We start from the raw sequence: 56817 nt of genomic DNA on the forward strand, positions 1-56817 counted from the left end.
AGATGAACAGCTTGTCGTCTTTCCAGTAGCTTGTCGTATCGCCGCACCAGATATAGGCCGTGCGATCGTTCATGTCATTGATGTTGTAAAGCACGCGTATCGTTGCCCGGATCGGACCGAAATGTTTTGAAGTCGAATTCTTTTTGTTGAAGACAGATACACCGATCGTCTTCACAAAATTGTACTTCTCGTAGAAGGACGGCACGTTGGCGAAACTCGGCTGGTCTTTGCCGTACCATTTGAAAAAGAACATGCTGCGCGCCTGCTGTTCGGCGCGTGCCTGCAACTGCCCAACGATGTTTTCCTTCTGCGTCGCTGTAATCAGGCGCTTCACCTCGGCTTGATAACTGGCCGGAAGGTCCTGCAACTTGTAAACGCCCTTGTTGACGTAGGGCAGTGACAGGATGTCGAGAAGAAGGTTGAGCGGAGAAAGGACCCAGGTGAACATGCCATTGCCGAAGAAATATTGCTCGACAACCTGCAGGTTTAAATTCTTGTTGCGCGATAAATCGTAAAGGCCGCAGATCAGATAAAAGATCACCAGATAAGGGACAAGATAAGCGAGGATCGCCAGAAGAACCAATCCGACAGACCAACGCCGCAGGGACTTTTTCGTTGCTTTTTCCATGGTATTCCAGGTTCGGCGCCAGGGCAAAATAGAGGATGGCGCGGCTTGTTGAGACAAATCGATCTTGCGCGATATACAACCGCCGGCGAACTTTTAAAAGTGGTCAGCGACGGTCAGGAATAGGCCTCACGTCGATTCGCCTGTCAAGGGCGCGAGAAAGGGACAGCCATGGCCGCCCCGTTCTCGCATATTTAGCCACAATCCGCGTTGTCTCAGCCATTCACCAGTGCGAAGCCCGCATCCGTGTAGCGCTTGCCGGCGACGTGGGTCGGCGAGAGTGCATCACCTATCTTCACAAGGTCCGCAGCAGAGAGCTTGATGTCAGCCGAAGCTGCGTTCTCTTCAAGATGCCTGATCTTGCGGGCGCCGGGGATCGGTACGATGAAGTCGCCCTGGTGCAGCACCCAGGCCAACGCCAGTTGTGCCGGTGTGACGCCCTTGTCCGCAGCCAGACCCTTTAGCGTGGCGATCAGGACTGCATTGGCATCCATGTTTTCGGCCTGGAAGCGCGGCAAGGTCTTGCGCCAGTCATCGGCGCCGAGCTCATCCGGCTTGTTGATCGTGCCGGTGAGAAGGCCGCGTCCAAGCGGGCTATAGGGCACGAAGCCGATACCAAGCTCGCGGCAGACGGCAAGAACGCTGTCCTCAGGATCACGGCTCCACAGCGAATATTCGCTCTGGACGGCAGCAATAGGATGCACCTTGTGGGCGCGGCGGATCGTGGCGGCACTGGCTTCGGAGAGGCCAAGGGCTTTCACCTTGCCTTGCCTGACGAGGTCGGCCATGGCTCCGACCGTATCTTCGATCGGAACGTTCGGATCGACGCGGTGCTGGTAGAAAAGATCGATCTGTTCAATGCCGAGGCGTCCAAGCGATGATTCTGCGACGGCCTTCAGATGTTCCGGTCGGCTGTCGACGCCGATCATGCGCGACATGCCCTCGCCTTCGTCGGCGATCTTGAAGCCGAATTTGGTGGCTATCACCACCTTGTCCCAGCGGCCCTTCAACGCCTTACCGATAAGGATTTCATTGTCGAAGGGCCCATAGACTTCCGCCGTATCGAAGAAGGTGACGCCAATATCCACTGCGCGATGCAGTGTGCGGATTGCGTCGGCTTCATCTTGCCCGCCGTAGGCGAAGGTCATGCCCATGCAGCCGAGGCCCACTGCCGAGACGCTGAGTTCTGTTCCGAGTTTGCGTTTTTCCATCACTGATCTCCTTCACGTGTGATGGGTGGAAGATAAAACGTGGAGCAGTGTTCGATAATTGGCTTAAACTTTTACAGCTTGTTCTATACGATAGATCAATGGATCGTTCCCGGCTTCCCCAATTGGCAATTTTTGCGACTGTCGCGGCGAGTGGCGGTTTTCGTGGCGCGGCCAAGGAACTCGGCATCGCGCCGTCGGCTGTCAGTCACGCGATTTCCAGCCTGGAGCAGAGTTTGGGCGTAAGGCTTCTCGCCCGGACGACACGCAGCGTCGCCGTGACGGAAGAGGGCGCGCTGCTGCTCAAACGGCTTCGTCCGGCCCTTGGCGAGATCGATCTTGCGCTCGATGCGGTCAAGGAGGCGAACAACCGCGTTGCCGGCAATCTGCGCCTGAGTGTTCCGCCTTTCGCCGCCCATTGGCTTCTGGGGCCGCGCCTGGCGGCTTTCAGCGAGGCCTATCCCGGCGTGACCCTGGAGCTGCGCGTCGAGGAACCGTTCAACGATATTGTCGCGACGGGCGTCGATGCCGGCATGCGGCTTGGCGAAAGCCTGGAGCCGGACATGATTGCAGTGCGCATGAGCGACGCGATCAGTGCCAGCATCGTTGCCACGCCGGCCTATTTCGAAAACCATGCTGTGCCGAGGCACCCGCGCGATCTTCTCGATCATCTCTGCATCCGGCGCCGTTTCTCCAGTGGGCGGGTCTATCGCTGGGAATTCGAAAAGGATGGCGAGGAGATCGTCCTTGACGTAAACGGCCCGCTTATTCTTGGTGATGACCGGCTCGTGGTCGAAGCAGTTCTTGGCGGTGCTGGCGTCGCATTCCTGCTGCAACACATGGCGCCGGAAGCCATAGCCCAGGGCAGACTTCGCCGCGTGCTTGAGGATTGGTGCGCGCCGTTTCCCGGCGTCTATTTGTATTACCCGAGCCGCCGTCAGATGCGCCCGGCACTGCGCGCCTTCATTGATTTCTTCAAGTTTACGATCTAGGGGTTGTGGAGATTCATGTCAGGGCGAGACGAAAACGGTGGTTTTCGAGCACCGGAGCGCAGCGTACATTCTGGTATGTGAGCACGGGAGTGCAGAAAAATGCCGTTTGCAGGCTGCCATGGCGCGAATATCGACGAAAAGGAGATGTCATCATGTTTCGCTGGGGTATTCTGTCGACGGCAAAAATCGGGGTAACGGCGGTCATTCCCGCCATATGCAATGCGGAGAATTCGGTCCTGTCGGCCGTTGCCAGCCGCGATCTTGCGAAAGCCCGCGCCGTCGCTGACCGCTTTGGCGCGCCGCACGCCTTTGGTTCCTACGATGACATGCTGGCATCGAGCGATATTGACGGCGTCTATATTCCGCTCCCGACATCGCAGCATGTGGAATGGTGCCTGAAGGCCGCCGAGGCCGGCAAGCACGTCCTGTGCGAAAAGCCGATTTCGTTGCACGCCAGCGAGATCGCGGCGCTGCAGCGCGCCCGTGACACCAATGGCGTGCTGATCTCGGAAGCCTTCATGGTGACGTATCATCCGCAATGGTTGAAGGTTCGCGAACTGATAGCGACAGGCGCCATCGGTCGCTTGCGCCAGGTGCAGGCTGCGTTCACTTATTTCAACAAGGACGCGAGCAATATGCGCAACCAGCTGTCGCTGGGCGGCGGCGCCTTGCCCGATATCGGTGTCTATCCGACAGTGGCGACACGATTCGTGACCGGCAAGGAGCCTGTTCGCGCCATGGCGACGATCGAGCGCGATCCGGATTTCGGTACCGATCGCTATGCGAGCGTCCGTGCTGACTTCGAGGATTTCGAATTGACCTTCTATGTCGCAACACAGCTCGCCGCGCGCCAGTCGATCGCCTTCCATGGCGACAAGGGCTATATCGAGGTCCTCGCGCCGTTCAACACCGGCAAGTACGACCACGCCAAGATCACGCTGCATGACGCCAGCCATGGATCTTCGACCGAATATAATTTCGGCAATGTGGATCACTATTGCCTTGAGGTGGAAGCCTTTGCCCGTGCCGCACAGGGCGAGGATGTCGAAGTGTTCACCCTTGAAAACTCCGTCCTCAATCAAAAGCTGATCGACGCCGTTTATCGTGCCGGCGAGAGCGGTAACTGGGAAACCGTTTGACCCGACGATCATAGAGACGATTTGGAAAGTCGCTGCGGTGAGGCATATGACGGGGTTTTCGAGAACCGGAGCGCAGCGGACGTGTTGGTCCGTGAGCACCGGAAGCACAGAAAATCGCGTCAGATGACCATCGCAGTAGAGTTTACAATCAGTCTCTCACCAGTAGACCCCGCCGCGCGCCACATGCACGCGCGGCTTGCCATCCGGCGTGTAAAGGCTCTGGGCGCATGCTTCGCATTCCGCTTCGCTGCCCTGCACAATCGGGTGCGTTGCCTGCGTGTTGATCAGCGACAGGATTTCCAGATTGTTTGAGTTCCAGCGTCCATATTGCTGGCCGATCTGCGGGACAGATCTGGGGCGCGTGCGAATATGGTCCTCCGGCTTCAGCTCCAGCTCCGTCAATATATCGCCGCGCGCTGCCATATCGCAGGCTTGTTTTAGCGCGTGAAGCCGCGCCACGCGGGCTTCAGTCAGCGGGTGCGTGCGGAGAATTGACGGATCGGGAATGCGTCCACCGGGAAGGATGAGGTTTTCCCAGATCCTGCCTTGAGCCTTCTCCAGTTTCGTCAGCGCATTGGCGAGACCATCGGGATCGCCGGTCAGCATTGCTGCACCGAGATCGGCATCGAATTCGCGGGTGCGCGACAGCGCCATCTGCAGCAATCCGCCAATGGTCGGCGCAAACAGCAGCACGATCACGCCGAGCCACGGCACTTGCGCCGCCGATCCGCTGGCCATCCAGGTGATGTTGAACAGGAGGGAAACGATACCGACAGTGGACATCAACGAGGTAAAGCGCGAGACCGTATCGGCCAGAGCCATTACCTTGAGGTCCTCGTTATGAATATGGCTGATTTCGTGCGCCAGAACGCCAGTGAGTTCACGCGCTGTCAGTGCCCGAATGAGCTGATCTGTAACCGCGACGACGGAATTGTCTCTTCGCCCTACAGCAAAGGCATTCATCATGCGCGAGGGAATGACATGCAGTTTCGGCGGCTTTGGCAGGCTGGCGCGGCGCGCAAGCTCCTCGACGATCGCCAGTCCTTGCGGGAATTCGGCGCGCGTCACAGGCCTTGCCTTATACATCGTCAGCACCATTTGAGGACTTATACGCCTGATGGCATAAAGGCTGATGCCCCCAAACACGAAGGCGTATATGATGCCAGCTGGCCCCGCCAGGGTCCACGCGCAAACGACGAGCAACAGCAGGCTTCCCGCCAGCAGCAGCCAGGTGTGCAGCCTGTTGATAAGCCGGCTCCGGCGATGTCCAGGCAAGGGGAGATGGAGTGCATTGTCGGTCATAGGCGATATATGGGGCGAAAAAAGCATTTTGCCGAGTCTTTTAGGGTGATTAAGCATGCAAATGCAGCCTCTTCTGACTTGCATGGTAATTTTCCGCTTCTTATATAGCCCTCAACACGCTAGAACCGCCCATCCCGGCGACTCTGGACTGTGAAACCCCTAGAGGCTGCCGTATGGAATGCTCGGCAGAGGTCCCGGCAGCCTGCTGAATGGAGAAGAGTAATGGCTAAAGTTATCGGTATTGATCTAGGTACCACCAATTCCTGCGTCGCTGTCATGGATGGCAAAAACGCGAAGGTTATTGAAAATGCAGAAGGTGCACGCACAACACCTTCGATCATCGCTTTTACGGATAGCGATGAGCGCCTCGCTGGCCAGCCGGCCAAGCGCCAGGCTGTCACCAATCCGGAAGGCACGGTTTTTGCGGTAAAGCGCCTTATCGGTCGCCGCTATGAAGACCCGACCGTCGAGAAGGACAAGAAGCTTGTTCCTTACAACATTGTCAAAGGCGACAATGGCGATGCATGGGTAGAGGTCCACAAGAAGAAATATTCGCCTTCGCAGATCTCTGCGATGATCCTGCAGAAGATGAAGGAAACGGCGGAAGCCTATCTTGGCGAAAAGGTCGAGAAGGCTGTCATTACGGTTCCTGCATACTTCAACGACGCCCAGCGTCAGGCAACCAAGGATGCCGGCAAGATCGCTGGCCTTGAAGTACTGCGCATCATCAATGAGCCGACTGCGGCTGCCCTTGCCTATGGCCTCGACAAGAAGGAAGGCAAGACCATTGCCGTCTACGATCTTGGCGGCGGTACTTTCGACGTTTCGATCCTCGAGATCGGCGACGGCGTTTTTGAAGTCAAATCCACCAATGGCGATACGTTCCTTGGCGGTGAAGATTTCGACATGCGTCTGGTCGAATATTTCGCAGCCGAGTTCAAGAAGGAACAGGGCATCGACCTGAAGAACGACAAGCTCGCTCTGCAGCGCCTCAAGGAAGCTGCCGAAAAGGCCAAGATCGAGCTCTCGTCCGCGCAGCAGACGGAAATCAACCTGCCCTTCATCACCGCCGATGCTACCGGTCCGAAGCACCTGACGATGAAATTGTCGCGTGCCAAGTTCGAGAGCCTGGTCGATGATCTGGTTCAGCGCACTGTCGAGCCTTGCAAGTCGGCTCTCAAGGATGCTGGCCTCAAGGCTGGCGAGATCGATGAAGTGGTTCTTGTCGGCGGCATGACCCGCATGCCGAAGATCCAGGAAATCGTGAAAGCCTTCTTCGGCAAGGAACCCCACAAGGGCGTAAATCCTGACGAAGTTGTTGCCATGGGTGCTGCCATTCAGGCCGGCGTTCTGCAGGGCGACGTCAAGGACGTTCTCCTGCTCGACGTTACCCCGCTTTCACTCGGCATCGAAACACTTGGCGGTGTCTTTACCCGCCTGATCGAGCGCAACACGACGATCCCGACCAAGAAATCGCAGACCTTCTCCACGGCCGAGGACAGCCAGTCCGCCGTGACGATCCGCGTCTTCCAGGGCGAGCGTGAAATGGCTGCCGACAACAAGTCTCTCGGCCAGTTCGACCTCGTTGGCATTCCGCCCGCACCGCGCGGCGTTCCGCAGATCGAGGTGACGTTCGACATCGACGCCAATGGTATCGTCAACGTCTCGGCCAAGGACAAAGGCACAGGCAAGGAACACCAGATCCGTATCCAGGCATCCGGTGGACTTTCCGATGCGGACATCGAGAAGATGGTCAAGGACGCCGAGGCCAACGCCGAAAGCGACAAGAAGCGCCGCGAGGCTGTCGAGTCGAAGAACCAGGCTGAAGCTTTGGTCCATTCGACCGAGAAGTCGCTCAAGGATTATGGCGACAAGGTCTCGGCCGAGGACAAGGCATCGATCGAGACGGCTCTTGCCGAATTGAAGACGGCGGTTGAAGGCGACGATGCCGAGGTGATCAAGGCAAAGACCCAGACGCTTGCCGAAGTTTCGATGAAGCTTGGTCAGGCCATGTATGAAGCCTCGCAGGCTGCCGAGGCCGCTTCCGCCGAAGGCGGCGAAGCCGATGCAACCGCCAAGGCGGATGACGATGTCGTCGATGCCGATTTCGAAGAAATCGACGAAGACGGCAAGAAGAAGTCAGCTTAACCAGCGACTAAGTTCCAAACGAAAGCCCGGCCTTGTGCCGGGCTTTTTTTATTTGTGGGCGGGTCCGCTATAGGACTTTTGGATAATTGATATTTTCTTGTGACGGAACATAATAAGAACATGCGCAATTCACAGCGCAGTCGAATTTCATGACGTGATCTTTTTGTGAACGATCCAAATAGCTTTAAACATTTGAAAGGACCAAATATGAGCATGGAGTACTGGGTACATCTGAATGAGATATCGGACGATATAATTCCTGATATGATCAGTGAACTTAACAAATTTGAAATGACCTGCGAGATCTACCCAGGCTTCAGTTTCTCCAAACACTCGGGATTTCTCCCGTTCAAGTTCCGCTTGTCCAATCCAAAGCTTGACATCCTGAAAGACAAGGATCTGGTGAGCGGATTTGAACTCTACGTCGAGGATTTTGATCCCGAAGACGCCGATTGGTTTAGCCCGGAAGATCTGGCCCGGCTATCGGAATTCAAAAAGACGGTGTCGATCAGATTTGGCGCTTCCGACAGCTTTCAACTGCGATTTGCCGACCTGACAAGCGCAGTGATAGCAAAGCTTACCGGAGGGCCCCGATCTTTTGATGAGGATGTCGACTATAACACTTCGACAATCGCCGACAAAAGCTGGGAGGACCTCAAGCACTGGGAAAATTCGATCGCCGATGACGACTGGCGCTATTATGAGTTCCAGGGTTGGCACTGAACAAGCTAAACATATGTCTCAGATTCGTGGAGCGCTTGCCACACAAACGCAATAATCAGCAAATATGCGCCATTTCGGGCGAATCAATATAAGTTGGCTATGGCATTCACGGGCGTGAACACCTAAATACCGCCTTTAAATGTGCTTCTGAAGAAGCGTTTGCGATTTTCTGGGAATGAGTGTCTGGATGAAGGCTGACTATTACGAAACCCTCGGCGTAGCGAAAAGCGCTGATGAGAAAGAGCTGAAGAGCGCTTTCCGTAAACTGGCAATGCAATTTCACCCAGACAAGAATCCGGGCGACGCCGATGCCGAGCATCGCTTCAAGGAAATCGGCGAGGCCTATGAAACCCTGAAGGACCCGCAGAAACGTGCTGCCTATGACCGGTTCGGTCATGCCGCCTTCGAAAACGGCGGGATGAATGGCGGCGGCGGGTTTGGTGGCGCCGGTGGCTTTGCCGATATTTTCGAAGACATTTTCGGCGAGATGATGGGCGGTGGACGCCAGCGCCGGTCAGGCGGGCGCGAGCGCGGTGCGGACCTGCGTTACAATATGGAAATAACGCTCGAAGAAGCCTATGCGGGCAAGACGGCGCAGATCAGGGTCCCGACCTCGATCACCTGTGACGAATGCTCGGGCAGCGGCGCCAAGCCAGGTACGCAGCCGGTCACCTGCAGCACCTGTAGCGGATCCGGGCGTGTTCGGGCGGCGCAGGGTTTCTTCTCCATCGAACGCACCTGCCCGACCTGCCACGGCCGCGGCCAGATCATCAAGGATCCGTGCCCGAAATGCAGTGGCCAGGGGCGTATAACCGAGGAGCGTGCTCTTTCGGTCAATATTCCGGCCGGCATCGAAGACGGCACGCGTATCCGGCTTACGGGCGAGGGCGAAGCGGGCTTGCGTGGCGGACCCGCTGGCGATCTCTATATTTTCCTCTCATTGAAGCCGCATGAATTCTTCCAGCGCGATGGGGCCGATCTCTATTGCAAGGTGCCCATCTCCATGACGACCGCGGCGCTTGGCGGCCAGTTCGAGGTAGCGACGCTCGACGGTACGCAGACGCGTGTCAAGATTCCGGACGGTACGCAGAACGCCAAGCAGTTCCGCCTGAAAGGCAAAGGCATGCCAGTGCTGCGCCAGCCGGCCATGGGTGACCTCTATATTCAGATCGCAATCGAGACGCCGCAAAACCTAAACAAGCGTCAGCGCGAATTGCTGGAGGAGTTCGACCGCATCTCGTCGCAGGACAACAGCCCGCAATCGTCCGGCTTCTTTGCACGGATGAAAGAGTTCTTCGAGGGCCTAAGCGAATAATTTTATTGGAACTTTTCCGCGTGTCGGACTTGCTTCCGCCGTGGGTTGCGTCATAAACTTGTCTAACTGCGACGGAGGATAAGCGGGATGTCACGACCCTTGGGAAAAAAACTGGCCGAAAAGTTCGGCGAGGAAATCCGGTTCTTCAAGGGATGGATGCATGGCCCCAAGGCTGTGGGCTCGATCCTGCCGACAAGTTCCATTACCGCGCGCCGCATGGCCAGTGTCGTCAACCCGCACTCAGGCCTTCCCGTGCTGGAACTGGGGCCGGGCACCGGTGTTATCACCCGCGCAATCCTTGATCGCGGCGTTGCTCCAACCAAGCTCTACAGCGTCGAATATTCATCGGATTTTGCCCAGCATTTGCGCGAGGATTTTCCGGGCGTGAACATCATCGAGGGCGATGCCTTCAATCTGGACGTGACCCTCGGCGACAAGCGCGAGCAGAAGTTCGATTCGGTCGTTTCTGCCGTACCGCTTTTGAATTTCCCCGTCGGCGACCGCGTCAAGATCATCGAGGATTTGCTGCGCCGCATTCCGCATGGTCGGCCGATTGTGCAGATCACCTATGGGCCGATGTCGCCGGTACCGGCCGGGCGTGGCAATTACAAGATCGAACATCTCGATTTCATTATCCGTAATGTGCCGCCTGCGCGTTTGTGGGTCTACCGCCGGGTCGATTGACCTCCTATAGTCCTCCCGTGGTCTGGTAAATTCCTCAGAGGGAACTCAATGCTGCCGAAAATTCTTGTTTTCGCGGGCTCGAACCGTACGGGCGCTTTTAGTGGCCAGGTTGCAAATGTTGCGGTCAGAACGTTGGTGGAACTCGGCGCCGATGTCACACGGATTGCGTTGATCGACTATCCGCTGCCACTCATGGATGAAGATCTGGAAGAGGAAAAGGGCATTCCCGAAAATGCCATGAAACTTGGCCGGCTATTCGCGGCGCATGACGCCATTTTGATCGCATCGCCCGAATATAACTCGTCGATCCCGCCGCTGGTGAAGAATACCATCGACTGGGTCAGCCGCATCTCGAAGGACGGCGACAAGCCGCTCAAGCCCTATGCCGAAAAGGTCGTGGCGCTGTGCTCGTCCTCGAACGGCAATTTCGCAGGCATACGCTGTCTATACCATCTGCGTGCCGTGCTGATGAATGTTGGCACCCAGATCATTACGGAACAATGCTCGGTGCCGCGCGCGCAGGATGCGTTCGCCGAAGATGGCTCGTTCAAGGACGAGCGGACTGCCAAAGCGATGCAGCGCGCGTGCCAATCCTTGATTGACCACACGAGATTCGCCATTTCTCGTCGATAGACAAAACTTGCGCTAGCATATTTCCTATCCGGTTGATCTGTGCGATTGAGGTTCGATCAACAAAAAGGGTGATTTGTCATGACGGAAACGGCCTTGCGCGAGCGCCTGATCGTCGGACTTGATGTGCCGACATTGAAAGCAGCCGAACAGGCGGTCAGCGAACTTGGCGATACGGTGTCGTTCTACAAGATCGGCTACCAGCTGGCATTTGCCGGTGGGCTTGGCTTTGCCAGCGAGCTTGTCAGCTCGGGCAAAAAAGTCTTCCTCGATATGAAACTTCTCGACATCGACAATACCGTAGCCAAGGGTGTCGAGAACATCGTCAGGATGGGCGTCTCCATGCTCACGCTGCACGCCTACCCCAAGGCGATGAGGGCAGCGGTCGAGGCGGCCAGGGGATCGGACCTCTGCCTTCTCGGGGTAACGGTGTTGACTTCGATGGATCAGCAGGATCTGGCTGATGCAGGCTATGAGCACGATCCCGATACGCTGGTCCTTATTCGCTCCGAGCAGGCGCTTCAGGCGGGAATGGGCGGGATTGTCTGCGCCGCAACGGAAGCTGCCGCCGTCCGCAAGATCGTCGGACCGGAGCTGGCCATCGTCACCCCCGGAATCCGTCCGGCCGGTGCCGACCTGGGCGATCAGAAACGGGTGATGACACCCGCCGATGCGCTGCGGTCCGGTGCAAGCCATCTGGTGGTCGGCCGGCCGATTGTCGGCGCGCCGGATAGGAAGGCAATCGCAGAAGCTATCCTCGCGGAAATGTCCAACGCCTGAAGAAGCATACGAGGCAAGAACTGCGCAACTTTCGGCAAAACCTGCGCAAGAATCATTGAATCTCACACGACAATCGGCTGAAATGGTGCAAGATTTTCAACCCTGTCGAGCAATTTGGTTGTGAAAGGTAGAATATCGGATGGCCAAAGGATATTGGATCGCACGTATCGATGTCAGAGACGCGGAACGTTACAAGGACTATATCTTAACGGCAAAGCCGGCTTTTGAAAAATACGGTGCCAATTTTCTGGCTCGTGGCGGGCAGTACCATGTGCTTGAAGGTCAGGCTCGCGGCCGCAATGTTGTCATTGAATTCCCCTCGCTTCAGGCGGCCGTCGATTGCTATAATTCTCAGGAATATCAAGCAGCTAAGGCAATTCGCATTACCGTTGCCGATGGAGAAATGCTGGTCGTCGAAGGCGCTTGATCGCTGGCAGCTCATATTTTCCAGCACGCGAAGTTGTGAACATCTATACCCGACCTTATCCCATTGTTGCATTGCAATATTGGGGAAACCCGCTACGGTCACTGACCAGTCAAGAAATCTTTCATATTTAAGGGAGAGATTCTTGGAACTGACGTTGCGTTGATCGATCGGAAATTGGATGTTTTATCAGCTCTATGAACTGAACCATGCCGCACTCCAACCCTACCGCGCACTCGCCGACGCCACCAAGCTATTCTACGATAACCCCTTGAATCCATTGTCTCAAACCGTCGTCGGGCGCTCGGTTACCGCGATGTGCGAGCTGTTCGAGCGCACGACGCGATGCTACGGCAAACCTTCCTTCGGCTTGCCGACCACGATCGTTGACGGTGTCGAAACAGACATAAAAGAAAAGATCGTCTGGTCGAAACCGTTCTGTAACGTCATTCATTTCAAGCGTGCCTTGAATGCCAAACGTCCTGCCGACCCGAAGATTCTGGTGGTGGCACCGATGTCTGGTCACTATGCAACTCTGCTTCGTGGCACGGTGGAAGCGTTGCTGCCGCATGCCGAGGTCTACATCACCGATTGGGTGGATGCCCGCAGCGTCCCGCTGAGCGATGGTAAATTCGATCTCGATGATTATATCGACTATGTCATTGAAATGCTTCATGCATTGGGCGAAGATACGCATGTCGTGGCCGTCTGTCAGCCATCCGTTCCGGTGCTTGCCGCCGTCTCCATCATGGAGACCAATGGGGACAGATTCGCACCTTCCAGCATGACGCTGATGGGTGGGCCGATCGACACCCGCAAGAATCCGACTGCCGTCAACAAGCTGGCGGAAGAAAAGGGGATCAACTGGTTCCGCGATAACGTGATCATGTCGGTTCCGTGGCCGCATGGCGGGTTCATGCGTGATGTCTATCCGGGGTTCCTGCAGTTGTCCGGCTTCATGAGCATGAATCTCGATCGCCACATCACTGCCCACAAGGAGTTCTTCATGCATCTGGTGCACGAAGACGGCGATTCCGCTGACAAGCATCGTGAATTCTATGATGAATACCTCGCGGTCATGGATTTGACCGCGGAATTCTATTTGCAGACCGTGGATACGGTATTCGTCCGCCAGGCATTGCCGAAAGGCGAAATGACTCACCGGGGCCTCCCGGTCGATCCCTCCGCCATTCGCAATGTTGCTCTTCTGACAGTTGAAGGGGAGAACGACGACATCTCCGGCGTTGGTCAGACCAAAGCCGCACAGACGCTCTGCGTCAATATTCCGGACGAGATGCGCATGCATTACCTGCAACCGAAGGTTGGCCATTACGGCGTATTCAATGGCTCGCGGTTTCGTGCAGAGATTGCGCCGCGCATTGTGCAGTTCGTTAATGATCACGCACAAATGAACCGCAGGACCAACGTGACGCCGATCGTCAAACGCGCCTGAAGATCTAATCCGTAGGATGTATTGGGGAAACGCCGCGCCTCGTCAAAGCGATTTGGGAGCTTTGACGGCGGTTGCGTCTTCCATCTAACAGAAAGCCGTTTGTAATCAACGGGTTATCTTATATTTTCTAGCGGCCAGAACCTTGCACCCGTACAAATTTCAGTTAGCCGGCACAGTTTCTGATGCATCACTGAAACCCTCATGAATATTGGGGGAATGCGAAATTTCAAATTTTAACCATATATTAACAATGGCTGGATCGTGGCGCCATTGTGATTGACTCATGTCCCCTCCCGCCATTAACGTTTTGTTAACGATAGCGATCGGGTCTGGAGTAAAGCATGTTCGGGGTAGCAGGGGTTGTAAAGACCATAGTCGCCATGGCGCTCTTCGCGGGTACGCTTGGCGCAAACGTCGCTTTTGCCTCCGAAGCATTCATGACCACTGGCGGTCTGACATCACAGCCAATCGGCCATTATGAATTCTGCAAGCGGCTCCCGGAAGAATGCTCCATCCGCAGCCGGAATGTCATGCCCGAAAAGATGAATCATGATTTCTGGCAGTTGATCGTCAACGTCAACAGCAATGACAACCACAAGATCAAGCCATTGACCGATATGGAAATCTACGGCGTGGAAGAATATTGGGCCTATCCCGACAAGGTTGGCGATTGCGAGGATTACGTCCTTTTGAAGCGACGCGACCTGATGCAGTCGGGCATTTCTCCGGCAAATCTATTGATCACCGTGGTGCGCAAGCCTGATGGTGAAGGTCATGCTGTGCTGACCGTCCGCACTGACAAGGGTGACTTCGTCCTTGATAACCTTGTTGACGGCGTAAAGAACTGGTCAGAAACCCCATATACCTACCTTAAACGTCAGGCGACCAACAATTCGGGTCGCTGGGTCAGCATTGAGGCTCCCACGAATATTCTGGTTGGTTCGGTCCAATAATCGAGCGAAGTCGACCTCAGCCTATTTCGAAGCTGCCAGATGGGGAAGGTCTGGCAGCTTCTTTATGAATATTAACAAAGTCGCGTAGTGAGGTAGCTTGGCTCAGACCGCTGACATCGAATCCGCCCCCATCCGGTACGAGATAGCTTCGGCAAGATGAATGCGCCCGACGATTTCTTGTCCGTCGAGGTCTGCGAGTGTGCGCGCAACTTTCAATACCCGGTGATAGGCCCGCGCGGAGAAGCGCATTTGTTCACTCGCCTGCTGCAGCAAGGAAACGCCGGGTGCATCCGGTTGTGCCACCTGTTCGATCAGAGCAACTGAGCACTGCGAGTTTGTGGTGATCGTTGGAAATCCCAATTCCTCGTAGCGCCTCTTTTGGATTGTCCGCGCTCGCGCGACCCGTTCAGCGACGGATGCGCTGCTTTCCGAAGAGTGCGGGCGTATGAGATCGGTAGCACTCACGGACGGGACGTCGATCCTGATGTCGATACGATCCATCAGAGGCCCAGAAATCCTTGCCTGGTAATCCTGCCGGCACCGTGGCCCCCTTGCACACTGATGGCCGGGTTCCCCCGCCATGCCGCAGCGGCACGGGTTCATAGCCGCAACAAGCTGGATCTGTGCCGGATAAGAGATACGGTGATTGGCGCGCGCGATCATACATTCGCCAGTCTCCAGTGGCTGGCGCAAGGAATCCAGGACCTGCGGCGTAAACTCGGGAAATTCATCGAGAAACAGCACGCCGCGATGGGCCAGCGAGACTTCCCCCGGCCTTGCTCGAATGCCGCCCCCAACCATAGCCGCCATGGATGCCGAGTGATGCGGCGCGCGAAATGGCCGTCTGTCCGTCAACTTGCCGCCCATGAGTTCGCCGGCGATCGAGGCGATCATCGAGACATCGAGCAACTCACGCGGCAGCAATGGCGGAAGGATGGAGGGCAGACGCTGCGCCAGCATGGATTTGCCGGATCCTGGCGGGCCCATCATCAAGAGGTTGTGCCCACCCGCTGCCGCGACCTCCAGCGCGCGCCGCGCACTTTCCTGGCCTCTTATGTCTGCAAGATCTGGCAGTCCAATCGCGCTCGTCTGCATGACGGGCTCAGGACGTGACAGGACCTGTGTACCGCGAAAATGATTGGCAAGCTGGATCAAACTGCGCGGCGCAAGAATATCGATGTCGGAGCCGGCCCATGCGGCTTCCGGGCCACAGGATGCCGGGCATATCAGTCCCTTCTCTTGTCGGTTGGCAGCAATTGCTGCGGGTAGCACACCCGCGACATGGGTGATGGTTCCATCAAGTGACAATTCGCCCAGCACCACATAGTTCTGAAGTGCGTCGGCAGGCATGGCGCCAAGCCCTGCCATCAATCCCACGGCGATCGGCAGATCGTAATGGCTTCCTTCCTTGGGCAAATCGGCTGGCGCGAGATTCACCGTCACCTTCTTGACGGGCATTGAAAGCCCGGAGGCATGTAGTGCCGCCTGGACCCGCTCCCGGCTTTCGGCGACTGCCTTGTCCGGAAGACCGACGATATGCATTCCCATTTTGCCGGGGGCAATCATCACCTGCACATCGACAGGCTGAGCTTCAATACCCTGGAAGGCAACCGTACGAACGCGGGTAACCATGAAATCTTTCTTGAAAATGCAGACGTTTGAAAATGAAGAATGCTAAAGAACGTATATCAGCACACTTCAATCTGCATGACAAGAACAATAAGGGAACAGATCGGAGGTATGAGAATTACTGGCGTTTGGCTTCCACAGCATCCCAAAACAGCGCCGCAATATCTGCACCGCCGAAGCGTTTGACCTCTCGAACGCCGGTCGGAGAAGTGACATTGATCTCGGTCATATAGTCGCCGATCACGTCGATACCCACCAGAATGAAACCACGCTCGCGCAAGGACGGTCCAATACGCGCGCAGATTTCGCGTTCACGATCCGTGAGTTCGGTTTTCTCGGCGCGGCCGCCCACATGCATGTTGGAACGCGAGTCGGTTTCAGATGGCACTCGGTTGATCGCGCCGACGGGCTCGCCATCGATCAGGATGATACGTTTGTCACCCGAGCGAACATCTTTCAAATAACGCTGTGCAATAAATGGTTCGCGGAACATCTGGGCGAACATTTCCAGCAATGACGTCAAGTTGCGGTCGCCATCGGCGAGATGAAACACACCTGCGCCGCCATTGCCATAAAGCGGTTTCAGAATGATATCGCCGAATTCCTTGCGGAATCCCGCGATTTCCAATGGATTCTTGGTGATCAGCGTTTCCGGCATGAGATCGGGAAACTCGGTGACGAAAATCTTCTCGGGGCTGTTGCGCACCCAAGCAGGATCGTTGACGACAAGCGTCTTCGGATGGATCCGCTCCAGCATGTGCGTGGTCGTGATGTAATTCATGTCGAAGGGCGGGTCCTGGCGTAGCAGCACCACGTCCATTTCCGACAGATCGCGCGAAACCGGTTCTCCCAGTGTATAATAATCGCCTTCGATATCGCGGACGCTCAGTTCTTCCACGCGCGCAGAAACCACGCCATCGCGCATGCTGAGCCTGTCGGGGGTATAGTGGTAGAGTATGTGACCGCGTTTTTGCGCCTCGAGGCAAAGCGCAAATGTTGTATCGCCAGCGATCCGGATCGAATTGATATGGTCCATCTGGACCGCGACTTTGAGTGCCATGGAACGTCCCCCGACAGGATTAGGAGTGTTCACATGGCGATGTCACGTTCAATGGTCAAGGTCAATGCCGAGACGGCATCAACATCCTGCGAGGTTAGAGCCTTTCTTGTTTAAATAGAACCCGTTCTGTTTCACGGATGGCGAGACAATCCACACGGAAGGTGGCGAGGCCGATGTTTACCCATCGGACGAAGCCGCCTGACAACGTGGCTGTCCGCCAGCCGGAAACCCGAAGGGCCGGGTGAATTCGGGCCAAATCCTTCGGGCTTCGGCTTCATCCGATGGATAAACATCGGCCTCGCCCAACCCCTCGACCTTGAACCAAATTCCTTCCGGCAGAACGATTCTATTTAAGCAAGGAAGGCTCTACAAGCGGGCCATGCAGATATTGGTGTGGCCAGCGCCGATAAAGCCAAGGCGGCTAGCGGCACCTTTCGAGAGATCGAGCATGCGGCCCCTGACAAACGGCCCCCGATCGTTGATGCGCACCACGACCGTCTTGCCATTGCGCTGGTTGGTTACTTTGACGCGCGAGCCGAGCGGCAAGGTGCGATGAGCCGCGGTGAGAGCGGAGGGGTTCATCCGTTCGCCGGAAGCGGTTCTAGAATGAAGAGCGTACCACGAAGCACCGCCACAGGCCGAACCGGCACTGGCGGATACAGCGCCCAACATCAGAAAAAAGATGGATGAAATAAGTACCGTGCGGATACTTGCGAAAGAGACCATGTGAAATTCACACTTTGAGTAGCCCGCGGCACAGAACAGCCGGACTGAAGACACACGCGTAGAGATTGACCCCCGGGCAAGTAGATCGTGGCGTGAGCGAGTAGCTCTCTCTATTTTGGAGAAATGTGGCCTTGAGGTGACCCGTTTCGGAGACTTCGTCGAGATCAATCCGAAATATGATCTAAGTTACTCAAAAAACTTGTCTTAATATGACTCAAAAAGTGATGACCGATGCTTACGGTGAAATGCGGTATGACTGCAAACGGTCGAGAATATGGCCACAATGTGATGAATGCCAATAGAATTATTGAGCGATGACTACGAGTTGGTCGGTGCGTTTCAAAAATCGGTAAACCTTTAAATGTAGAAAAGCCCCGGCTTGTGAAAACCAGGGCTTTAAAAACTCAAAATTTGGTCCGGATTATGCGAGCGCGGAGGCATCCAAAGCGTGGATGATACCGCGTAGTTCGGCAAGACCGCGCAGGCGGCCAATTGCCGGATAACCGGGCGTTACGTCCTTGTTCAGGTCGTCGAGCATGCGGTGCCCGTGATCAGAGCGGAAAATGATACTGTTCGTCTTGTCCCGCTTATGGTCTTCGGTGAGAAGTTCGCGCAACACCGCCACCATATCCACGTCGCCTTCAAGGTGAGCCGCTTCGTGAAAGCTGCGGCCATCACCCTCGCGGGTCGTCGCACGCAAATGGGTGAAGTGGATGCGCGAAGCGAAGTGCCTGGCGATCTTGGGCAGGTCATTGTCAGCCCGCACACCAAGACTGCCGGTACAAAGGCACATGCCATTTGCAGGCGAGGGTACTGCATCGAACAGCGCCGCATAGTCGGCACCAGTCGAAGCAATACGCGGCAGGCCGAAGAGGGAACGAGGCGGATCATCCGGATGCAGGGTCAGCTTTACGCCGAGCTCTTCGGCAACCGGCGTCACAGCCTCCAGGAATTCAATCAGATGCTGACGCAGCCGGATCGCATCGATGCCAGAATAGGTTTCGAGCTTGTCGCGGAACGCCGGTATGGTCAGCGGTTCGGTGGTTGAGCCCGGGAGAGCGCTGGCGATATTGCGCGTAAGATCAGCAATTTCCTGTGCACCCATGGCATTATAAAGGTCGCTGGCAATCTCGCGGTCAGCCTTTGAGTAATCGTTTTCGGCGCCTTCGCGCTGCAGGATGTGCAAATCGAACACAGCGAACACGTTGTGGTCGAAGCGCATGGCTGTCGAACCGGTCGGCGTGACATAGTCGAGATCGGTGCGGCACCAGTCGACCACGGGCATGAAGTTGTAGCAGACGACCCTGATGTCGTTGGCCGCAAGTGCTTCCATACTAGCGATCCAGGCGGCAATCTCGTGCTTGGCAGCGCCACCGAGGCGCTTTACTGCATCAGGAATCGGAATGCTCTCGACCACCGACCAGGTCAGCGGCGTCCGTCCGGCTGGTGTCGATTCGATCAATGATTTACGCTCGTGCACCTGCGCTATTGTCCATGCTTCACCAATCGGTACCTCGTGCAGAGCCGAAACGATATCGGTCGCGCCGGCCTGCCGTACATTATCGAGTGAGACACCGGCTTTTGGGCCAAACCATCGCCATGCCTGACGCATTCATTCCTCCGTCAAATTATATCGTTGATCCCTAGTCAGACAAATGATCCGGGATGGCTTTTTCTCAAGGTTTCAATGTCAGGGATGACGGCATTCAGATGCTGTTTCATCGCCGCACAGGCGGCTGGCACGTCATGGGCTTCAATGGCATTGCGAATGATCTGATGCTCGGACAGGACATGCTCCATGCGGCCCAAACCCGGTAACGTCATGCGCCGCGCCCGATCGATTTGCACCTTCACCGGCTTGAGATAGTGCCAGATGCCAGGATGGCCGGAAATTCCGGCAATCGCTTCGTGGAAAGCCTCGTCGGCCTCGTGAAACGCACTCGTGTTCTGACGATCGGCAAAAAAACGCTGGCGGGCGAGGATTTCATCGAGCCATTCGACATCCTTGGCCGTTGCGACGGCCGCTGCACGCTCCACGGTTGCACCCTCGAGCGCCTGGCGGATCACCACAGCCTCGGGGATCAGCGCAACAGGAATGCGGGCGACAAATGTTCCCGATTGCGGAAAGACATCGACAAGTCCGTCTTCAACCAAGCGGATCAACGCCTCGCGCACCGGCGTGCGGCTGACGCCAAAGCGTTCGGTCAGGACCTTCTCGTTGAGAGCAGTTCCCGGTGTCATCTCCATCGATACGATGGCCGCATGAAGCTCGCGATAAATTGCGGTGGCAGTGGTCATCCGACCGGCCGGCGCCCCACGGGGTCCGGGACTTGTAGCCCGCGCGCCGCGATTGACACCTGAAATTCCAACCTCGGGCGGCGTTGCAATGGCTAAGCCTTTGTCTCCCTGGTTTTCTGCCGTCATTGCAGTGCTCCATTTCCATCTTCACGGATCATCTGATCATTGAATGATGGAATTCCGTGTGAATTCATAGTCCGAGACGGTGTTATGCGATGATATCAAGCGCATTCAGTCTCAGTTGACATACTAATATATTATTATTTACAATTCGCCAAGATCATCGATGTTCACAAATGGCGCAACCTGCCATTGGAAAAGTAACATAGCAGCTTCGCATCCAGGTCGGTACAGGGCACGCGATGATGGTAGCAAGGACGCATAATGGCACTTCATCCTGACCGACTTTTCCCAATCGAACCCGATGCACGGGGGATTGCCCGCCGTCTGTTCAGCGCAGTCGAGAGGCTGCCGATCATCTCGCCACATGGTCACACCGATCCGCTTTGGTACGCCAATGACGAAGCTTTTCCGGACCCGGCGAGCCTGTTCGTCAAGCCAGATCATTATATTTTTCGCATGCTCTACTCGCAGGGTGTGAGGTTGGAAGATCTCGGCGTGCCGCGTCAGGATGGAGGCCCGGTGGAAGTTGACGGCCGCAAGATATGGCGGCTGTTTGCGAAGCACTTACATCTGTTTAGGGGCACACCCTCCCGCCTGTGGTTCGAGCATGGACTGGAAACGGTATTCGGCATTGTGGAGCGGCTTGGCGAGAAGAATGCGGATGCACTTTATGATCGAATTGCAGAGCGCTTGACGGAACCATCCATGCGTCCGCGGGCGCTCTACAAACAGTTTGGCATCGAAGTCATCTCGACGACGGATGCGGCGACCGATCAACTCGCAGCGCACGATGCGATCTTAAAGTCAGGTTGGGATGGCCGCGTCGTTCCTGCCTACCGCCCCGATGCCGTCATAGATGCATCGCGTACGGACTTTATCACCAACGTAGAGGATTTCGTTGCACTTGCGGGCACCAAGCTCGACTATGAGGGGTATATCGAAGCGCATCGTGTGCGCCGTGCTTATTTCAAACGGCGTGGCGCCACGTCTAGCGATCACGGGCATCCGAACGCGCGCACTGCTGATCTTTCCGTCTCCGCGGCGTCAGCACTGTTCGAACGAGTGCTGAAAGGCGCTTCGCCTGAAGACGCCGACCTCTTCCGCGCACAGATGCTGACGGAAATGGCGCGAATGAGTATCGAAGATGGCCTGGTCATGCAGATTCATCCCGGCTCTTACCGAAATCACAATCCCGCTCTGTTCGAACGGTTTGGAACGGACAAAGGAGCGGATATTCCGCGCTCTACCGGCTATGTCGAGGAACTGAAACCTCTGCTTGACTCGTTTGGCAACGATGCTCGGCTGACACTCATCCTCTTCACCCTCGATGAAACCAGTTACAGCCGGGAACTCGCTCCCCTCGCGGGCCATTATCCAGCCTTGCGCCTTGGCCCTGCATGGTGGTTCCATGATAGTCCGGAAGGTATGCGCCGCTTCCGTGAACTGACCACCGAGACTGCCGGGTTCTATAATACGGTCGGCTTCAACGACGATACGCGCGCCTATATGTCCATACCCGCGCGCCATGACATGGCGCGTCGTGTCGACTGCGGGTATCTGGCGCGACTTGTTGCTGATCACAGGTTGGAGGAGGACGAGGCGGTGGAAATCGCACATGATCTTGCCTACCGCCTGGCGAAACAAACTTACAAGCTTTGAAATAGAAACCACAATTGCAGGCACAGAATGACTGAAAAGTTCCGCCTCTCCGACTCGACGCTGCATCGTCTGGCGTCGAATGTGAAGCAACCCGGCTATGATAGAAACCAGGTTCGGATTGGTATCGTGCATCTCGGCATTGGTGCATTCCACAGGGCACATCAGGCCGTCTATACGGACAGCGTACTCGCCAGTGGCGACAATCGCTGGGGCATACTGGGTGTTTCGTTACGCAGTGGCGATACGAAAGAGGCAATCGAACCGCAGGACGGACTTTACACTGTTGCATCCCGCGATGGCGGCGGTGATAGCTTTCGTGTGATTGGCAGTGTCGCAAAAGTTCTGGTTGCACCCGAAAATCCGGAGTCGGTACTCGCTGCAATGACAGATCCCGACGTCAGGATCGTTTCCTTGACCGTGACGGAAAAAGGATATTGCTATTCGCCCGCCACCGCCTCGCTCGACGAATCTCACGCCGACATCGTCCACGACCTTGCTGATCCTGGTGCCCCGCGCTCGGCTATTGGTTTTATCGTAGAAGCGTTAGCCCGGCGCCGCGCCAATGGTACCGCGGCTTTCACGCTGTTGTCCTGCGATAACCTCCCGTCCAATGGCGAAACGCTGAAGCGGGTGGTCACACGTTTTGCCGAACTACGCGACGCTGGGCTTGGGCGGTATATTGGCGAAAACATTGCCTTTCCCTCGACCATGGTTGACCGGATTGTCCCGGCTACGACCGATGCTGATCGTGCCACGACGGCCCGGGCTACGGAACTATTCGATGCATGGCCAATCATGACAGAGCCTTTCACACAGTGGGTGGTGGAGGATCATTTTCCTTCCGGCCGTCCGGCATGGGAGGACTTCGGCGCAACATTCGTCGACAACGTCGATGCGTTTGAACTGATGAAACTCCGGCTCTTGAATGGCAGCCACTCGACCCTGGCTTATCTCGGTTATCTCGCCGGTCACGAGACAGTTGCCGATGTGATGAAGGCCGAAGGCTTCAGCGCATTCATTGAAACCATGATGGACGATGAGATCACGTCGACACTTCCACCGCTTCCAGGATTTGATCTGGACGCCTACAAGGCTCAGCTACGCGAACGCTTTCGCAACCCGGCGCTGCGCCATCGCACGTGGCAGATCGCCATGGACGGCTCGCAGAAATTGCCGCAACGCCTGCTGCACACGATCCGGCAGCGTTTGGACCAGAAGAAACCTTTCGACCGTCTCGCTCTCGGCGTCGCCGGCTGGATGCGCTACGCTACGGGGGTGGACGAAAACGGCAAGCCAATAGATGTGCGCGATCCGCTTGCCGATCAATTCAAGCAGCGCACTACCGGGAAAACATCCTCTGACGACCTTATGAATGCCTATCTCGGTCTTGACCAGATCTTCGGTAAAGACCTTCCCGGAAATCTGGAATTTCGCCAAACCGTCGGCCGCGCCTTGGGAAAGCTTCTAAAGGATGGCGCAGCACGAACCGTTGCCGGCATGACGTCGTAAGGCGCGAAAGCCCTTGCTATCTCGATCTGATAGATTAATATATCAAATCTCGACTGCGGCCGGATACTGGGAACCCCGGCCATGCCTGAAAACGGGGCGTTGAGCCAACAGGGAGGAAACCATGATCCGCATAACACGCAGACAAGCCATTGGCGGTCTGGCAGCAGTCGCCACGCTGCCGGCAACGCGACTATTTGCTCAGTCCAAACTTGCGCTGCCAACCTCACCCGTAACACTGAATATCGCCGACGTAGCGGGCAATCTAGCGTTGACGCAGACAGCCATCGAGAATTATGCCAAGGCCAAACCGGAACTTGTATCGAAGATCACCTTCACCAAGGCGCCAGCTCCGGAGCTTCCGGGCAAGATCAAGGCTCAGCAGGCGGCAAACAGGCTGGATATCGATCTCGTTCTGACAGGTACCGATGCCCTCTCTGCAGGTATCGCTCAGGACCTGTGGGTCAAGCTTTTGCCGGATCACTCCGCCTCTCTGCCCGATCTGGCGGCAATCTATCTTGAACCTGCCTATCGCATGCTGGCGCTCGGCAAGGACGTCGGTGTGGTGGTAACCTATTACCCATCCGGCCCGCTGCTCGAATATATGCCCGACCGCGTCAAAAAGGTACCAACCACGGCGGAAGAGCTTCTGGCCTGGGCCAAGGAAAACCCCAACAAGTTCCTTTACGCGCGTCCGGCAAATTCCGGCCCCGGCCGCACTTTCCTGATGGGCCTGCCTTACCTCCTCGGCGACACTGATCCGCGTGATCCGGTAAAAGGCTGGGACAAGACCTGGGCCTATCTCAAGGAACTGCATAAATACATCGAATACTACCCGACCGGCACTGCTGCTTTGATGAAGGAACTCGGTGAAGGCACGCGCGACATGACTGTCTCCACGACCGGCTGGGATATCAATCCGCGTGTGCTTGGGGTCGTTCCGAAGGAAGCGGCAGTCGCGACTCTCAAAGGTTTCCACTGGGTCGCCGACGCCCACTACATGTGCGTTCCGAAAGGCATTGCAGACGACAAGCTTGCGGTACTTCTCGATATGATGAGCTTCCTGCTGACACCTGAACAACAAGCCTTCACCTATGATCAGGGTTATTTCTATCCGGGTCCGGCTGTGAAGGATGTGCCGATCAGCATGGCTCCGCAAGAAAGCCAGGATGCGATCGCCGAATTTGGCCGCAAGGAATACGCGGATTGGTTTTCCAACAATCCCGTCGAAATTCCGCTGGAGCCATCTTCGATGGTCGTTGCATTCCGTCGTTGGGATGAAGAAGTCGCGGGCAAGAAGTCCTGAAATTACCGATCATCACATCATCCGGAGGCCATCCGGATGATGTCTGCTTATAAGGGTACCCGATGCTGCTTGCGTCATCGCCATTCAGTGAGATCCGCCTTGACCGGATGAGCCGCGCTTTTGGTTCGCACAATGCGTTGAAAGATGTATCGCTATCAATCCGCAAGGGCGAATTTATCGCACTGCTCGGGCCGTCGGGTTGTGGCAAATCGACGGCGCTCAACTGCATTGCCGGACTATTATCGACGACGGGTGGGGGCATTTTCATCGACGACAAGCGCATCGATACACTAAAGCCGGAGGATCGCGGCTTCGGCATGGTCTTCCAGAATTATGCGCTGTTTCCCCACATGACGGTTCGCCAAAATATCGGATTCGGCCTCAAGATGCGCAAGGTTGCCAAGGGGGAGATGGAAAAGCGCGTCGAAGAGGCGCTGAATCTCGTCCGTCTGCAAGGGCAGGGCCATAAATTGCCGGGGCAATTGTCGGGCGGCCAGCAACAGCGCGTTGCAATTGCACGGGCGATTGTCATTGAGCCGCCGCTGGTATTGATGGATGAGCCCCTATCCAACCTCGATGCGAAGTTGCGCCTTGAGATGCGTGCGGAAATTCGCCGCATTCACAACCAGCTCGGCGCCACCACTGTGTACGTTACCCATGATCAGGACGAGGCCTTGTCGTTGGCGGATCGTGTCGTCGTACTGCGTGATGGTGAAATTCGTCAGGTGGGCGCGCCAAGCGATCTTTACGAACGACCCGATCATTTGGACGTCGCCGAATTCATGGGCTACCGCAACCGCCTGACCGGCAAGGTCATTGGCACGGATGGCGATCGTACCAGCGTTGCCGTTGGCAAAGCCGTGTTGGCGGGGACCGCACGGGACAATTTGAAAGTCGGCGATAGCGCCGTTATCGCGGCCCGGGCCGACGACGTCGTTGCCGGCGAAAAGTCCGATAAAACCGTCGAGGGTGTTGTCGAGACCATCGAATATCGCGGGCGTGAATTCGTTGGAACAGCGCGCACGGCGGAAGGTCTGGAGCTCGTCTTTCATGCGCCGCAAACGGCTGAGCTTGGCAGTTCGATCTGGCTCTCCATAGATCCGGCGCGTGCGCTGGCTTTTGCGGCGTAACGGCAAATGGCGAGCGTTACCTCAACCCCCTTCGACAATCGCATGTCGCTGCGGCAGCGACTGGCGCTACGGGGCATCGATGGTGTCACCCTTCTTGTCCTGCCAGCGGTATTCTTTCTTCTGGCCGTGTTCATCTATCCCTTCATATACGGGTTGATTTTGTCATTCACACCGGCAGAGGGGGGCGCCTTTGCCAACTATAGCAAATTCTTCTCCGATCCGTTTCTGTATGACACCATCCTGACCACGCTGTGGCTGGCAGTGCCGGTGACGATCATCAGCATAGCCATCGCGCTACCGGTGGCTTTCCGCGTGCGGCTGATGACGCATCAGAGGCTTCTCACGACTATTCTGGTCTTGCCAGTGACGCTTGGCACAGTGCTCGTTGCTGAAGGCCTGTTGAACTATCTCGGCCCACAAGGATGGTTCAGCCGGACGTTGATGCTTCTTGGCGCAATCGACCGGCCACTTAAATTGACCAACAATTATTGGGGCGTTTTCGCGTCCCTGATCATCACCGGCTTTCCGTTCACGTTTCTGCTTACCCTCTCCTATGTCTCGGGCATCGATCCGGCACTGGAGCAGGCGGCAGCCACGCACGGCGCCAGGAGCTGGCAGCGCTTCCGTTATGTCATGCTGCCCTTGCTGATTCCCGGTCTTGCCATCGCCTTCTGTCTGTCGTTCGTGCAGGCCTTCGCCGTGTTCCCCTCGGCCATCCTGCTTGGTGCGCCAGCGGGACCGACGCGCGTCATCTCAATTGCCGCCTATCAGGCAGCCTTCGAGCAGTATGACTATTCCATGGCTTCAGCCGTCGCGATGATCATGGCAGTGGTGCAATTACTCATCGTCGTGGCGATCCTTGGTATCCGCAATATGTTCTATCGCGGCTCGACCGCGGGCGGAAAGGGCTGACAATGATCCGTGACACAACCATCGGTGCCAAAATCTGGATCACTGCTGTCTGGGCAGTCGTCGTCTTTTTTATCATCAATCTGTTGGCGATGATCGCCACCGTTATTATTTCTTCGTTCGGCACACGTTGGCTTGGCACATGGCTACCCGCTGGCTGGACAACGAAGTGGTACTTCACTGCGTGGTCGGAATTCCAGCTGAGTGACGTGCTTATTGTCACCTTCCAGATTGTTTTTACCGTTGTCGCTTTGTCTGGCCTCCTCGGCGTAACTGCCGCCTATGCGCTGGCACGGCGCGATTTTCCGGGCAAGAAGCTGGTCATGCTTCTGTTCCTGCTGCCGCTGCTGGTACCGCCAATCACCTTCGGCATCCCGCTCGCCACGGTGCTGTATCAGGCTGGCGTCGGCGGCACTTTTTGGGGCGTTGTTCTTGCCAATCTGGTACCGACAGTTCCCTTCGTGATCCTCGTCATGATCCCGTTCATCGAACAGATCGATCCAAAGATTGAGGCGGCGGCTCGTGTGTTCGGCGCCGGAACATTCCAGCTGTTCAGACATGTGCTATTGCCTATGCTGCTGCCGGGTATTCTGGCGGCCCTGCTGCTGGTTCTGGTGCGTACTGTAGCGATGTTCGAGCTGACATTCCTTACGGCGGGTCCGACCAGTCAAACGCTTGTCGTCGCGCTTTACTATTCGGTCTTTGCTTCAGGTGTCCGCGCTGTGCAATCGATCGATGCGATGGCTGTCGTCTATATGGTCACGACGCTCGTCTGGTTGCTGGTCGCGTTGCGGTTTGTAAATCCGACGCAGATCGTAGCCCGCGCCAAACAGCAGCAGACCACCGCATAGGGTATTACATCGTGGCGCCGATCTGCCATGGCACGAATTCTGCATCGCCATAGCCGAGTTCTTCGGATTTGCTGCGCTGGCCCGAGGCGATCTTGAGAATATGCTCGAAAATCTCTTTGCCCTTGTCCTCGATCGACACGCCGTCGAGCACATCGCCGCAATTGATGTCCATGTCCTCGATCATCTGGGTGTACATCGGCGTATTGGTGGCAAGCTTGATCGACGGCGTCGGCTTGCAGCCATAGGCCGAGCCGCGCCCTGTGGTGAAGGCGAGGATGTTGGCACCGCCCGCGACCTGTCCCGTTGCTGAAACCGGATCATAGCCGGGCGTGTCCATGAAAACGAGACCATGCGCGGTGACGGGCTCGGCATAACCATAAACCGCTTCAAGCGGTGTCGTGCCGGATTTGGCCACGGCCCCGAGGGACTTTTCCAGAATTGTGGTCAAGCCGCCAGCCTTGTTTCCGGGCGAGGGATTATTGTTCATTTCCATCTTGTTGCGGGCCGTATAATCCTCCCACCAGGCGATGATCGATTGCAGGCGATCGACAGCTTCGGGGTTCGAAGCGCGCTCGATGAGCAGATGCTCGGCTCCGTAAATCTCCGGTGTTTCCGAAAGGATCGCAGTGCCGCCCTGCTGTACCAGAAGGTCGACGGCAGCGCCGAGCGCCGGATTGGCGGTGATGCCGGAATAGCCGTCGGAACCGCCACACTGCAAAGCGAGCATGAGTTCTGATGCCGGAATGGTCTCCCGCTTCACATTCGCGGCGGTCGGCAGCATGTCGCGCACGGCAGCAATGCCTGCCTCCATAGTTTTGCGCGTACCACCGACTTCCTGGATCGTCAGGCTGCGGAACGTGTCACTTTCGACGATATTATAGGCTTCTTTCCAGCGGCCGATCTGGAAACCTTCGCAACCCAGACCAACCATCAGCACGGCGGCGATGTTCGGATTGGACGCATAGCCCCACTGGGTGCGCTTGAGGACTTCGTAGCCTTCGCCTTTGACGTCGAGTGCACAGCCGCCGCCATGCACCAGCGGAATGATGCCGTCGATCATCGGATATTCGTCGAGCAGACCGGATTTCTGCACCGCCTCTGCGATAAAGCGCGCGACGGAAGCAGAACAGTTCACAGAGGTCAGAACGCCGATATAGTTGCGTGTCCCGGCGCGGCCATTGGCCCGGCGGAAACCTTCGAACGTTGCGCGCTGCTCCATCGGCAAAATGCCGCTTGAGTGGGCCGCGTGCGTTGCATCCGGTTCGCGAACAAAATTGCTGTAGTCGAGATTGTGTTCATGCACCCATTCGCCGGCCTCGATCCGCTTGGAAGCGGAGCCGATGATCTGGCCGAACTTGCGCACAGGTTCACCCGCTGCAATCAAGCGGGAAGCGAGCTTGTGCCCGCGTGGAACGCGGCTTGCCACGGTCACCGCTTCGATTTTTTGGCCCACCTGAAACGTATCGACAGCAACAATCACATTGTCGCTGGCGTGAAGGCGCAAGTGCCGGGGAGCGGTAAGCGTGTCCATCGAATTCTCCAACTGGTCAATTAATATATTAATTAGATCCGACGTCAGTTGCAATGTGGCAAGATGAACCTATTGCAGCGTGTTGCAAGGCTGGTGGGTCGGAATCTTTCGATCTCAGGTGTTCCTCAACGCGATCGGACGATTCCAGCGGACGAAAGATCAACCGCTTGCAACCAAATTACACGCGCCGGCTGAAATTCTTGCGCCAGTTTCGCACATTCTTGCATGAGAATCGCCAAGTCTTGTCCCACTTTCGGACTTTCTTGCGCAAAACATGGATACTATTCGAGAACTTGCGCTCGAAAAAATTTCCATCGGGAATCTGTAGTCCGCAATCATCGGTGTTGCGTGGAATTTTTGCCAGTGCGAACCGCAACGCCCGGTACGGCACCTCTTCCGATATCGTTTTTTCCAGTCCCTTCAGCGAGGGATCGTACATCCAGAACACCAATAACCAGAAGCATAATTTAATTCGAATTTTGAAGTATATTCCCATTATATTCTGCGATACTTCGTTATGAAAAATTCATTTGCATGAAATACCAAATTTAGTTCTATATCCAAATATAGCTCAATAAATACGTTTCCAACTGTCTCAAAATGGGGGCCATGATGGCGCTGAACAATTCCTTGCTCGACCTCCTCAATATCCATCCGGAAAACGGCCTGGACCAGATACTCACCGGTGGCGACGGACCCGACATTTTGTTCGGGGGCAGCGGCAACGACTTTATCCAGGGCAAGGCCGGCAGCGATCTGCTCTTCGGTTATGAAGGCATCGATACGCTGGCCTATGTCGGTTCGTCCGAAGGTGTGATGGTGCACCTTGGCGGCCTCGATGGATCCGGTGCGCTCGGCACGTGGGGCGGTGACGCCGAGGGCGACCGACTTGCCGTCGGTTTCGAGAATCTCGTGGGTTCGGCCTTTGACGACAAGCTCTCCGGCGATGCCGGTGACAATGTGCTCGTCGGCCTGGATGGCAATGACGGTCTCTCCGGCGGTGCAGGCAATGACACGCTGGTTGGCGGCGCAGGCACCGACTGGCTCGATGGTGGAACCGGCGATGACACGCTCCTCGGCGGTGACGGCGAGGACTATCTGTATGGTCGGGACGGCGACGATACGCTCAATGGCGGTGCGGGCGAGGATCGCCTTGATGGCGGCAATGGCGATGATCACCTTCTTGGCGGTGCCGGCACAGATTGGCTCGATGGCGGCAACGGTGCCGATTATCTCGATGGCGGCGAAGGCAACGATTTGCTCGATGGCGGCCGCGGCAATGATACGCTTATTGGCGGCGCCGGCGACGACGCGCTGAACGGCGGCTCCGGTGATGACCGCCTGAACGGCGGTACGGGTACCGACTACGTCGCTGGCGGCCAAGGCAGCGACTGGATGGATGGCGGAGCCGGCGACGACCGGCTGGAAGGCGGGTCGGGACAGGACTGGCTCTATGGCGGCGATGGCAATGACACGCTCGATGGTGGCATGGGCGAGGATCGGCTGAACGGCGGGGCTGGCGACGACACGCTTGTCGGCGGTTCAGGCAGGGACTGGCTGGACGGTGGCACGGGCGCCGACCATCTCCTTGGTGGTTCCGGCGATGATTTCCTGCGCGGCGGCGACAACAACGATACGCTCGATGGCGGCGCCGGCAACGACACGCTGAACGGTGGCGCCGGTGATGATCAGCTCATAGGTGGCCCGGGATCCGATATCCTTGCGGGTGGGACCGGTGCCGACACGTTCATCTTCGGTCAGATCGAAACCGGTTTCCAAACCCAGGGCGGACACAGCGCCGTGACCTTGATCGCCGATTTCAACGCCAGCGAAGGCGACAGGATCGATCTCAGCCGGGTCGATGCCGACACGAGCACGTCGGGCGATCAGGATTTCCATTTCATCGGCGAAAGCGACTTCTCCGGCGTTGCTGGCGAATTGCGGGTTTTCCATGCCCCGCAGGGCGATTCAGGTGGCACGGCCATCGACCATTGGCTGGTCGAGGGCGACATGAATGGCGATGGTATCGCCGACCTGATCGCCGAGGTCTCAGGTCATGTCGAGGACGGACTGTCGGTTCATGACTTCGTGATGTGATGAATAAGGAGGGAGCCGGAAACGATCGCCTAGGAGCCAGCGGCGGGTCGCTGCTGGCCGGAGGGCCGTTGAAAGGCACTGATGGTCCGGATCATTTCATTGGGACCGCTGGCACCGACTGGATCGACGGGGCTGGAGGCAACGACCATATCTTCGGCGGAAGCGGCGATGACTGGCTCTATGGTGGCGACGACAATGATGTCGTCGACGGCGGCGCGGGCGAAGACCGGCTTAGCGGTGGCGCCGGAGCCGACACGCTCATCGGCGGAGCCGGGACAGACTGGCTGGACGGCGGCGCTGGTCCCGATCACCTGCTTGGTGGAGACGGCGATGACTGGCTTCGCGGCGGCGATAATTACGACACCCTCGACGGCGGAGCAGGCGAGGATCGCCTGAACGGCGGCTCTGGCAACGATGTTCTCGAGGGCGGCGAGGGCAATGATTGCCTTGCCGGCGGTGAGGGAAACGATTTCATTAACGGTGGCAAAGGCGATGACGTCATGGCTGGCGGTGCTGGCGATGATCTGTTCATCGGTGGCGTCGGCTCAGGCAATCATATCGACGGTGGTGATGGCATTGATACCGTAGACTACACGCTCGGCGATGGCGGGGCATGGGTGAGCCTGATGACGGGCGAGATGTCCGGGGACATACTGTCGAATGTCGAGAATCTGACCGGCAGCCAATACGCCGACTCTCTTGAGGGCGATGACAAGGACAATATCCTGACCGGCGGAGCTGGGTTCGACATTCTCATTGGCAACGGCGGAGCGGATACTTTTCGATTTCTTTATGCCGAACATGGCGATCAGGAGCACGAAGGACAGGCTTACGGCGATACGATAGGCGTCTTCAGCTCGGCGGAGGGCGACAGGATCGACGTTTCGCCGATAGATGCGGATACGACCATCGACGGCAAGCAGGATTTCCATTTCATCCGCAACGGCGATTTTACCGGCAGTGCAGGTGAATTGCGGATGGTGGTGCCGGACAATGTGTACCCCAAGGATTATCTCCACCTGGAAGGAGATACCGACGGCGATGGCGATGCGGATCTGGTTGTCGCAGTGGTTGGCGATTTTGACCATGACTGGACCGTGAATGATTTCATCATGTGAGGCGGAACGAATCTTGAGTTTCATTACCAACAGTGCGCATTTGAACATCTTGTGATTTTGAGTCGAGGACGAATTTTTGGAAGACTGGGACCCTAACGTAGTCAAGATGCTCAGCATCTTCATGCCAACCACTTTTGACAGGCGCCTGGCCATCAAGGGACATTCCCGCTTCGTCCACTACACCACGGCCGAAAACCTGTTTCGCATTCTCGATCAGGAGGAAATACAGTTTCGAAACACGCGATGCATGAACGATTATCGCGATGTCGAACAGGGGGTCATGCAGCTGCACCAGTGGAACAATGATGGGGAAAACAGCGAGCCCCTGGCGAAAGCGCTCGAAGCCAGCAGTCCAGGGGTTTGGAGTGAGGCAATCAAGAAATACTACCAGGCGTTGCCGAGCCTACGCACCCAATCCTATGTCCTTTCGGTCGCCGAACATGATCCCGCTGAAAATGACACCGGCCGGCTGGCGTTGTGGCGGGCCTACGAAAAAGGCGAGACCGGGATCGCCGTCGTCGTCAAGGTCGCGCCTTTCATGCAGGTGACGGAGGCCCTTAAAGCCTATTCGAGCCCGGTGGCATACTGGACGCGGCACCAACTCGACGACGAGTTCAAGGTCGTTACCCAGCGTGTGTCTGCCAACAAGGATTTCCTGTCGAAACTACCGAAACCCGCACTGATTGAAATGCTGTTCCTGATGCTGGTCTTCGCGGCGACCTGCTCCAAACATCCGGGACTGGGCGACGAGCGCGAATGGCGTGTTTTGACCAATCCGCAACTCTGGCCATCGCCCCAGCTAATCGAACACCATGACGTCATCGGTGGAATTCCGCAGACGGTCTACCGGATGCCGCTGAAAAACAGCCCCGCCGACAATGTGATGGGTATAGAGCTGCCCGAACTCATCGACCGCGTCATCATTGGCCCAACCGCCTATGCCGGACCGGTCCGTGATGCGATCATTGCGAAATTGGCACAGAGAAAGATCGACGATCCCACGTCGAAGGTTGTCATATCGGGGATGCCAGTGCGTGCGAAGGCAATGGGATAAACAAAACTTGCTCTAGCCTCCTTTTTGACCAAAGAAAATTCTAGACTGAACGCAACCTCAGGGCGTTCGAACCGAGGGTGCTATTTTCGCGTAAGGAGGATAGTCAGATGCACGACCTAACCATAGTTCTGGCAATCTTCGCTATTGTTGTTCTCGCTTATCAGTCCGAGATCGATGACCGGCCGCCGGTCCAGGACGATGACCAGTCGGACTACGGTGACTGACCTAATGGGCAGCGCCGGCAATATCGTCCGGAAGGCCAACGGAATGGGCAATGCGATGCAATTTCCCCGGCTCGGCATTCTCACCCATCTCGATGCCATTGAGTTCATCCACGGTCAGACCGCAGGCGATGGCTAGGTCCTCGACAGTGTAGTTGAATTTTTGCCTGATCATTTTCACCAGATTTGCGCTGGCAGCGATGGCTGAAGCCGTCGTATCAATCGTGTCGACCATGGCGGATCTCCGGATCTGGCAGGTTTCGGTCTCCCGAAATGCACGGGCTCATATTTGGTTCCCAAGCCGACGCAGCAGACTTCAATATCGGGATGGCCTTGACATAGTGCATATGCACAGTTATACTGCCTTCATGAATGAGACATCATCCATGGACGCCTGCAATGGGTTCGCGACGAGACGTGCTGCTCGTTACATTACGAGGCTTTACGAGCGACACCTTGCAGCAGCGCACGTGACGACCACCCAGTTCTCGATATTGGTGTTGCTGAGTGAGAGACCGGGTATGACGATGAGCGAGCTTGCGCGGGCAATGGTCATGGACAGGACGTCACTGGTACGGGCCATCAAACCAATGCAGCGTGATGGCTGGCTGAAGACGGAACCGGCGCTGGATGAGCCACGAAAGCTGGTGCTGTCACTGACCGAACCGGGTCAGAGCAAGGTTCAGGAGGCCAAGCCGTTATGGCAAAAGGCCCAGCAGGAATTCGAAGCCCAGGTAGGGTCCGAACGAGCCGCGCAATGGCGGCATGATTTTTTCGAGATGACACGCAGCACCTAGAATGCCCAAGAGGCTAAAATGCGTGCCAGATAGTGTGCATATGCACATAATGTTACAACACATAGGAGACAGAAAATGACTGGATATTTGAAAATCGCTGGCAGTGCCGTCCTGTATGGCATGATCGCAGCAACATCGCCGGTTCAGGCCACCGAACCAGATCGCAATGTGGAAGAAGGGCACGCCGTCGTTACGACCCTTGGTAGTGACACGTCCGCCGTAACCTACTGGGTCAGCCAGGCCGATGGCTGGCATGTCGTGACAACAGTCGATACGAAGAACGCAGCGGTCAGTTCCGAGACCGGAAATCACGCGGTCGTAAGGTTCTCCGCGGTGCTGCAGCCGGGCCAGTCCCATTCGATCTCGATCCCGGTTGCCGTCGGGGAGAAACAGCCTGCACTGCTTATCCGGCGCGTGGCGGACCGGATCGAGGTGGAGACAGATCCGGCACTGTTGAACTAGCGGGGTACCGCATTACTGCACGAGCGATCTGGACTGGTTGATCCAGTCGATCGCTTCGTGATGCGGCATGGGCTTTGCAAAATAATGACCCTGCATGGTCACGCAGCCGAGTTGCCGCAGAATGCGCAGGTCGGCTTCAGTCTCGACGCCTTCGGCGACGACCTCGATTCCGAGTGACTTGCCGAGGCCGAGAATGGATTGCACCACTTTGCGATCATCCACCGATTTCGCGATGCCGTAGATGAAAGAACGGTCAATCTTGATCCGGTCGACATGCAGTAGCCGAAGCGATGACATCGACGAATAGCCGACGCCAAAATCGTCGATGGCAATGCGTACGCCTTGTTTGGCCAAGGCCGCCAGTTTGCCTTGCACGGAGCTGATATCCTTTGCGGTATCCTCGGTGATCTCGATCTCCAGCATGGAAGCCGGCAGATCGAGTTTACGCAATTTCGCGATTATCAGGTCGTCCACAGCGAGTTGAGACATCTCGCGTGGAGACATGTTCATCGCCACCCGCAGGTGACCGAGGTTCATTGCGCGCAATGTCTGCATCATGGCGCAGACATCCTTCAATATGTATCGGAAGAGCGGTTCCGCAAGGCCGGAAAACGATGCGACCGCGACCAGATCGGTAGGGGGAATCCATCCGTGCCGCGGGTGGTTCCAGCGTACGAGTGCTTCCAGATCGGTAATCTTGCGCCCGCCATTTCCAAAGATGGGCTGAAACCATACCTCCAATGCGTCATTGCTCATTGCCTTGGCAACGTCGCGCTCTATATCGCGCCGCATCGTGAGGTGATCGCGCAATTCGTCGTCGAACACATAATGTCGATTGCGACCCTGTGACTTTGCTCTGTAAAGCGCTGCATCCGCACGGACCAGCATCTCATCGACGTCCAGTTCGCTGGATACACAAACGCCAATGCTGACGCCGATGCGGCCGGCATCGAAGGTGGCGAACGGAATGGATATTGCGGCGATCAACTTGGTGGCGAGTATCGACGGCGTCTCGTCATAACTGGCCGTGTCGAGCAGAACGGCAAACTCGTCTCCACCCAGACGTGCCACAAGTACGTCGTTACTCAGACTCTGACGAAGCCTCCTGCCGACTTCCACAAGCACCCTGTCGCCCGCTTTGTGACCGAACGCATCGTTGATCGATTTGAAGCCATCGAGGTCGAGAAGCATGAGCGCAAACCCGGCCTTGCTGGCGGATGGCAAAGACGCGACCTCCTGCATGAACCCGCTGCGGTTGAGAAGTCCGGTCAGTTCATCGTGGGCGGCGCGATGTCCCATTTTGGCAGCGGCTTGCGTCGCCTGATCCCTGGCCGCTTCCAGAGAGAATGCCATGGCGGTGGCCTCGTTCTTCAGCCTGCTGGACTGCCAGAACAGTCCCTGGCTTTCCCGTGCACCGCGGATCAAGGCCGCGAGATAAATTATTGTCGTTGCCGCCAGACTATACCGGTCAAAACCACCGGCAAAAACGAGGCATCCGGCCACCGACAGCAGAACCGGGACAATGTAACAGATCGGCATCAGCGCATAGGCAAAACCGGCGGTGACAGCGCCCGCAGTGATTCCGCACAGGACGACCAGGTAGAATACCGATTGCGGCGCAGTGTAACCATCACACAGAACGGCGATGAAAGCCCATACGATACCCGAGATCGCCGCCATGGCCGACTGCAGGAAGAGATGTTGTCTTACCGAGGCCGGGTCGAGGTTCTTCGGCTCAACCGGATCTGCGGGGTCAAGCAGCCGTACTGGGAACCGGCATAGAAATATACGCGCCACATTCACGAGACTTGAGGCGACAAACCACAACAACCCTGCCAGTCCTTGTCCGTAGTGAATAGCGACGAGCAGACTGATCAACCCCAGGATAATACTGACCGGAACGGAAATGAGCATGCTGCGCCGCACGGCCAGGAGCTGGTCGGCGGCGATCAGATGCTGCAAGGGCAGCGCAAGCGCTTCTGCAGGTTGTTTGGGACTCATCGCGTCTCTGCCAGAAATGCATCAATATTGTTGCCGGAAGACAACTTAACCGCCTTCTGCATAATTATTGGTAACTTTTGCGAACGGGCAGGCTCACCCAACCATGCGGGTGTCAGTTTTTCAGGCCGCGGTCAGCGCAATAGGTCATGAACTCCTCCGGCAGCATTATGTCCTCACCTTCGACCTCCACCTGCAGGACCGGATGTTTGTGTACCGCGTGCAAGGCGTCCTTGGCGCATGGATATTTGATTGCCGTTATTGTCAACCGTCCCTCGACAATGAACACGCGAACGGTCGTGTCTAGCCGGGACATCGCCGTGGCTCCTTTATATGTGCTTCGATTTGACCCCTTACATAATCATTGAAGTGCACACAAAAAAGACCTCAGGTTTAATCTCGGCTATGCCTTCCACGCCGAGCCGCGGATGACGCTGCAGAAGTTGCCGCGGTGGAAATGCGGGTCCTTGTCGGCAAGAACATCGGCCTTGACGTTACCGAAGGTGGTGTCAGGCTTGTGCTTGATGCCGTCATAGAAGGCCTGGATGATATCCTCCTTGAAGTGGTCGCTGCGGGGATGGGCGTGGACGACGGTCTCCCGCTCGGTATCGCTGTATTCGGGATAGGTCAGCCCGAGCACATCCATCTCGACGCCTGCGGTCACAAGCGCGACGACCGGGTGCATGTGCTGCGGTATGCCGGGTGTCGTGTGCAAAGCGATGGCTGTCCAGACGAGATCGATCTCGCTCTGTGCAATGCCATGTCCGCGCAGAAAGTCACGCGCCGCGTTGGCGCCATCGACCTCGAATCGCTCATGCGCACTGCTGTGCTGATGGGTCAGGCCCATGTCGTGGAACATGGCGCCGGTATAGAGCAGCTCCGGATCGAACATGAGGCCGCGATGCTTGCCGGCGAGCGCCCCGAAATAATAGACGCGGCTCGAATGGTGAAACAACAACGGCGAAGCGGTGTCGCGGACAAGTTCAGTGACCTCGCGTGCCAGCTTGCTGTCGGGGATGCTGACCCCATCGATCGTCAATGTCATGGGACTTCTCCTTCTTTCTGTTGGCAAAGTTTAAGAGATGCGCTAGCTTGGCTGCAATTGCTGTTTTACGACGAATACAGACATTCTCAACCAGAAAGGGACATGGACGATGCCGGGCGGGCCGTTGAGGGTTGCGATACTGGCCGTGCCCGGCGTTCAACTGCTGGATGTGTCGGGGCCGCTTGATGTTTTTGCCGAGGCGAATGTGCAGGCCGGCCGGATGGTCTATGAGCTCTGCGTCCTTGGCACCCGGCCGGGCGACATCCGAAGCTCATCGGGCGCGCGGCTGATGCCGGACATGGTCGCGGGGGAAAACACGGACTTCAAGATCGATACATTGCTGGTGGCGGGAGCGCCCAACGCAGCCGACGTGCCGGCCGACGGCCAAGTAGTCGATTGGCTGCGATCCGCCACGCCTTCCATGCGCCGCTATGGTTCGGTCTGCAGTGGCGCGTTTTTCCTGGCACAGGCTGGCTTGCTCGACGGAAAGCGGGCCACGACCCATTGGGCGGTGGCCGAGCGGCTGGCCCGGGCATTTCCAGCGGTGACAGTCGACGCCTACGCACTCCACATCCGCGATGACCGCCTGTGGACGGCCGCGGGCGTCACGGCCGGTCTCGATCTGGCGCTGGCTCTGGTCGAGGAAGATCTCGGCCGCGAGGTGGCGATGCGGGTAGCGGGACAGCTCGTGATGTTCTTCAAGCGGCCGGGCGGGCAGATGCAGTTCAGCCGGAAAGGCGAGGCGGCGCCTGTTGGCCGGTCGGCGCTACAGGAGGTGCAGCGATGGGTCGCCGCGAACCCCGCCGAAGACCATAGCGTCGCAAGCCTCGCGCAGCGAACGGGGTTGAGCTCACGTCATTTCGCCCGCCTCTTCCGCCAGGAGGTCGGCATGACGCCGGGGGACTGGGTGGAGGAAGCGCGTGTCACCGCCGCACGCGAACTGCTCGAGAGCGGAGACGCTGCCCCGAAGCAGGTTGCCGGACGATGCGGGTTTGCCGATGTCGATACTCTGCGGCGCGCCTTTGTCCGGCGCGTCGGTGTGACACCGGCGGAATACCGGAAGAGATATCCACGGGAGGACATGAAAGTCGCCACGTCTCGAAACAGATAGGGGGCTGCGTCGATACGAGCGCACACAAAAGCGCGGCAGCCTGCGGAACGCTGTGGCGCGCCGGAGTTGCACCAAACTTTGTTCGTGTCATATTCACATCGAATAGACCCCGCCTACCGGATTGGACAAAGGAACATAATGATCTTGCTCTTGGCACTTCTGATCGGGATTGTAGCTGGTCTGCGCGCAATGACGGCCCCGGCGGCTATCAGCTGGGCTGCTCACCTCGGTTGGCTGCATCTTGGCGACAGTTGGCTCGCATTCCTCGGTTATGCATTCACACCCTGGATATTTACCGCCCTGGCAATCATGGAGTTGATCACCGACCAACGGCCGTCCACGCCAAGCCGAAAGGTGCCGGTGCAATTTGGTGCACGTATCGTCATGGGAGCCTTGTGTGGTGCGGCGGTTGGAATCAGTGGCGGCTCAGCTTTAGGCGGTGCTGTCGCGGGTGTGATCGGTGCGATAGTTGGCACGCTAGCGGGCGCCGACATTCGCGGGCGGCTTGCCAGGAGCTTTGGTCAGGATCGGCCGGCCGCGATCATCGAGGACATTGTGGCGATAATTGCCGCCTTCCTGATCGTCGCTGCTTTACCGTGACGCCAATGGCACTCGTCATGGCCCAATGCGCCGAAAACCGGCGGTTCTGATCACGATGTTCAGGCAATTTCGCCAAGGTGACGTCGAACCCATTTCGTTTCTTCCGAGGCTGTGCGTCCGAAATGCCGTTTGAAGTCTCGGCTGAATTGAGCCGGGCTCGCGTAGCCGACTGAACCTGCGACCTCTGCGATCGTCCTGCTCTGGCGCGCGATCATCAACCTTGCTTCGTGGAGCCGCATCGCTTTCACGTACTGCATTGGACTGTTGCCGGTGAGGCCTTTGAAATGAACATGGTAGGAAGGAACGCTCATGCCCACGTCTCTTGCCAGATCGGCGATCGAAATTTCGGAGCTATAGTTTTCCCGCAACCAGATGAGGCTTTGGACGACCTTTCCAGATGTGCCTTTCTGCTGGAGGGCGGCGATCATCGCGCCGCCTTGCGGGCCAACCAGGACCCGGTAATGCAGTTCGCGTAAAATGCCGGAACCAAGGACGGCGACTTCAACGGGGCTGCGAAGTGCCATCAGAAGTCGCATGAGAACATCCTCGATATTGGCATCCATCCTGCTCGACACGAGACCGCGTGGTTTGATCGTCGGAAACTCGGCGAGCATCTCCACTTGCATGGCGATCTCGGCTGCCATCTGCATGTCGAAATCGACATAGAGCGCAAGCAGTGGTCGCTCCGGACTGGCCGCTGACTCCATCCGGAAAGGAACGGGTACCGAAACCGCCAGATAGTGTTCCTCATCGTAGAGGTAGGTTTCGCCTTCAAGGATGCCCTGCTTGCTTCCCTGCAATACGAACACCGCGCCTGGCCTGTAGAGGACCGGAGTGTCGTGGAGCACAGCTTCCGTGCGGAGTATCCGGACGCTATCGAGCGCGGTCGGATTGTATCCGTGACGAGGGGCGAGGACATCGGCGAGCTCGACCAACTCACGTCGCCGTGATCGCTGGGATACAGCATGGATAGGATTTGGCAATAAATTCATAGAATCCGCAATCGAAACACCCTTCTTCTCATATTATCTGTCAAACCTATCATTGATCAAGGAGTTTGCAGATCATGTCACAAAAGACCTTCTTCATCACCGGAGCGAATTCTGGCTTCGGCTTCGCCATTGCGTCCGCCGCCGTCCAAATGGGCCACAAAGTGATTGGCACTGTCCGTTCAGAGACGTCACGCACGGCGCTCGCCGAGGCCCTTCCTGCAGTCAGACCAGTTCTCTGCGACGTAACAGAATTCGATAGGATGCCGGATATCGTCAGACAGGCGGAAGACGAGCATGGACCGGTTGACGTGCTGATCAACAATGCCGGTTACGGCCACGAAGGGGTACTTGAAGAGTCGCCAATTGAAGAGATGCGCCGACAGTTCGACGTGAACGTCTTCGGCGCGGTTGCGGTTGCCAAGGCATTTCTTCCGAGATTTCGTGCGCGGCGCAGTGGTTTCATCGTCAACGTCACTTCGATGGGCGGCATGATCACCATGCCCGGCATTGCATACTATTGCGGTAGCAAGTTCGCGCTTCAGGGCATATCGGAAGTGATGCGCTCGGAAATGGCCCCGTTCGGTGTCCGCGTGACTGCCCTCTGCCCCGGCTCCTTCCGGACGGATTGGGCCGGACGATCGATGGTCCGCACGGAGAGATCAATCGCCGACTACGATGCCCTTTTCGATCCGATACGCGAGGCACGGCAGGCGAAAACCGGCAAGCAACTCGGTGACCCAGACAAACTGGCGGCCGCCGTTCTAGGCCTGGTCGAGTCCGATAATCCTCCACCGCAGCTTTTGCTCGGCAGCGATGCCCTCAAGCATGTGTCGGATAGAATCGAGCGCCTCCAGCAAGAAATCGAGGCGTGGAAGTCGGTCACCGTCTCGACCGATGGGTGACGGCGCCGGAGTTCTGCCATTCCGCTTGACAGCCTCCCTACCAGAAGGTAGACAGTGGTATGAGCAATCTTTTGACGACATCCGACGAAATCCTGACTTCCGCGCGAACACTGATTATGAGCGGGGGATATAACGGCTTCAGTTATGCCGATATTGCTGGAGTCGTCGGCATTCGCAAGGCCAGCATCCATCACCATTTCCCGAGCAAGGTCGATTTGGTCCGCACGCTTGTAGAGCGGTATCGTGAAGATGCCGAGGTGGGTATAGCGGCTCTTGAGCATAACGTGCAGGACCCGCTCGAGCTCCTCAAAGCCTATGCAGCCCACTGGGCCAATTGCATTGAGGACGCAAGCAGGCCTTTTTGCGTGTGCGCTCTGCTGGCAAGTGAGCTGCCCGCGTTGCCGCCGGAAGTCGCGGGGGAGGTGAAGGCTTTCTTCCGTTTTCTCTCGGCATGGCTGACTTCAGTCATGGAACGAGGCTCCAGGGAGGGAGCTTTGAATCTGTCAAGCCAACCTCGCGTTGAGGCTGAGGCGTTCATGGCGTCTGTCCACGGAGCCATGCTTTCAGCGCGGGCCTACGGAACGCCGGAAGTGTTCCCCGCCATTCTGGCGCCCACCTTGCAGCGACTGTCTCCGACGGTCGCTCAATAAAAGCTTCGGGCGGAACCAAACCCCCGGAGTGACTGCTCTAACTAGTGAAACTACCAACCAGTAGGAAGGTCAAAATGATGAAGAATATTCTCCCCGCTCTCGCACTGGGGCTATCTGGTATCGCATCGATGGCTATTCTAGCGTCGCCTGTGCATGCCGAAGATAAAAAGGCCCAGCAAGTCCATATCAGGGGCAGCATCGTCAGCTACAGCGCGTCCACGCTCAAGGTGAAGACGCGCGAAGGAGAGACCGTCGATGTCGCCCTTGCCGACGACTGGAAAGTTTCCAGCGTGGCAAACGCAAAGGTCACTGACATCAAGCCCGGCGACTTTGTCGGGATCGCATCTCTGCCGAAACAAGGCGGTGGTGACGGCGCGCTTGAAGTGCTCATCTTCCCGCCGGCACTGAAAGGTGCAGGTGAGGGCAGCTATGGTTGGGACCTTAAACCCGACAGCAGCATGACCAATGCTACCGTGGCAAATGCAGTCAAGGACGTTGATAGCCGGACGGTCACCGTTTCCTATCACGGCAAGGAAAAGAAGATCTCCATACCGGACGGCACGCCTGTCGTGACCTTTGCTCCGGCGACCAAGGATGATCTCGTTCCCGGCGCTATCGTCTTCGTACCTGCCGAGACGGCTGCAACCGGCACCATCGCCCACCAGGTCCTTGTCGGGAAGAATGGTGTGGTTCCGCCCATGTGAGTCACGCGTCGCCGGTTGCTCTGGTGCCCCACCGGTTCGACCGGCGATTGCTACGCGCATACGAGCGCGCCGGGCAGCCGTTTCATGCCCACAACAATTGGAAAGATATCTCCATGACACACTACCAAACGACCGTCGCATCTCGCGAGAAGGAGCAGTGGCTGACGCGATACTATTTCACGCGAGCAGGGTTTTCTGCCGTCTGGGTCGCAGCTGCTTTGACTATCGGCCAGCAATCGGCTTCCATCGCCGCCGCCCTGCTGATCATCTACCCTGCCTGGGACGCCGCGGCCAATTTCGTCGATGCATCGCGCAATGGCGGACTGGGTAACAGCCGAACACAGGCAATCAATGTCGCAGTCAGTTCCGTCATGACGGTCGCCGTTGTTGTCGCGCTCACAATGAGCATGAATTGGGTTCTGGGCGCTTTTGGCCTCTGGGCCATCTTCTCGGGTCTCTTGCAGCTTGGCACGGCCCTTCGCCGCTGGAGGACGAGTGGCGGCCAGTGGGCGATGATCCTCAGCGGCGGCCAATCCGCCGTGGCGGGCGTATTCTTCATTGCTCAGGCGCGGATGCCAGAACCGCCTTCCATCGCCAATATTGCGGGGTATGCCAGCCTCGGCGCCTTCTATTTCCTCGTATCGGCAGTATGGCGAAGCGTCAGCCACATGCGGCGGAAGACCGCCTGACCTGGCGGGGAGAGAGCGTTCTCCAGCTTGTTCGCTCTCTCTGGTGCTCAGGAGCAAAGATCAGCTGCGAGGCTGTAGCAGCGCCAGGACGACTGTCGATGCAGCAAGGATGGCGGTAAGGGTCAAGGGGCCCGTGGCGCCATAGGTGTCCACGACATAACCGCCGACAACCGCGCCGATCGTGATGGCGACCTGGAAAGAGGCGACCATCAAGCTGCCCGCCGCCTCAAGCGCGTCAGGCGCCGCGCGGGACAGATTGGTCGGCAGCACCACCGGCGCCATCCCGAAGGCGAAGCCCCAGAGCGTAGCGAAGCCAAAGGCAACGCCGATATGCGCGCCCCAAAGCACCAAAGCGAGCGCAGCAAACGCCATTAATGCGGCGGTAACCACGAGGGCCATGCGGATATTGGCGTCGGCCATGCGTCCGCCGGCTATATTGCCGACCACAGCGGCGATGCCAAACCCGAGGAGCGCCAAGGCAATCGGCCCGGTTGCAAGGAGCGTCACGTGTTCGAGGAAGGGGCGCACATAGACCGAGCCGGCAAAATGCCCCGTCATCAGCAAAAAGATAGCAAGCATGCCGAGCTGGATACCACGCCGCCGTGTCAGCCGGAGGACATCGGCAAGACTGTTGCTTGTGGTTGCGGGCAAGGTCGGAAGGCTGAGAAACTGCAGCAGCATGGCAAGCGCGGCCAGTCCGGCTGTCATGGCCATGGCGCTGCGCCAGCCCAGCCAGTCGCTGATCAACGCGCCCATCGACGGTGCGGCAATGGTGGCGAGCGAGACGCCGAGGGTGACGATAGCCATGCCACGACCCGTCGCATTGGCGCCAACCAGCCGCGCTACGACGGCAACTGAAAGCGCCCAGAAAGCGCTGAGGGCTATGCCCAACCCGGCCCGACCTAACAGCAACAGCCAGAAATCGGTCGCTAGCGCCGCAAGAATGTTGGAGCCGATCGCCAGGGCACTGAGACCAACCAGCACCGTCTTGCGGTTCAAGCGGCCGATAAGAACATTGCTCAACAAGGCCGTCACAGCGCCGACGGACGCGGTGGCGGTGACGACCTGTCCGGCCGTTCCCTCGCTGATGCCGAGATCGCGCGCCATGGGCGTCAACAGACCTGCCGGCAGGAACTCTGCTGATACCAGCGCAAAGCTGGCGGACGCCATTGACAGGACCGCGAACCAGGTGGCCGTGCTCCATTCGGCTGGCGCAGCGGCATCGAGCGCTATGACCTCGCCATCAAGTTGTAATGTTGTGTCCGTCATTGAAGTATCTCCAAGGGTTTGGAGATATTGATAGACGAGTCTTTCCGGATGATATGTGTCCTAAAATCCGAAATCCATGTCCATTCGTCCGGAAATTGTGCGGCGCACAACGCCAGGCGAGACATTGGTGATCCGTTTGAACGCGCGAGCGAAGGATGCCTCGGATTCATAGCCCAAGCGGGTGGCGACCTCGGCAACCGACATGCCGCTTTGCCCCAGCAAATCGCGGGCAAGCTGCATGCGCAGACGGGCGAGATAGCGTGCGGCGCCCTCCCCTAAAACAGCGCTGAAGCGCTCGGCGAAAATCGAGCGCGATTGGCCTGCGAGGCCTGCGAGGCTTTCGAGTGTCCAGTTGTGGCCGGGGTCCCGGTGCATGGCTGCGAGGGCGCGGCCGATATGGGGATCGCGGATGGCGGCGAGCCAGCCGGTGGTCGAGGCTCCGGTGCAATTGACCCAGCACCGGATGAGCCGCGCTGTGAGCAGGTCCGCCATACGGGACAAGATGGTGGCGCTACCCATCTGCGGTTGTGTGGCCTCCGTCGTCATGGCCGCCAGCAAGGGACCGACGATCGGGTCATTGCCGGCCACGTCGCAGCCTTTGATGATTGGCGGCATCAAAGTGATCAAGGGGTTGAGCGCACAGGCGCCCAAGGACATGGAGCCACAGAAAAGGGTGCTGGTCGCGCCCGTTCCCTCCTGTACCACTTCGCAAACGTTGCTCCCCAACTTGGTCACCTGGCAACCCTTGAGCGAATCACCCGCAACATCCGGCGCGCTGGCCAGGCGATGGGCGATGCCTTGCGGCAGCAGCACCAGATCGCCGTCGTGCAACTCCTGCCAGCCTTGCGCTTCTGTATTTATCCAGCATGGACCCTGGCTGACAAAGTGAAAACGAAGCAGCGGTTGTTGCGGAAAGGCGATGCTCCATGGGTGTCGGAGCTCGCAGCGGCCATAGTTGACGCCACTCAAGCGAAAGTCCTGCAGGACTTCGCTCAGCGCATCCATCGGCATATGTGGCGGCGTAGACGGTCGGGACGAATGGTCAAGCATTCTGTCAATATATATGCCGAGCGTCCGACAGGCAAGTAGAGGAGGTTTGTTTCTCGCAGCTTCCGCGCATTCGGCTCAGGCTGCCGTTTCAGAGCCAGCCTCCCTGAAGCGTGTCTCGAATTCCCGCCGCAAGCTTCGCCTTGCTTCTGCGGCTCGCAAGCGTTGCTGCGCGATCTCTGTCGCTGGAATATATGGCGGTACTGCAGTTGGCTTGCCATCCGCATCCACGGCCACCATTGTGAAATAGCAGGAGTTCGTGTGTCGACGCGAGCCGGTGCGGATATCTTCGGCCTCAACCCGAATGCCGACTTCCATGGAGGTACGACCGGCGTTGTTGATCGAGGCACGAAAGGTCACCAATTCACCGACCATGATGGGCTGCCGGAACACGACCTGATCAACCGACAACGTGACAGCGTATTGCTTCGAGAAGCGCGATGCACAGGAGAAGGCGACGCGGTCCAGGAGATTGAGCAGGGCGCCGCCATGGACTTTGCCACTGAAGTTGGCCATGTCGGGTGTCATAAGCACGACCATTTCTATACGACTTGTATCGGTGCCATCATCCATTGTGCGCCTCCGTTGTTTCAGCAATCAATTGGTATCAGCTATCCGCTCTCGGCGTAGACCTTCTTTACAACAATCCCGGTTATGAAAACGTGCGCGGTGGCCTGTCCACGATTGAAGAGAAAAGTCTCGGCACCATAGCCAAAGCAGGCTCAACCAGACCGCAGAGGGCAGCTTTGATTCCGCATCGGGCGACACCCGGATGAACCTGGTAGAGTTACCCGACACTCAGGTTGGCAACGATCCCGACACCGGGGCGCCGGCCATCAGCATCGACTGGCAGGATGACGACAGCCTCGATATCGCGTTGAACCGGATCTGGAACACGATCAAGAACATCGAAATTTCCGATTTTACCGGCTCGGCGCTCAGGATTTCGAACTTCGTCGATGCCTGGGTGCATCTCGATGGCGACGCCGACCGTAACATCGCTAACGATGGGGTGAAGCGGGCCAACATAGCGACGGGCGGCGCCGACGACCATGTCCGGATCGGCATCGACAGCAACACGGCCGACGCAAGGCAACAGCTGAACGGCGCCGTTGGTACACTTGACGATATGAGTTGATATCTGTAAATCCAGATATATGGAAAAAGATAAAACCATTGCGGCCTTTTCGGCTATCGCACAGCCAACACGTATGGATGCCTATAAGCTCATCGTCATGCACGAGCCAAATGGTATCGCGGCGGGAGAGGTGTCGCGCATCCTCGATGTTCCGCAAAATACCATGTCAACCCATCTCACGATCCTGTCTCGGGCGGGGTTGATCTCGTCTGAGCGGCAAAGCCGTTCCATCATCTATCATGCCAACTTCGAAAACCTGCGGGAAGCCATCAACTATCTTTTGAGGGATTGCTGCGCGGGCCATCCCGACATTTGTGCACCATTGCTTGCCGACATCGTCCCATGCTGCCCGCCCAAGGAGAACCTCAATGCATGATCGCGTCTACAATGTTCTCTTTCTCTGCACCGGAACTCGGCGCGCTCGATCCTGGCAGAATCGATATTGAACACGGAAGGTTCCATTTAAGGAAGAGCCATGTCCATCTTCGAACACTATCTCGCGGTTAGGGTGGCCTTGCGCAGCGTCGTCAGTGTCGCGCTCGGGTCCGACGAAATTGGCCGCAATCTGTCGAAGGTGGGTTAGTGGCGTGGTACCAGACCTAGCCCGCCGCCTCGCGGCAGAAGCACTCGGCACGGCAATACTTGTTGCCGCGGTCGTCGGTTCGGGAATCATGGCCGACCGACTGACCAACGATGTGGCGCTTTCGCTGCTCGGCAACACCATCCCCACTGGCGCTATCCTTGTCGTCCTAATCACTATTCTGGGGCCTGTCTCGGGCGCGCACTTCAATCCAGCGGTCACGATGGTCTTCGCGCTGCGAAGGGATATCGAGCCTATTGCCGCGCTCTTCTATATCGCCATGCAGATACTGGGGGGTATTGTCGGATCGTTCATGGCGCATGCCATGTTTGAGCTTCCAATTATCGAGGTTTCAAGGACCGTTCGCACCGGTAGCGGGCAATGGATCGCAGAAGTTGTCGCCGCCTTTGGCCTGATATTCACCATCCTTGCTGGCCTTCGATTTCGGCCGGATGCAATCGGTTGGCTGGTTGGACTGTACATCACGGCCGCCTACTGGTTCACCGCCTCAACTTCGTTCGCCAATCCAGCCGTCGCTATTGCACGGTCCCTCTCGGACACCTTCGCCGGTATCCGTCCGCTTGATCTACCCGGCTTTATCATTGCGGAGCTAGTCGGTGCATTGCTTGCAATGGCACTAGCCAATTGGATGTTGGCGACCGAGCCACTTAGCCAATCAAAAGGACAATGATCTGAACGTCACTATTTGCGATCCGGATGATGCGTCGCTGACAACTGAGCAATTGCTTGATGCGATGGACACTCACCCCATCTGACATTCTTGTCGCCTGGAAATCTTGACAAGTCCGCCGACTACTCCTTCGCCGGATCTCGCCAAGCCCGCTCGAACGGTAGGCGCCAGGCATGAGGTGCGATGAGCTGGTGGATCGATTTCGGCCCCCAGCCGCCCTGATCATAGAGGCGCACCGGCGGCGGGTTTTCCAAGAGGGGTTGCGAGATCTCCCAAAGCCGCTCTATGCCCTCGGCGGTGGTAAACAGCGTGTGATCGCCACGCATGGCGTCGAGGATTAGGCGCTCGTAGGCCTCGAGCACTTCGCCGATCAGACCGGTTTCGCTCATTGCGAACTGCAACGACAGCTTATCGAGCCTGAAGCCTGGGCCGGGTCGCTTGCCATAGAAGGACAGCGAGACCTTTGAGGCATCCGCAAGGTCGAACGTGAGGTGGTCCGGTCCTTGCGCCCCAACGCCCGAGCCGGCCGGGAACATCGATTTGGGTGGCTCTCGGAAGGCGATCGAGATGATGCGCTGGCCCTCTGCAAGACGTTTTCCCGTGCGCAGGAAGAAGGGCACGCCCGCCCAGCGCCAATTGTCGATGGCACATTTGAGGGCGATGAACGTATCGGTGTCACTCTCCGGATCAACTCCCGGCTCATTGCGGTAGCCGATGTATTGGCCGCGCACAACATTGCGTGGCTCAATTGGCAGCATGGAGCGGAACACTTTGTTCTTTTCCTCCGAGATCGGCGCCGGCTCCAAGGCCGTGGGCGGCTCCATCGCCATAAAGGCCAGGATCTGAAAGAGGTGGGTCACCACCATGTCGCGATAGGCGCCCGTCGTCTCGTAGAAGGCCGCGCGAGTGGAAAGCCCCAGCGTCTCCGGAACGTCGATCTGCACATGGTTGATGAAGTTGCGGTTCCAGATTGGTTCGAAGAGTCCGTTGGCGAAGCGGAAAGCGAGGATGTTTTGCGCCGGTTCCTTGCCGAGGAAGTGGTCGATACGGAAAATCTGCTTTTCGTGGAAAACCTCGTGCAGTTTCTTGTTCAGTTCCATCGCACTGGCAAGGTCCGTGCCGAACGGCTTTTCCATAATGATGCGGCAACCCTCAACGAGTTTCGCCTCAGCAAGGAGCTGCACGGCCGAAAGCGCCGCCCTCGGCGGCACGGAGAGATAATGCACGCGCCGCGTTTCCGGCCCAAGCGCCTCCTCTGCCCTGTTCACCGCTTCCTTCAGCAAGTCCGCGCCGGCAGAAAGCGAGACATAGTCAAGCGATGAGGAGAAATCTTCCCATTCGGTCTCGGTGAATTTGCGGGTTAGGAACTTGCTGAGCGACTCGCGTGCGATGGCGCGGAAACCGTCGGCATCGATCTCATCAAGCGAGACACCGACGATGCGGCACCCGGGGATAAAGCCAGCCTTGATGAGATGGAAAAGGCCCGGCAGCAGCTTGCGTCGGGAGAGATCGCCTGTTGCACCGAAGAGGACGACGACCTGCGGATAGCCGGGTCCGACCCGAGTGAAATTCTTTTGCACAGTGTCCGTTCCACTTTCTGCTGTTGCCCAGCCCTGCACCTGCGTGACGGGCTGCCCTGATGCTTGAGGCCCCGCAGCATGCCTCACCCGATCGAAGGCTGAATAGAGACATGAATTACCCAGTCGATCAAGGATTTACGGGTTTCTCCATCCCTCAGGCGCCCAATCAATCCGGAGCAGGGGCGCGATGGCGAATCGCGCCACGCCAAGACAATCGATGGAAGCCACGGTTTCCGTCCCACCAACTAGCGAAACACCACCAGCGACGTCGACACCGCTCGTTGGCAAACTCGGCTGCACGACCGTTATCGGCGCAACTGCGACGCGTGTTGTACTGGGTCATGTCCGCTTGCAGTACCAGCGATCGGTGGCTCGCTGACAATTATGACGGCGCGAGGCAGAGGGTCGGCGACTCAGACGAAGGGCTAGGAAGCGGGTTCGGTGAGGAAGGGCATGATGTCCACGCCGTCTCCTGGAAAGACAGAAAAATGCGGGTGGTTTTCAAAGAGACTGGCGGCGTCCTCGATGGTCTCGGCCTCAACGACGATGTAGCCGCAGAAGGGATTCACGGCGCCGGCGATGCCCTCCTTTGTCACGCGCGTCGTCTTGCCGACCATGCCGCCACGATCGGGTAACGATGCGGCGTTCCTCGCCTCCCAGTCCACCCACTGCTTGAACCCGACGGTGTCGATCGCGTCCTGCTCCGGCTTGGGCAGGCTGCGAAAGCGGGCGAGGTCTTCGGGCTTCATGGTGTAGACGGCTAGAAAGCGGGGCATGCGGCGCGCTCTTCGTGCTGGCAGAGTGGTATTCTAGCCTAGCCTCTCTACTGGCCGAAGTCACTCAGCATTTGCACCGTTTGGGTCCCCGCCGCTCATTTGCATCAGATCGGGAAGTCCGCTTGCGCAAAGCGGCCTCAATCGAGGGAATAAACGATGACCGCTTGCAAGAAGCTATGCGGGGAAGCGGAAGTACAGCCACACTAGTCCTGGAGCCGCCCGTGCGCGCCCTCCGCCTCGGACAGCGTCTCCGGCAAAATGGTGACCAAGCCGTTGGTCCCATCAACGCGGATCCTTTGACCGTCCCGAATGCGTCGGGTTGCGTCCCGAACCGCTACGATCGCGGGGAGCCCGTATTCGCGCGCGATGACCGCGCCATGGCTCATTTGTCCGCCGGCTTCGGTCACAAGGCCGGTCACGGTCAGAAACAGCGGCGTCCAGCTCGGGTCCGTATATGCAGTCACGAGAATGTCGCCAGCCTCGATATCGGGCGTGGCTGCGTCTGCGACGACCCGGGCGCGGCCTTCGACGCTCCCGGCGGAAACGGCTAACCCTGATAGCGCGTTCGTCGGCAGGTCATCCCGTTCGATGCGACCAAAGATCAGCTCGCCGTCCGACGTCAGCACCCGTGGCGGTGCGAGCCGTACGTGAACCGCAAACTCGGCACGGCGCGCGATGATGAGATCGCGGTCGGCTCGCTGCGTCCGAACAACCTCGCGCAGTTCGTCGAAACGGAGGTAGAAAATGTCGTCGACGCGGTCGAGCACGGCACGGTCGACCAGCCGCTGTGCCTCTCTCAGCATCGCTTGCTTGTGAAGGTCGATCCGGCAGACCCAGCCATATTTTGGATATTCGCGATAGCCGATGAAGGCTCGCATACGCTCGATCGCGTCTTTGGTCTTCGCCGCCTTGACAGCTCCATCAGGAAGCGCACGAAGTTGACGCAGGACATCTTCTTCGGCGGCGTTCGCTCGCGTCAGGCCGGCTTCGAACCGCCGCTCTGCTTCTCCGGGTTGAAACCGATCGATGTTGGCCAGGATCATCGGCACGAGGACCGCGGGCTGTTCTCTCCAACGCGTCCGGGTTATGTCGATCTCTCCGGCACAGCGCATGCCATATTTGACAAGGTAACCGTTGATCGCCTCAAGTGTCTCTATGCCGCCGTTTACCTGCGCCAAATCCGCAAGTGAGGCGCTCGCGTCCACTCGCCGCAGAAATGAAACCGCGTCGGCGTGAGGTCGGATCGCGTCGGCGACGTCGAGAAGGTCTAGGCCCATCCGGGAAGTGATGTTGTTGTCGACCGATTGCGAGAGCACGTCGGCGATGCCCGTTTCGCCAAGCCACTCATAGAGGTGGTCATTCAGCCACCAAGTCGCGTTGACGCCGGTCATCAGGGCCTGCATGCTTACGGGATTGGCCAATTGCCGTTTGAGCGCAGCAAGATCGTCAGCAATGAAGTCGAACAGCTCGTTGCCGGATTTCGTTTCGAGGCTTTGCTTTGCGTCAGTGACAGCGATCTCACTCTGCGCGATGAGATCGGCGACGATCGCGGGATCCAAATTCTCTTCGGGCGAGATGTCGCCCATGGCTCGCGGCGGCGCGGGCATCGGCGAGCCGGAGCTCGCGTCCTGGTCCCCGAGGTCGGCCACGAAGCCGCGAGCGAGGAGCTCTTCGACCGCGCTGCGAATAAGCGGATCCCGGTTGAGAGCAGCCATCAGCGCCGCGCGATTGGCGGGAGAAGCGAGTTGCTCGGTAATATCTACAAATAGTTGGCCGCCGGCTTCATGCATCGGACGGGCTGCAAGCATTTGCCAGACAGACAAGCCGAGTGGCCTGATCGCATCAGTCATCATTTGCTGATGGCCGACCGACAGATAGACATGCCGTTCGCTGTCATCCCGGGGCGGGATCGGGAACAACGTGGTGATCGGCCTGCTTTGAACGATCAAAACCGCATCATCGAAAAGGCACCACTCGATGTCCTGCGGCGAACCGAAGTGCGCTTCGATGCGTCGACCGATGCCGGCGAGTTCGCGGGCCTTGTCATTGCTCAGGATAGCGTGCCCGTCGCCCGTCGCCCCGATGATCTCCCCGTCGCGAAGCTTGAGTCCTTGGGGAACAACGGCTCCTGAGACAAGCGCCTCTCCGGTCCCTGCACAGGCTTCGATCGCGACGATCGACCTGTCGCTTGACACCGGGTCGGCGGTGAACATCACACCCGAAGCGTCTGCCGGCACCATGTGTTGCACGATGACGGCCATCTTGCTGCTACGGTGCTCAATGCCGTACCGTTGGCGGTAGATCATCGCGCGGTCACTGAATAGCGAAGCCCAGCAACGGCGGACGGCGTCTAGAATGGCGTCGACACCACGCAGGTTAAGATAGCTCTCGTGCTGGCCAGCAAAGGATGCGGTTGGCATATCCTCGGCCGTCGCACTCGAGCGAACCGCCCAGGCCACATTTCCAGCATCCTTGTGCACGACCTCGGAAATCGATTCCACGATGGCGCCGGCAACCGTCGCCTGCTCGATCAGCCGCCGGATGCTTGCGGCCAGTTGGGCAGTTGCGGCTCCGTTTCCAGCGGGCAGGGCATCAAGTCTGTCCACGGCAGCGGCAACGTCGGGCGACTGCGCCATCGACGCAACGAAGGCGTGCGTCGTGACGCAGAATCCGGTCGGGACGATGATGCCATCGACCTTTGTGAGTTCGCCGAGGTTTACAGCCTTTCCACCGACTAGCGAGATTTGGCCACGATTGATTTCTTGCAAGCCGACAGTGAATTCCATGAGCTTCCTTGCATCGCCGCCAAGTTGACAAAAGATCTAAGCGGAGGAATAATCTCCGTTTATGGCAACGTCAAGGTCGAAGGCGATTGCAGGGGCTCAAGGGAGATGTCTCGCGGTGCGGGCTGATGCGCAGAAGAATCGACAACGGCTGATCGAAGTCACTGTCGAATTGGTTATGGAAATTGGCGGCGAGCCCCCGCGCGACGCTGTTGCCGAACGTGCCGGCCTCGGCATAGGAACTCTATACAGGCACTTCCCGGATCAGCAGTCCCTTCTTCACGCCGCCGTCCGTCACGTATTGGAAAAGACCATCAGTGCCGGAGAGGACTTGGTCGAAACTGTGCCAGATGGCGTCGACGTGCTCCGCCAATACATGCATATGGCACTCGATAGCGGTATCGGAGTGGTGAATATTATTCGCCCACTCCTAGAAAACCGATATTGGCCAGATCTTCTCGACCGCGCGACCGCGCTCATGAAGTCTATCGTCGGACGCGCAGTGCAGGAGGGTTCAGTCCGCAGCGATCTTTCCGAGCGCGACATCGTCTTCGCCTTGATCCGGTTTGCGCGACCATTGCCCGTTGGCTTGCCGTCAAGCGAGGAGCGCGCGCTCGCTCACAGACATCTTGATTTCTACATCGACGGGCTTTGCGCCCCACGAGGGCCCCCATCCCAGGTGATTCCTAACTAGCGATCCAATCGCGGCTAAAAAATTCTTGGCAAAACCTACACCTATTCCCCCCATAACCGCAGGAGCATCGATATGTCACTCGTCCGCGTCCACAATTTCTCCATCTCGCTCGACGGCTTTGGCACCGGCGAAGGTCAGACTTCGGAGCTACATTTCGGTCACGCCGGCGACCGGTTGCACCAATGGATGTTTGCCACGCAATGGTGGCAACCCGGAGGGAGCAGCGGGGTCGACGATGTATTCGTCCAGCGGTTCGAACCGGGGATCGGCGTCGAGATCATGGGGGCGGGAAAGTTTGGCCATCCCGGATGGCACGAGGATCCGGAGTGGAAAGGCGCGTGGGGACCCAACCCGCCGTTTCACACACCGGTCTTCGTTCTGACGCATCACACGCGCCCGCCAATCGAGATGGAGGGCGGCACGACGTTCCACTTCATCGACGCTTCGCCTGCCGAGGCGATTGACGCGGCTAGGGAAGCCGCAGGCGGGCGGGACATCCGCATCGGGGGCGGAGCGACCATGATCCGGGAGTTCCTTGAAGCCGGGCTTGTCGACCACATGCATGTGGTGGTGGTTCCGATACTGCTGGGCCGCGGCAAACGTCTCTGGGATGGACTTGAGGGTATCGAGAAAGACTACAAAATCGAGGCTGTCTCAGCGCCCAGCGGGGTCACGCACCTCACATTCACACGAACAGCCGCGTGATTGGCGATACGGGTGACGTCATCAACCGATTGCTTGCGATTTAGTGGGACTAAGATGCTTAACTTCTCGAAACGAACAGCCTCTCTTCGAGGTGCTTTGGTGTCCATTACGCTGATGTGCCTCTTCGGTTCACCAGCGAATGCGCAGGACTTGGTTATCGTCGGAGCCAAAGTCTATCCGTCTCCTGATGCTTCGGCCATCCTCGACGCCACTGTAGTGGTGCGTGGCGGAGTCATTGCCGCCGTTGGTCCTTCCAGCCAAGTCGAACGAGGTCCATCTGACCGCATAATTTCAGGCGATGGCCTAGTGGTGGTTGCGGGACTATGGAACAGCCACGTCCACCTGCTCTTGCCGTCGATGGCACTGCCACCGGGAGAAAACGCAGAGGCGCTTTCGAACGAACTCGAAGGGATGTTGACCCGTTGGGGTTTTACAACCGTGTTCGATATCGCGTCGCTCCCGGGAGCAGCGATCGACCTGCGCCGTCGAATTGAAAGCGGTGATGTGCGCGGCCCGAACATCCTGACTGTAGATGCGCCCTTCTTCCCGAATGGCGGAACGCCGATCTACCTGCGTGAACTCCTCAAAGGCCTTCCCTCGATGGAGGTCGGTACTCCAGAGGCTGCGGCGGCGCGAGCACGCCGGCAACTCAACGGTGGCGCGGACGCCGTCAAGATCTTCGCCGGTGCGATCGTCGGCGGCGAGATTGGCGTTCTGCCCATGCCTCTGGAAGACGCGAAAGCTGTGGTGGCCGAGGCGCACCGGCACGGCAAACCCGCGTTTGCACATCCAAGCAATCAGGAAGGCCTCGAGGTCACGATCGAAAGCGGGGTCGATGTTCTAGCACACACGACCCCTGACGACGGGAAACGCTGGACACCGGAGCTTGTGGGCCGTCTGACTTCCCATGACATGGCGCTGATTCCCACGCTCACCCTATGGAAAGTCAGCCCCTTTCCCTCCGAACGGACCGTCGCGCTCGCACAGCAACAGCTCGCTGCATTCGCAGCAGCGGGAGGAGATGTCCTTTTCGGCACCGACGCCGGCTATATCCAGACTTCGGACACTTCCGAAGAGTATCGGCTGATGCAGGGTGCTGGCCTATCGTTCGAGCAGATCCTTGCCTCCCTCACAACGACCCCAGCCGCGCGTTTCAGTATCAGAAGCAAGGGAAGGATCGAGGTGGGTATGGACGCCGACCTGACTGTGCTGGCGGCCGATCCAGCCAACCACATCGAAGCCTTTGCCGACGTGGCCTATACGATCCGAGGTGGTCGCGTGATTTTTCAATCGCGACGCTAGGAGCTAGCTGGCGTTCACGCGGGTGGCAACTAGTCTCGATCGAGACCAGTCGGCCCTGCATCGCCTGTTCGCCTCCGGTTAGGAATATGGTTGCCGCGCTAATAAGAAAACCGGAGGTGTCAAAGCGGCAACAATGCGTCAGGCTTCACATCACCGATTGATGCGTAAGTGTGCGTTTCCCTGACACCAGGAAGCGGCAGAATGACCCGCTGCAGGAATTCCTGAAACGTCGCCATGTCAGCTATTCGTGCTTTGACCAGGTAGTCGAAACCACCAATCACCATATGGCATTCGATGATTTCGGGTGCCTTCGCAACAGCCTCTGCAAAGCGGTCGAAGACCTGCGGTGCGGTGTGATCGAGTCTTACCTCGACAAAGACGACAGTCCCGCGTCCTATCTTTGAGGGCTCCAGCACAGCCCGCACCGCGCGGATAAAGCCTTCACTGAAAAGCCGCTTAATGCGCTGTGATGCGCCGGTCGGTGACAGTCCAACGCGTTCGGCGAGGTCAAGTACGGTCCGGCGACCATCTTCTTGCAATAGCCCGAGCAACATCCGGTCGATACGGTCCAGATCGTTCATTTTGGATTCACACTTTCTTCGGCTTGAATGCGTGATAATCACGCTAGGAAGTCGAAATCACTATATTTCATCACACCGGTTTGCTCAATACGGTTAGAAAGGCACTGAACGCGTAACCGGACGAAGG

Annotated in this window: 57 protein-coding genes (1 of these 57 cut by a window edge); 36 read left to right on the forward strand and 21 right to left on the reverse strand. The window is 57.6% G+C overall.

The window, feature by feature from the left end; genetic code table 11:
- Both PHA01_RS18045 and PHA01_RS18050 read right to left on the reverse strand, forming a co-directional pair.
- Positions 1 to 628 carry the 5' portion of an aspartyl/asparaginyl beta-hydroxylase domain-containing protein gene (locus PHA01_RS18045; RefSeq protein ID WP_271897760.1) on the reverse strand. Its footprint begins 185 nt before the window's first position, so the window shows 628 of its 813 coding nt (coding positions 1-628); it begins with the start codon at positions 626 to 628; the stop codon falls past the left edge of the window.
- 212 nt (positions 629 to 840) lie between these two features.
- A complete protein-coding gene (locus PHA01_RS18050; RefSeq protein ID WP_271897761.1) occupies positions 841 to 1836 on the reverse strand; it encodes an aldo/keto reductase in 996 nt (331 codons plus the stop codon).
- 98 nt (positions 1837 to 1934) lie between these two features.
- Between PHA01_RS18050 and PHA01_RS18055 the strand changes: the two genes are divergently transcribed.
- Both PHA01_RS18055 and PHA01_RS18060 read left to right on the forward strand, forming a co-directional pair.
- Positions 1935 to 2825, forward strand: coding sequence for a LysR family transcriptional regulator (locus PHA01_RS18055; RefSeq protein WP_271897762.1), 891 nt, complete (start codon positions 1935 to 1937; stop codon positions 2823 to 2825).
- 152 nt (positions 2826 to 2977) lie between these two features.
- A complete protein-coding gene (locus PHA01_RS18060; protein WP_271897763.1) occupies positions 2978 to 3964 on the forward strand; it encodes a Gfo/Idh/MocA family protein in 987 nt (328 codons plus the stop codon).
- 156 nt (positions 3965 to 4120) lie between these two features.
- Here the strand turns inward: PHA01_RS18060 and PHA01_RS18065 are convergent, their stop codons facing one another.
- On the reverse strand, positions 4121 to 5266 hold the full coding sequence (locus PHA01_RS18065; protein WP_271897764.1) for a zinc metalloprotease HtpX: 1146 nt from the start codon (positions 5264 to 5266) through the stop codon (positions 4121 to 4123).
- A gap of 222 nt (positions 5267 to 5488) precedes the next feature.
- Between PHA01_RS18065 and dnaK the strand changes: the two genes are divergently transcribed.
- The 9 genes from dnaK to PHA01_RS18110 all read left to right on the forward strand — a co-directional run bounded on the left by dnaK (position 5489) and on the right by PHA01_RS18110 (position 14376).
- Entirely contained in the window at positions 5489 to 7414 is a 1926-nt protein-coding gene (dnaK, locus tag PHA01_RS18070; protein WP_114429737.1) for a molecular chaperone DnaK, read from the forward strand.
- A 213-nt stretch (positions 7415 to 7627) separates the two neighbouring features.
- Entirely contained in the window at positions 7628 to 8137 is a 510-nt protein-coding gene (locus PHA01_RS18075; RefSeq protein WP_271897765.1) for a hypothetical protein, read from the forward strand.
- Between the two features lie 187 nt (positions 8138 to 8324).
- Complete coding sequence (dnaJ, locus tag PHA01_RS18080) at positions 8325 to 9452, forward strand: molecular chaperone DnaJ (RefSeq protein ID WP_114429739.1); 1128 nt, start codon at positions 8325 to 8327, stop codon at positions 9450 to 9452.
- An 87-nt stretch (positions 9453 to 9539) separates the two neighbouring features.
- Positions 9540 to 10136 carry a phospholipid N-methyltransferase PmtA gene (pmtA, locus tag PHA01_RS18085; RefSeq protein ID WP_112524803.1) on the forward strand — a complete coding sequence of 199 codons (597 nt, stop codon included), beginning with the start codon at positions 9540 to 9542 and terminating at the stop codon, positions 10134 to 10136.
- A 48-nt stretch (positions 10137 to 10184) separates the two neighbouring features.
- A complete protein-coding gene (locus PHA01_RS18090; RefSeq protein WP_271897766.1) occupies positions 10185 to 10769 on the forward strand; it encodes an NADPH-dependent FMN reductase in 585 nt (194 codons plus the stop codon).
- A 78-nt stretch (positions 10770 to 10847) separates the two neighbouring features.
- Positions 10848 to 11546, forward strand: coding sequence for an orotidine-5'-phosphate decarboxylase (pyrF, locus tag PHA01_RS18095; protein ID WP_271897767.1), 699 nt, complete (start codon positions 10848 to 10850; stop codon positions 11544 to 11546).
- A gap of 139 nt (positions 11547 to 11685) precedes the next feature.
- The gene (locus PHA01_RS18100; protein ID WP_271897768.1) at positions 11686 to 11973 is read left to right on the forward strand and encodes a DUF1330 domain-containing protein; all 288 of its coding nucleotides are present in this window, start codon (positions 11686 to 11688) and stop codon (positions 11971 to 11973) included.
- 178 nt (positions 11974 to 12151) lie between these two features.
- A complete protein-coding gene (locus PHA01_RS18105) occupies positions 12152 to 13423 on the forward strand; it encodes a polyhydroxyalkanoate depolymerase (RefSeq protein WP_271897769.1) in 1272 nt (423 codons plus the stop codon).
- A gap of 341 nt (positions 13424 to 13764) precedes the next feature.
- On the forward strand, positions 13765 to 14376 hold the full coding sequence (locus PHA01_RS18110) for a transglutaminase-like cysteine peptidase (protein ID WP_370637104.1): 612 nt from the start codon (positions 13765 to 13767) through the stop codon (positions 14374 to 14376).
- A gap of 102 nt (positions 14377 to 14478) precedes the next feature.
- Here the strand turns inward: PHA01_RS18110 and PHA01_RS18115 are convergent, their stop codons facing one another.
- From PHA01_RS18115 to PHA01_RS18135, 5 genes are all read right to left on the reverse strand, one after another.
- Positions 14479 to 16008 (reverse strand): YifB family Mg chelatase-like AAA ATPase, encoded by a 1530-nt coding sequence (locus tag PHA01_RS18115; RefSeq protein ID WP_271897770.1) that lies wholly within the window; start codon positions 16006 to 16008, stop codon positions 14479 to 14481.
- Positions 16009 to 16123: 115 nt separating this feature from the next.
- Positions 16124 to 17065, reverse strand: a complete 942-nt coding sequence (gene gshB / locus PHA01_RS18120) for a glutathione synthase (protein ID WP_271897771.1) — start codon at positions 17063 to 17065, stop codon at positions 16124 to 16126.
- A 366-nt stretch (positions 17066 to 17431) separates the two neighbouring features.
- Positions 17432 to 17737, reverse strand: coding sequence for a septal ring lytic transglycosylase RlpA family protein (locus tag PHA01_RS18125; protein WP_183661873.1), 306 nt, complete (start codon positions 17735 to 17737; stop codon positions 17432 to 17434).
- Positions 17738 to 18212: 475 nt separating this feature from the next.
- Entirely contained in the window at positions 18213 to 19403 is a 1191-nt protein-coding gene (gene uxuA, locus PHA01_RS18130; RefSeq protein WP_271897772.1) for a mannonate dehydratase, read from the reverse strand.
- Between the two features lie 35 nt (positions 19404 to 19438).
- A complete protein-coding gene (locus PHA01_RS18135; RefSeq protein WP_334312034.1) occupies positions 19439 to 20215 on the reverse strand; it encodes a GntR family transcriptional regulator in 777 nt (258 codons plus the stop codon).
- A 258-nt stretch (positions 20216 to 20473) separates the two neighbouring features.
- Here PHA01_RS18135 and uxaC point away from each other — a divergent pair, with 258 nt between their 5' ends.
- The 6 genes from uxaC to PHA01_RS18165 all read left to right on the forward strand — a co-directional run bounded on the left by uxaC (position 20474) and on the right by PHA01_RS18165 (position 27573).
- Positions 20474 to 21871, forward strand: coding sequence for a glucuronate isomerase (uxaC, locus tag PHA01_RS18140; RefSeq protein WP_271897773.1), 1398 nt, complete (start codon positions 20474 to 20476; stop codon positions 21869 to 21871).
- Positions 21872 to 21898: 27 nt separating this feature from the next.
- On the forward strand, positions 21899 to 23380 hold the full coding sequence (locus PHA01_RS18145) for a mannitol dehydrogenase family protein (protein WP_271897774.1): 1482 nt from the start codon (positions 21899 to 21901) through the stop codon (positions 23378 to 23380).
- 124 nt (positions 23381 to 23504) lie between these two features.
- The gene (locus PHA01_RS18150; RefSeq protein WP_271897827.1) at positions 23505 to 24683 is read left to right on the forward strand and encodes an ABC transporter substrate-binding protein; all 1179 of its coding nucleotides are present in this window, start codon (positions 23505 to 23507) and stop codon (positions 24681 to 24683) included.
- A 62-nt stretch (positions 24684 to 24745) separates the two neighbouring features.
- On the forward strand, positions 24746 to 25813 hold the full coding sequence (locus PHA01_RS18155) for an ABC transporter ATP-binding protein (protein WP_271897775.1): 1068 nt from the start codon (positions 24746 to 24748) through the stop codon (positions 25811 to 25813).
- 6 nt (positions 25814 to 25819) lie between these two features.
- Complete coding sequence (locus tag PHA01_RS18160) at positions 25820 to 26725, forward strand: ABC transporter permease (protein ID WP_271897776.1); 906 nt, start codon at positions 25820 to 25822, stop codon at positions 26723 to 26725.
- Positions 26726 to 26727: 2 nt separating this feature from the next.
- Positions 26728 to 27573: an ABC transporter permease gene (locus PHA01_RS18165; protein ID WP_271897777.1), complete on the forward strand. Its 846-nt coding sequence runs from the start codon at positions 26728 to 26730 to the stop codon at positions 27571 to 27573.
- 4 nt (positions 27574 to 27577) lie between these two features.
- Here the strand turns inward: PHA01_RS18165 and PHA01_RS18170 are convergent, their stop codons facing one another.
- Positions 27578 to 29104: a UxaA family hydrolase gene (locus PHA01_RS18170; protein WP_271897778.1), complete on the reverse strand. Its 1527-nt coding sequence runs from the start codon at positions 29102 to 29104 to the stop codon at positions 27578 to 27580.
- Between the two features lie 609 nt (positions 29105 to 29713).
- Between PHA01_RS18170 and PHA01_RS18175 the strand changes: the two genes are divergently transcribed.
- From PHA01_RS18175 to PHA01_RS18185, 3 genes are all read left to right on the forward strand, one after another.
- Complete coding sequence (locus PHA01_RS18175; RefSeq protein WP_271897779.1) at positions 29714 to 31201, forward strand: calcium-binding protein; 1488 nt, start codon at positions 29714 to 29716, stop codon at positions 31199 to 31201.
- Positions 31202 to 31269: 68 nt separating this feature from the next.
- Complete coding sequence (locus PHA01_RS18180; protein ID WP_271897780.1) at positions 31270 to 32319, forward strand: calcium-binding protein; 1050 nt, start codon at positions 31270 to 31272, stop codon at positions 32317 to 32319.
- 76 nt (positions 32320 to 32395) lie between these two features.
- Positions 32396 to 33373, forward strand: a complete 978-nt coding sequence (locus PHA01_RS18185; RefSeq protein ID WP_271897781.1) for a DUF2971 domain-containing protein — start codon at positions 32396 to 32398, stop codon at positions 33371 to 33373.
- Positions 33374 to 33598: 225 nt separating this feature from the next.
- On the opposite strand, the gene PHA01_RS18190 is transcribed toward PHA01_RS18185, so the two are convergent.
- Positions 33599 to 33829: a helix-turn-helix domain-containing protein gene (locus PHA01_RS18190; RefSeq protein WP_271897782.1), complete on the reverse strand. Its 231-nt coding sequence runs from the start codon at positions 33827 to 33829 to the stop codon at positions 33599 to 33601.
- Positions 33830 to 33980: 151 nt separating this feature from the next.
- Between PHA01_RS18190 and PHA01_RS18195 the strand changes: the two genes are divergently transcribed.
- Positions 33981 to 34391, forward strand: a complete 411-nt coding sequence (locus tag PHA01_RS18195; protein WP_271897784.1) for a MarR family winged helix-turn-helix transcriptional regulator — start codon at positions 33981 to 33983, stop codon at positions 34389 to 34391.
- A 75-nt stretch (positions 34392 to 34466) separates the two neighbouring features.
- Positions 34467 to 34853, forward strand: coding sequence for a hypothetical protein (locus PHA01_RS18200; protein WP_271897785.1), 387 nt, complete (start codon positions 34467 to 34469; stop codon positions 34851 to 34853).
- Between the two features lie 12 nt (positions 34854 to 34865).
- On the opposite strand, the gene PHA01_RS18205 is transcribed toward PHA01_RS18200, so the two are convergent.
- From PHA01_RS18205 to PHA01_RS18215, 3 genes are all read right to left on the reverse strand, one after another.
- On the reverse strand, positions 34866 to 36854 hold the full coding sequence (locus tag PHA01_RS18205) for a putative bifunctional diguanylate cyclase/phosphodiesterase (RefSeq protein WP_271897786.1): 1989 nt from the start codon (positions 36852 to 36854) through the stop codon (positions 34866 to 34868).
- Between the two features lie 112 nt (positions 36855 to 36966).
- Complete coding sequence (locus PHA01_RS18210) at positions 36967 to 37167, reverse strand: hypothetical protein (RefSeq protein WP_114429761.1); 201 nt, start codon at positions 37165 to 37167, stop codon at positions 36967 to 36969.
- An 87-nt stretch (positions 37168 to 37254) separates the two neighbouring features.
- On the reverse strand, positions 37255 to 37896 hold the full coding sequence (locus PHA01_RS18215) for an HD domain-containing protein (protein WP_271897787.1): 642 nt from the start codon (positions 37894 to 37896) through the stop codon (positions 37255 to 37257).
- Between the two features lie 109 nt (positions 37897 to 38005).
- Between PHA01_RS18215 and PHA01_RS18220 the strand changes: the two genes are divergently transcribed.
- A complete protein-coding gene (locus tag PHA01_RS18220; RefSeq protein WP_417020980.1) occupies positions 38006 to 39007 on the forward strand; it encodes a GlxA family transcriptional regulator in 1002 nt (333 codons plus the stop codon).
- Between the two features lie 138 nt (positions 39008 to 39145).
- Positions 39146 to 39607, forward strand: a complete 462-nt coding sequence (locus PHA01_RS18225; protein ID WP_271897789.1) for a DUF4126 domain-containing protein — start codon at positions 39146 to 39148, stop codon at positions 39605 to 39607.
- A 59-nt stretch (positions 39608 to 39666) separates the two neighbouring features.
- Here PHA01_RS18225 and PHA01_RS18230 read toward each other — a convergent pair whose 3' ends face one another.
- The gene (locus PHA01_RS18230; protein ID WP_271897790.1) at positions 39667 to 40599 is read right to left on the reverse strand and encodes an AraC family transcriptional regulator; all 933 of its coding nucleotides are present in this window, start codon (positions 40597 to 40599) and stop codon (positions 39667 to 39669) included.
- 74 nt (positions 40600 to 40673) lie between these two features.
- Between PHA01_RS18230 and PHA01_RS18235 the strand changes: the two genes are divergently transcribed.
- The 4 genes from PHA01_RS18235 (at position 40674) to PHA01_RS18250 (ending at position 43544) form a co-directional block, all read left to right on the forward strand.
- Positions 40674 to 41501: an oxidoreductase gene (locus PHA01_RS18235; protein ID WP_271897791.1), complete on the forward strand. Its 828-nt coding sequence runs from the start codon at positions 40674 to 40676 to the stop codon at positions 41499 to 41501.
- Positions 41502 to 41560: 59 nt separating this feature from the next.
- The gene (locus PHA01_RS18240; protein WP_271897792.1) at positions 41561 to 42151 is read left to right on the forward strand and encodes a TetR/AcrR family transcriptional regulator; all 591 of its coding nucleotides are present in this window, start codon (positions 41561 to 41563) and stop codon (positions 42149 to 42151) included.
- A 74-nt stretch (positions 42152 to 42225) separates the two neighbouring features.
- Positions 42226 to 42855, forward strand: a complete 630-nt coding sequence (locus PHA01_RS18245) for a hypothetical protein (protein WP_271897793.1) — start codon at positions 42226 to 42228, stop codon at positions 42853 to 42855.
- Positions 42856 to 42968: 113 nt separating this feature from the next.
- Entirely contained in the window at positions 42969 to 43544 is a 576-nt protein-coding gene (locus tag PHA01_RS18250) for a DUF308 domain-containing protein (protein ID WP_271897794.1), read from the forward strand.
- Between the two features lie 60 nt (positions 43545 to 43604).
- Here PHA01_RS18250 and PHA01_RS18255 read toward each other — a convergent pair whose 3' ends face one another.
- The 3 genes from PHA01_RS18255 to PHA01_RS18265 form a co-directional block, all read right to left on the reverse strand.
- Complete coding sequence (locus PHA01_RS18255) at positions 43605 to 44813, reverse strand: MFS transporter (RefSeq protein WP_271897795.1); 1209 nt, start codon at positions 44811 to 44813, stop codon at positions 43605 to 43607.
- Positions 44814 to 44873: 60 nt separating this feature from the next.
- Positions 44874 to 45863, reverse strand: coding sequence for an AraC family transcriptional regulator (locus PHA01_RS18260; RefSeq protein WP_271897796.1), 990 nt, complete (start codon positions 45861 to 45863; stop codon positions 44874 to 44876).
- A 75-nt stretch (positions 45864 to 45938) separates the two neighbouring features.
- On the reverse strand, positions 45939 to 46433 hold the full coding sequence (locus PHA01_RS18265; protein WP_271897797.1) for an acyl-CoA thioesterase: 495 nt from the start codon (positions 46431 to 46433) through the stop codon (positions 45939 to 45941).
- Here PHA01_RS18265 and PHA01_RS29425 point away from each other — a divergent pair.
- From PHA01_RS29425 to PHA01_RS18280, 4 genes are all read left to right on the forward strand, one after another.
- On the forward strand, positions 46433 to 46636 hold the full coding sequence (locus tag PHA01_RS29425; RefSeq protein WP_417020981.1) for a hypothetical protein: 204 nt from the start codon (positions 46433 to 46435) through the stop codon (positions 46634 to 46636). The genes PHA01_RS18265 and PHA01_RS29425 overlap by 1 nt on opposite strands.
- Entirely contained in the window at positions 46633 to 46998 is a 366-nt protein-coding gene (locus PHA01_RS18270) for a hypothetical protein (RefSeq protein ID WP_271897798.1), read from the forward strand. The genes PHA01_RS29425 and PHA01_RS18270 overlap by 4 nt, the downstream gene beginning before the upstream one ends.
- A gap of 19 nt (positions 46999 to 47017) precedes the next feature.
- Positions 47018 to 47374 carry an ArsR/SmtB family transcription factor gene (locus PHA01_RS18275; RefSeq protein ID WP_271897799.1) on the forward strand — a complete coding sequence of 119 codons (357 nt, stop codon included), beginning with the start codon at positions 47018 to 47020 and terminating at the stop codon, positions 47372 to 47374.
- Positions 47375 to 47585: 211 nt separating this feature from the next.
- Positions 47586 to 48269, forward strand: a complete 684-nt coding sequence (locus PHA01_RS18280; RefSeq protein ID WP_271897800.1) for an aquaporin — start codon at positions 47586 to 47588, stop codon at positions 48267 to 48269.
- A 122-nt stretch (positions 48270 to 48391) separates the two neighbouring features.
- On the opposite strand, the gene zwf is transcribed toward PHA01_RS18280, so the two are convergent.
- Complete coding sequence (gene zwf, locus PHA01_RS18285; RefSeq protein WP_271897801.1) at positions 48392 to 49849, reverse strand: glucose-6-phosphate dehydrogenase; 1458 nt, start codon at positions 49847 to 49849, stop codon at positions 48392 to 48394.
- A 187-nt stretch (positions 49850 to 50036) separates the two neighbouring features.
- Between zwf and PHA01_RS18290 the strand changes: the two genes are divergently transcribed.
- Positions 50037 to 50228 carry a hypothetical protein gene (locus PHA01_RS18290; protein WP_271897802.1) on the forward strand — a complete coding sequence of 64 codons (192 nt, stop codon included), beginning with the start codon at positions 50037 to 50039 and terminating at the stop codon, positions 50226 to 50228.
- Positions 50229 to 50274: 46 nt separating this feature from the next.
- Here PHA01_RS18290 and PHA01_RS18295 read toward each other — a convergent pair whose 3' ends face one another.
- The gene (locus PHA01_RS18295; RefSeq protein WP_271897803.1) at positions 50275 to 50625 is read right to left on the reverse strand and encodes a hypothetical protein; all 351 of its coding nucleotides are present in this window, start codon (positions 50623 to 50625) and stop codon (positions 50275 to 50277) included.
- Between the two features lie 203 nt (positions 50626 to 50828).
- Complete coding sequence (locus PHA01_RS18300) at positions 50829 to 53411, reverse strand: phosphoenolpyruvate synthase (protein WP_271897804.1); 2583 nt, start codon at positions 53409 to 53411, stop codon at positions 50829 to 50831.
- 61 nt (positions 53412 to 53472) lie between these two features.
- Here PHA01_RS18300 and PHA01_RS18305 point away from each other — a divergent pair, with 61 nt between their 5' ends.
- The 3 genes from PHA01_RS18305 (at position 53473) to PHA01_RS18315 (ending at position 56109) form a co-directional block, all read left to right on the forward strand.
- The gene (locus PHA01_RS18305) at positions 53473 to 54102 is read left to right on the forward strand and encodes a TetR/AcrR family transcriptional regulator (RefSeq protein WP_271897805.1); all 630 of its coding nucleotides are present in this window, start codon (positions 53473 to 53475) and stop codon (positions 54100 to 54102) included.
- A gap of 72 nt (positions 54103 to 54174) precedes the next feature.
- Positions 54175 to 54807 carry a dihydrofolate reductase family protein gene (locus PHA01_RS18310; protein WP_271897806.1) on the forward strand — a complete coding sequence of 211 codons (633 nt, stop codon included), beginning with the start codon at positions 54175 to 54177 and terminating at the stop codon, positions 54805 to 54807.
- A 99-nt stretch (positions 54808 to 54906) separates the two neighbouring features.
- Positions 54907 to 56109 carry an amidohydrolase family protein gene (locus tag PHA01_RS18315; RefSeq protein ID WP_271897807.1) on the forward strand — a complete coding sequence of 401 codons (1203 nt, stop codon included), beginning with the start codon at positions 54907 to 54909 and terminating at the stop codon, positions 56107 to 56109.
- Between the two features lie 119 nt (positions 56110 to 56228).
- Here PHA01_RS18315 and PHA01_RS18320 read toward each other — a convergent pair whose 3' ends face one another.
- Positions 56229 to 56690, reverse strand: coding sequence for an Lrp/AsnC ligand binding domain-containing protein (locus PHA01_RS18320; protein WP_271897808.1), 462 nt, complete (start codon positions 56688 to 56690; stop codon positions 56229 to 56231).
- Positions 56691 to 56817 lie beyond the last annotated feature (127 nt).

The sequence above is a fragment of the Candidatus Phyllobacterium onerii genome, from assembly GCF_028331445.1.
Classification (GTDB): Bacteria; Pseudomonadota; Alphaproteobacteria; order Rhizobiales; family Rhizobiaceae; genus Phyllobacterium; species Phyllobacterium onerii.

Coding starts and splice junctions, on each gene's coding strand:
- PHA01_RS18050 (WP_271897761.1), bottom strand. CDS start 1,836: ATGGAAAAACGCAAACTCGGAACAGAACTCAGCGTCTCGGCAGTGGGC.
- PHA01_RS18055 (WP_271897762.1), top strand. CDS start 1,935: ATGGATCGTTCCCGGCTTCCCCAATTGGCAATTTTTGCGACTGTCGCG.
- PHA01_RS18060 (WP_271897763.1), top strand. CDS start 2,978: ATGTTTCGCTGGGGTATTCTGTCGACGGCAAAAATCGGGGTAACGGCG.
- PHA01_RS18065 (WP_271897764.1), bottom strand. CDS start 5,266: ATGACCGACAATGCACTCCATCTCCCCTTGCCTGGACATCGCCGGAGC.
- dnaK (WP_114429737.1), top strand. CDS start 5,489: ATGGCTAAAGTTATCGGTATTGATCTAGGTACCACCAATTCCTGCGTC.
- PHA01_RS18075 (WP_271897765.1), top strand. CDS start 7,628: ATGGAGTACTGGGTACATCTGAATGAGATATCGGACGATATAATTCCT.
- dnaJ (WP_114429739.1), top strand. CDS start 8,325: ATGAAGGCTGACTATTACGAAACCCTCGGCGTAGCGAAAAGCGCTGAT.
- pmtA (WP_112524803.1), top strand. CDS start 9,540: ATGTCACGACCCTTGGGAAAAAAACTGGCCGAAAAGTTCGGCGAGGAA.
- PHA01_RS18090 (WP_271897766.1), top strand. CDS start 10,185: ATGCTGCCGAAAATTCTTGTTTTCGCGGGCTCGAACCGTACGGGCGCT.
- pyrF (WP_271897767.1), top strand. CDS start 10,848: ATGACGGAAACGGCCTTGCGCGAGCGCCTGATCGTCGGACTTGATGTG.
- PHA01_RS18100 (WP_271897768.1), top strand. CDS start 11,686: ATGGCCAAAGGATATTGGATCGCACGTATCGATGTCAGAGACGCGGAA.
- PHA01_RS18105 (WP_271897769.1), top strand. CDS start 12,152: ATGTTTTATCAGCTCTATGAACTGAACCATGCCGCACTCCAACCCTAC.
- PHA01_RS18110 (WP_370637104.1), top strand. CDS start 13,765: ATGTTCGGGGTAGCAGGGGTTGTAAAGACCATAGTCGCCATGGCGCTC.
- PHA01_RS18115 (WP_271897770.1), bottom strand. CDS start 16,008: ATGGTTACCCGCGTTCGTACGGTTGCCTTCCAGGGTATTGAAGCTCAG.
- gshB (WP_271897771.1), bottom strand. CDS start 17,065: ATGGCACTCAAAGTCGCGGTCCAGATGGACCATATCAATTCGATCCGG.
- PHA01_RS18125 (WP_183661873.1), bottom strand. CDS start 17,737: ATGTTGGGCGCTGTATCCGCCAGTGCCGGTTCGGCCTGTGGCGGTGCT.
- uxuA (WP_271897772.1), bottom strand. CDS start 19,403: ATGCGTCAGGCATGGCGATGGTTTGGCCCAAAAGCCGGTGTCTCACTC.
- PHA01_RS18135 (WP_334312034.1), bottom strand. CDS start 20,215: ATGACGGCAGAAAACCAGGGAGACAAAGGCTTAGCCATTGCAACGCCG.
- uxaC (WP_271897773.1), top strand. CDS start 20,474: ATGGCACTTCATCCTGACCGACTTTTCCCAATCGAACCCGATGCACGG.
- PHA01_RS18145 (WP_271897774.1), top strand. CDS start 21,899: ATGACTGAAAAGTTCCGCCTCTCCGACTCGACGCTGCATCGTCTGGCG.
- PHA01_RS18155 (WP_271897775.1), top strand. CDS start 24,746: ATGCTGCTTGCGTCATCGCCATTCAGTGAGATCCGCCTTGACCGGATG.
- PHA01_RS18160 (WP_271897776.1), top strand. CDS start 25,820: ATGGCGAGCGTTACCTCAACCCCCTTCGACAATCGCATGTCGCTGCGG.
- PHA01_RS18165 (WP_271897777.1), top strand. CDS start 26,728: ATGATCCGTGACACAACCATCGGTGCCAAAATCTGGATCACTGCTGTC.
- PHA01_RS18170 (WP_271897778.1), bottom strand. CDS start 29,104: ATGGACACGCTTACCGCTCCCCGGCACTTGCGCCTTCACGCCAGCGAC.
- PHA01_RS18175 (WP_271897779.1), top strand. CDS start 29,714: ATGATGGCGCTGAACAATTCCTTGCTCGACCTCCTCAATATCCATCCG.
- PHA01_RS18190 (WP_271897782.1), bottom strand. CDS start 33,829: ATGGTCGACACGATTGATACGACGGCTTCAGCCATCGCTGCCAGCGCA.
- PHA01_RS18195 (WP_271897784.1), top strand. CDS start 33,981: ATGGACGCCTGCAATGGGTTCGCGACGAGACGTGCTGCTCGTTACATT.
- PHA01_RS18200 (WP_271897785.1), top strand. CDS start 34,467: ATGACTGGATATTTGAAAATCGCTGGCAGTGCCGTCCTGTATGGCATG.
- PHA01_RS18205 (WP_271897786.1), bottom strand. CDS start 36,854: ATGAGTCCCAAACAACCTGCAGAAGCGCTTGCGCTGCCCTTGCAGCAT.
- PHA01_RS18210 (WP_114429761.1), bottom strand. CDS start 37,167: ATGTCCCGGCTAGACACGACCGTTCGCGTGTTCATTGTCGAGGGACGG.
- PHA01_RS18215 (WP_271897787.1), bottom strand. CDS start 37,896: ATGACATTGACGATCGATGGGGTCAGCATCCCCGACAGCAAGCTGGCA.
- PHA01_RS18220 (WP_417020980.1), top strand. CDS start 38,006: ATGCCGGGCGGGCCGTTGAGGGTTGCGATACTGGCCGTGCCCGGCGTT.
- PHA01_RS18225 (WP_271897789.1), top strand. CDS start 39,146: ATGATCTTGCTCTTGGCACTTCTGATCGGGATTGTAGCTGGTCTGCGC.
- PHA01_RS18230 (WP_271897790.1), bottom strand. CDS start 40,599: ATGAATTTATTGCCAAATCCTATCCATGCTGTATCCCAGCGATCACGG.
- PHA01_RS18235 (WP_271897791.1), top strand. CDS start 40,674: ATGTCACAAAAGACCTTCTTCATCACCGGAGCGAATTCTGGCTTCGGC.
- PHA01_RS18240 (WP_271897792.1), top strand. CDS start 41,561: ATGAGCAATCTTTTGACGACATCCGACGAAATCCTGACTTCCGCGCGA.
- PHA01_RS18245 (WP_271897793.1), top strand. CDS start 42,226: ATGATGAAGAATATTCTCCCCGCTCTCGCACTGGGGCTATCTGGTATC.
- PHA01_RS18250 (WP_271897794.1), top strand. CDS start 42,969: ATGACACACTACCAAACGACCGTCGCATCTCGCGAGAAGGAGCAGTGG.
- PHA01_RS18255 (WP_271897795.1), bottom strand. CDS start 44,813: ATGACGGACACAACATTACAACTTGATGGCGAGGTCATAGCGCTCGAT.
- PHA01_RS18260 (WP_271897796.1), bottom strand. CDS start 45,863: ATGCTTGACCATTCGTCCCGACCGTCTACGCCGCCACATATGCCGATG.
- PHA01_RS18265 (WP_271897797.1), bottom strand. CDS start 46,433: ATGGATGATGGCACCGATACAAGTCGTATAGAAATGGTCGTGCTTATG.
- PHA01_RS18270 (WP_271897798.1), top strand. CDS start 46,633: ATGAACCTGGTAGAGTTACCCGACACTCAGGTTGGCAACGATCCCGAC.
- PHA01_RS18275 (WP_271897799.1), top strand. CDS start 47,018: ATGGAAAAAGATAAAACCATTGCGGCCTTTTCGGCTATCGCACAGCCA.
- PHA01_RS18290 (WP_271897802.1), top strand. CDS start 50,037: ATGGCGAATCGCGCCACGCCAAGACAATCGATGGAAGCCACGGTTTCC.
- PHA01_RS18295 (WP_271897803.1), bottom strand. CDS start 50,625: ATGCCCCGCTTTCTAGCCGTCTACACCATGAAGCCCGAAGACCTCGCC.
- PHA01_RS18300 (WP_271897804.1), bottom strand. CDS start 53,411: ATGGAATTCACTGTCGGCTTGCAAGAAATCAATCGTGGCCAAATCTCG.
- PHA01_RS18305 (WP_271897805.1), top strand. CDS start 53,473: ATGGCAACGTCAAGGTCGAAGGCGATTGCAGGGGCTCAAGGGAGATGT.
- PHA01_RS18310 (WP_271897806.1), top strand. CDS start 54,175: ATGTCACTCGTCCGCGTCCACAATTTCTCCATCTCGCTCGACGGCTTT.
- PHA01_RS18320 (WP_271897808.1), bottom strand. CDS start 56,690: ATGAACGATCTGGACCGTATCGACCGGATGTTGCTCGGGCTATTGCAA.